The 57671-nt window shown below is 42.0% G+C and carries 61 protein-coding genes, 3 tRNA genes and 1 other annotated feature (1 of these 65 running past the window's edge); of the genes, 63 read left to right on the forward strand and 1 reads right to left on the reverse strand.

Annotated features, from left to right (window positions below; all coding sequences use genetic code 11):
- Nucleotides 1–69: 69 nt before the first annotated feature.
- From RTX25_RS02905 to RTX25_RS02950, 10 genes are all read left to right on the forward strand, one after another.
- A tRNA-Phe gene (locus tag RTX25_RS02905) sits at nt 70–145 on the forward strand.
- A 1-nt stretch (nt 146) separates the two neighbouring features.
- Nucleotides 147–220: transfer RNA gene (locus RTX25_RS02910), tRNA-Cys, on the forward strand.
- Between the two features lie 142 nt (nt 221–362).
- Complete coding sequence (locus tag RTX25_RS02915) at nt 363–575, forward strand: helix-turn-helix transcriptional regulator (RefSeq protein WP_312650274.1); 213 nt, start codon at nt 363–365, stop codon at nt 573–575.
- The gene (locus tag RTX25_RS02920) at nt 565–978 is read left to right on the forward strand and encodes a hypothetical protein (protein WP_312650277.1); all 414 of its coding nucleotides are present in this window, start codon (nt 565–567) and stop codon (nt 976–978) included. The genes RTX25_RS02915 and RTX25_RS02920 overlap by 11 nt, the downstream gene beginning before the upstream one ends.
- A 137-nt stretch (nt 979–1115) precedes the next feature.
- Nucleotides 1116–2306, forward strand: coding sequence for a MalY/PatB family protein (locus RTX25_RS02925; protein ID WP_312650279.1), 1191 nt, complete (start codon nt 1116–1118; stop codon nt 2304–2306).
- Nucleotides 2307–2581: 275 nt separating this feature from the next.
- Nucleotides 2582–3067 (forward strand): hypothetical protein, encoded by a 486-nt coding sequence (locus RTX25_RS02930; protein ID WP_312650282.1) that lies wholly within the window; start codon nt 2582–2584, stop codon nt 3065–3067.
- Between the two features lie 123 nt (nt 3068–3190).
- Nucleotides 3191–3865, forward strand: a complete 675-nt coding sequence (locus RTX25_RS02935) for a thymidylate kinase (protein WP_312650285.1) — start codon at nt 3191–3193, stop codon at nt 3863–3865.
- A 60-nt stretch (nt 3866–3925) separates the two neighbouring features.
- Complete coding sequence (locus RTX25_RS02940) at nt 3926–4255, forward strand: cyclic-di-AMP receptor (protein ID WP_312650288.1); 330 nt, start codon at nt 3926–3928, stop codon at nt 4253–4255.
- A 20-nt stretch (nt 4256–4275) separates the two neighbouring features.
- The gene (locus tag RTX25_RS02945; RefSeq protein ID WP_312650290.1) at nt 4276–5307 is read left to right on the forward strand and encodes an AAA family ATPase; all 1032 of its coding nucleotides are present in this window, start codon (nt 4276–4278) and stop codon (nt 5305–5307) included.
- Between the two features lie 5 nt (nt 5308–5312).
- On the forward strand, nt 5313–6227 hold the full coding sequence (locus RTX25_RS02950) for a stage 0 sporulation family protein (RefSeq protein ID WP_312650293.1): 915 nt from the start codon (nt 5313–5315) through the stop codon (nt 6225–6227).
- A 126-nt stretch (nt 6228–6353) separates the two neighbouring features.
- Here RTX25_RS02950 and RTX25_RS02955 read toward each other — a convergent pair whose 3' ends face one another.
- Nucleotides 6354–7655: a sortase domain-bontaining protein gene (locus RTX25_RS02955; protein WP_312650296.1), complete on the reverse strand. Its 1302-nt coding sequence runs from the start codon at nt 7653–7655 to the stop codon at nt 6354–6356.
- A gap of 296 nt (nt 7656–7951) precedes the next feature.
- Between RTX25_RS02955 and RTX25_RS02960 the strand changes: the two genes are divergently transcribed.
- The 53 genes from RTX25_RS02960 to rplN all read left to right on the forward strand — a co-directional run.
- Complete coding sequence (locus RTX25_RS02960; RefSeq protein WP_312650299.1) at nt 7952–8329, forward strand: UvrB/UvrC motif-containing protein; 378 nt, start codon at nt 7952–7954, stop codon at nt 8327–8329.
- The gene (locus RTX25_RS02965; RefSeq protein WP_312650302.1) at nt 8319–9317 is read left to right on the forward strand and encodes a protein arginine kinase; all 999 of its coding nucleotides are present in this window, start codon (nt 8319–8321) and stop codon (nt 9315–9317) included. The genes RTX25_RS02960 and RTX25_RS02965 overlap by 11 nt, the downstream gene beginning before the upstream one ends.
- A gap of 16 nt (nt 9318–9333) precedes the next feature.
- Nucleotides 9334–11859, forward strand: a complete 2526-nt coding sequence (locus tag RTX25_RS02970) for an ATP-dependent Clp protease ATP-binding subunit (protein ID WP_312650304.1) — start codon at nt 9334–9336, stop codon at nt 11857–11859.
- 139 nt (nt 11860–11998) lie between these two features.
- A complete protein-coding gene (gene radA, locus RTX25_RS02975) occupies nt 11999–13354 on the forward strand; it encodes a DNA repair protein RadA (protein WP_312650306.1) in 1356 nt (451 codons plus the stop codon).
- A 106-nt stretch (nt 13355–13460) separates the two neighbouring features.
- Nucleotides 13461–14567 carry a PIN/TRAM domain-containing protein gene (locus tag RTX25_RS02980; protein ID WP_312650679.1) on the forward strand — a complete coding sequence of 369 codons (1107 nt, stop codon included), beginning with the start codon at nt 13461–13463 and terminating at the stop codon, nt 14565–14567.
- A 3-nt stretch (nt 14568–14570) separates the two neighbouring features.
- A complete protein-coding gene (gene ispD, locus RTX25_RS02985; protein WP_312650309.1) occupies nt 14571–15260 on the forward strand; it encodes a 2-C-methyl-D-erythritol 4-phosphate cytidylyltransferase in 690 nt (229 codons plus the stop codon).
- Nucleotides 15261–15514: 254 nt separating this feature from the next.
- Complete coding sequence (locus tag RTX25_RS02990; RefSeq protein WP_312650312.1) at nt 15515–16081, forward strand: glycerol-3-phosphate responsive antiterminator; 567 nt, start codon at nt 15515–15517, stop codon at nt 16079–16081.
- A 78-nt stretch (nt 16082–16159) separates the two neighbouring features.
- Nucleotides 16160–17653 (forward strand): glycerol kinase GlpK, encoded by a 1494-nt coding sequence (glpK, locus tag RTX25_RS02995; protein WP_312650315.1) that lies wholly within the window; start codon nt 16160–16162, stop codon nt 17651–17653.
- Nucleotides 17654–17797: 144 nt separating this feature from the next.
- On the forward strand, nt 17798–18190 hold the full coding sequence (dhaM, locus tag RTX25_RS03000) for a dihydroxyacetone kinase phosphoryl donor subunit DhaM (protein WP_312650317.1): 393 nt from the start codon (nt 17798–17800) through the stop codon (nt 18188–18190).
- Between the two features lie 40 nt (nt 18191–18230).
- Nucleotides 18231–18596, forward strand: coding sequence for a Lin0368 family putative glycerol transporter subunit (locus RTX25_RS03005; RefSeq protein WP_312650320.1), 366 nt, complete (start codon nt 18231–18233; stop codon nt 18594–18596).
- A 19-nt stretch (nt 18597–18615) separates the two neighbouring features.
- The gene (locus RTX25_RS03010; RefSeq protein ID WP_312650323.1) at nt 18616–18945 is read left to right on the forward strand and encodes a Lin0368 family putative glycerol transporter subunit; all 330 of its coding nucleotides are present in this window, start codon (nt 18616–18618) and stop codon (nt 18943–18945) included.
- A 148-nt stretch (nt 18946–19093) separates the two neighbouring features.
- Nucleotides 19094–20548: a YbaK/EbsC family protein gene (locus RTX25_RS03015; RefSeq protein WP_312650324.1), complete on the forward strand. Its 1455-nt coding sequence runs from the start codon at nt 19094–19096 to the stop codon at nt 20546–20548.
- Between the two features lie 37 nt (nt 20549–20585).
- Nucleotides 20586–21983 (forward strand): cysteine--tRNA ligase, encoded by a 1398-nt coding sequence (cysS, locus tag RTX25_RS03020; RefSeq protein WP_312650326.1) that lies wholly within the window; start codon nt 20586–20588, stop codon nt 21981–21983.
- A gap of 325 nt (nt 21984–22308) precedes the next feature.
- Nucleotides 22309–23388 carry a hypothetical protein gene (locus tag RTX25_RS03025; RefSeq protein WP_312650329.1) on the forward strand — a complete coding sequence of 360 codons (1080 nt, stop codon included), beginning with the start codon at nt 22309–22311 and terminating at the stop codon, nt 23386–23388.
- A 171-nt stretch (nt 23389–23559) separates the two neighbouring features.
- Nucleotides 23560–24651 (forward strand): FAD:protein FMN transferase, encoded by a 1092-nt coding sequence (locus RTX25_RS03030; RefSeq protein ID WP_312650332.1) that lies wholly within the window; start codon nt 23560–23562, stop codon nt 24649–24651.
- A 166-nt stretch (nt 24652–24817) separates the two neighbouring features.
- A complete protein-coding gene (gene rpsD / locus RTX25_RS03035) occupies nt 24818–25411 on the forward strand; it encodes a 30S ribosomal protein S4 (protein ID WP_312650335.1) in 594 nt (197 codons plus the stop codon).
- 131 nt (nt 25412–25542) lie between these two features.
- Nucleotides 25543–25977, forward strand: a complete 435-nt coding sequence (locus RTX25_RS03040) for a ribonuclease III domain-containing protein (protein WP_312650337.1) — start codon at nt 25543–25545, stop codon at nt 25975–25977.
- Entirely contained in the window at nt 25958–26821 is an 864-nt protein-coding gene (gene rlmB, locus RTX25_RS03045; protein WP_312650340.1) for a 23S rRNA (guanosine(2251)-2'-O)-methyltransferase RlmB, read from the forward strand. Before RTX25_RS03040 ends, rlmB begins: the two co-directional genes overlap by 20 nt.
- A 13-nt stretch (nt 26822–26834) precedes the next feature.
- On the forward strand, nt 26835–27362 hold the full coding sequence (locus tag RTX25_RS03050) for an NYN domain-containing protein (RefSeq protein ID WP_312650342.1): 528 nt from the start codon (nt 26835–26837) through the stop codon (nt 27360–27362).
- Between the two features lie 176 nt (nt 27363–27538).
- Nucleotides 27539–27946, forward strand: a complete 408-nt coding sequence (tnpA, locus tag RTX25_RS03055) for an IS200/IS605 family transposase (protein WP_312650345.1) — start codon at nt 27539–27541, stop codon at nt 27944–27946.
- A complete protein-coding gene (locus RTX25_RS03060) occupies nt 27921–29216 on the forward strand; it encodes a transposase (RefSeq protein ID WP_312650347.1) in 1296 nt (431 codons plus the stop codon). The genes tnpA and RTX25_RS03060 overlap by 26 nt, the downstream gene beginning before the upstream one ends.
- Before the next feature lie 168 nt (nt 29217–29384).
- A complete protein-coding gene (gene sigH, locus RTX25_RS03065) occupies nt 29385–30014 on the forward strand; it encodes an RNA polymerase sporulation sigma factor SigH (RefSeq protein WP_312650348.1) in 630 nt (209 codons plus the stop codon).
- A gap of 64 nt (nt 30015–30078) precedes the next feature.
- Nucleotides 30079–30154, forward strand: a tRNA-Thr gene (locus RTX25_RS03070).
- A 114-nt stretch (nt 30155–30268) separates the two neighbouring features.
- Nucleotides 30269–31462: an elongation factor Tu gene (tuf, locus tag RTX25_RS03075; RefSeq protein ID WP_312650351.1), complete on the forward strand. Its 1194-nt coding sequence runs from the start codon at nt 30269–30271 to the stop codon at nt 31460–31462.
- 225 nt (nt 31463–31687) lie between these two features.
- Nucleotides 31688–31837: a 50S ribosomal protein L33 gene (gene rpmG, locus RTX25_RS03080; protein ID WP_312650354.1), complete on the forward strand. Its 150-nt coding sequence runs from the start codon at nt 31688–31690 to the stop codon at nt 31835–31837.
- A 22-nt stretch (nt 31838–31859) separates the two neighbouring features.
- Nucleotides 31860–32060, forward strand: coding sequence for a preprotein translocase subunit SecE (gene secE, locus RTX25_RS03085; protein ID WP_312650357.1), 201 nt, complete (start codon nt 31860–31862; stop codon nt 32058–32060).
- Nucleotides 32061–32106: 46 nt separating this feature from the next.
- Nucleotides 32107–32631 (forward strand): transcription termination/antitermination protein NusG, encoded by a 525-nt coding sequence (gene nusG, locus RTX25_RS03090; protein WP_312650359.1) that lies wholly within the window; start codon nt 32107–32109, stop codon nt 32629–32631.
- A 79-nt stretch (nt 32632–32710) separates the two neighbouring features.
- Complete coding sequence (gene rplK / locus RTX25_RS03095; protein ID WP_031577575.1) at nt 32711–33136, forward strand: 50S ribosomal protein L11; 426 nt, start codon at nt 32711–32713, stop codon at nt 33134–33136.
- 58 nt (nt 33137–33194) lie between these two features.
- Nucleotides 33195–33884, forward strand: a complete 690-nt coding sequence (rplA, locus tag RTX25_RS03100) for a 50S ribosomal protein L1 (RefSeq protein WP_312650365.1) — start codon at nt 33195–33197, stop codon at nt 33882–33884.
- Nucleotides 33885–33929: 45 nt separating this feature from the next.
- Nucleotides 33930–34057 (forward strand) — a sequence feature (ribosomal protein L10 leader region).
- 40 nt (nt 34058–34097) lie between these two features.
- Nucleotides 34098–34589 carry a 50S ribosomal protein L10 gene (gene rplJ / locus RTX25_RS03105; RefSeq protein WP_312650368.1) on the forward strand — a complete coding sequence of 164 codons (492 nt, stop codon included), beginning with the start codon at nt 34098–34100 and terminating at the stop codon, nt 34587–34589.
- Between the two features lie 62 nt (nt 34590–34651).
- Nucleotides 34652–35020, forward strand: a complete 369-nt coding sequence (gene rplL, locus RTX25_RS03110; RefSeq protein ID WP_312650370.1) for a 50S ribosomal protein L7/L12 — start codon at nt 34652–34654, stop codon at nt 35018–35020.
- Between the two features lie 129 nt (nt 35021–35149).
- Nucleotides 35150–35518, forward strand: a complete 369-nt coding sequence (locus RTX25_RS03115; protein ID WP_312650373.1) for a YccF domain-containing protein — start codon at nt 35150–35152, stop codon at nt 35516–35518.
- A 128-nt stretch (nt 35519–35646) separates the two neighbouring features.
- A complete protein-coding gene (locus RTX25_RS03120) occupies nt 35647–36066 on the forward strand; it encodes a hypothetical protein (protein WP_312650376.1) in 420 nt (139 codons plus the stop codon).
- Between the two features lie 404 nt (nt 36067–36470).
- A complete protein-coding gene (rpoB, locus tag RTX25_RS03125) occupies nt 36471–40154 on the forward strand; it encodes a DNA-directed RNA polymerase subunit beta (RefSeq protein ID WP_312650379.1) in 3684 nt (1227 codons plus the stop codon).
- Between the two features lie 18 nt (nt 40155–40172).
- A complete protein-coding gene (gene rpoC / locus RTX25_RS03130) occupies nt 40173–43721 on the forward strand; it encodes a DNA-directed RNA polymerase subunit beta' (protein WP_312650382.1) in 3549 nt (1182 codons plus the stop codon).
- Between the two features lie 263 nt (nt 43722–43984).
- Nucleotides 43985–44365 (forward strand): 30S ribosomal protein S12, encoded by a 381-nt coding sequence (gene rpsL / locus RTX25_RS03135; protein ID WP_312650384.1) that lies wholly within the window; start codon nt 43985–43987, stop codon nt 44363–44365.
- Between the two features lie 137 nt (nt 44366–44502).
- Nucleotides 44503–44973 (forward strand): 30S ribosomal protein S7, encoded by a 471-nt coding sequence (gene rpsG / locus RTX25_RS03140; RefSeq protein ID WP_312650387.1) that lies wholly within the window; start codon nt 44503–44505, stop codon nt 44971–44973.
- A gap of 72 nt (nt 44974–45045) precedes the next feature.
- Entirely contained in the window at nt 45046–47115 is a 2070-nt protein-coding gene (fusA, locus tag RTX25_RS03145; RefSeq protein WP_312650390.1) for an elongation factor G, read from the forward strand.
- A gap of 27 nt (nt 47116–47142) precedes the next feature.
- Nucleotides 47143–48336 (forward strand): elongation factor Tu, encoded by a 1194-nt coding sequence (gene tuf / locus RTX25_RS03150; protein ID WP_312650351.1) that lies wholly within the window; start codon nt 47143–47145, stop codon nt 48334–48336.
- A 231-nt stretch (nt 48337–48567) separates the two neighbouring features.
- Nucleotides 48568–50226: an ABC transporter ATP-binding protein gene (locus RTX25_RS03155; RefSeq protein ID WP_312650393.1), complete on the forward strand. Its 1659-nt coding sequence runs from the start codon at nt 48568–48570 to the stop codon at nt 50224–50226.
- Nucleotides 50210–51847: an ABC transporter ATP-binding protein gene (locus tag RTX25_RS03160; RefSeq protein ID WP_312650395.1), complete on the forward strand. Its 1638-nt coding sequence runs from the start codon at nt 50210–50212 to the stop codon at nt 51845–51847. Before RTX25_RS03155 ends, RTX25_RS03160 begins: the two co-directional genes overlap by 17 nt.
- A gap of 453 nt (nt 51848–52300) precedes the next feature.
- On the forward strand, nt 52301–52609 hold the full coding sequence (rpsJ, locus tag RTX25_RS03165) for a 30S ribosomal protein S10 (protein ID WP_207599305.1): 309 nt from the start codon (nt 52301–52303) through the stop codon (nt 52607–52609).
- An 80-nt stretch (nt 52610–52689) separates the two neighbouring features.
- Nucleotides 52690–53316: a 50S ribosomal protein L3 gene (gene rplC / locus RTX25_RS03170; RefSeq protein ID WP_312650404.1), complete on the forward strand. Its 627-nt coding sequence runs from the start codon at nt 52690–52692 to the stop codon at nt 53314–53316.
- A gap of 25 nt (nt 53317–53341) precedes the next feature.
- Complete coding sequence (rplD, locus tag RTX25_RS03175; RefSeq protein ID WP_312650407.1) at nt 53342–53962, forward strand: 50S ribosomal protein L4; 621 nt, start codon at nt 53342–53344, stop codon at nt 53960–53962.
- Complete coding sequence (gene rplW, locus RTX25_RS03180) at nt 53962–54261, forward strand: 50S ribosomal protein L23 (protein ID WP_312650410.1); 300 nt, start codon at nt 53962–53964, stop codon at nt 54259–54261. Before rplD ends, rplW begins: the two co-directional genes overlap by 1 nt.
- Nucleotides 54262–54327: 66 nt before the next feature.
- Complete coding sequence (gene rplB / locus RTX25_RS03185) at nt 54328–55158, forward strand: 50S ribosomal protein L2 (RefSeq protein WP_312650413.1); 831 nt, start codon at nt 54328–54330, stop codon at nt 55156–55158.
- 70 nt (nt 55159–55228) lie between these two features.
- Nucleotides 55229–55507: a 30S ribosomal protein S19 gene (rpsS, locus tag RTX25_RS03190; protein ID WP_312650415.1), complete on the forward strand. Its 279-nt coding sequence runs from the start codon at nt 55229–55231 to the stop codon at nt 55505–55507.
- A gap of 29 nt (nt 55508–55536) precedes the next feature.
- Nucleotides 55537–55872, forward strand: coding sequence for a 50S ribosomal protein L22 (gene rplV / locus RTX25_RS03195; protein WP_312650418.1), 336 nt, complete (start codon nt 55537–55539; stop codon nt 55870–55872).
- A 20-nt stretch (nt 55873–55892) separates the two neighbouring features.
- On the forward strand, nt 55893–56558 hold the full coding sequence (gene rpsC, locus RTX25_RS03200) for a 30S ribosomal protein S3 (protein ID WP_312650421.1): 666 nt from the start codon (nt 55893–55895) through the stop codon (nt 56556–56558).
- 30 nt (nt 56559–56588) lie between these two features.
- Entirely contained in the window at nt 56589–57023 is a 435-nt protein-coding gene (rplP, locus tag RTX25_RS03205; protein ID WP_312650423.1) for a 50S ribosomal protein L16, read from the forward strand.
- Nucleotides 57023–57235 carry a 50S ribosomal protein L29 gene (rpmC, locus tag RTX25_RS03210; RefSeq protein WP_312650426.1) on the forward strand — a complete coding sequence of 71 codons (213 nt, stop codon included), beginning with the start codon at nt 57023–57025 and terminating at the stop codon, nt 57233–57235. The genes rplP and rpmC overlap by 1 nt, the downstream gene beginning before the upstream one ends.
- A gap of 22 nt (nt 57236–57257) precedes the next feature.
- Complete coding sequence (gene rpsQ / locus RTX25_RS03215; RefSeq protein WP_312650428.1) at nt 57258–57512, forward strand: 30S ribosomal protein S17; 255 nt, start codon at nt 57258–57260, stop codon at nt 57510–57512.
- Between the two features lie 26 nt (nt 57513–57538).
- On the forward strand, nt 57539–57671 hold the beginning of the coding sequence (gene rplN / locus RTX25_RS03220; protein WP_312650430.1) for a 50S ribosomal protein L14. The gene runs 239 nt beyond the window's last position; only the first 133 of its 372 coding nucleotides appear in the window; it begins with the start codon at nt 57539–57541; its stop codon lies beyond the right edge, outside the window.

The following is a 57671-nucleotide window of genomic DNA, read 5'->3' on the forward strand; positions in this document are numbered from 1 at the left end:
AAAGATGCTCCGGTATCATTCTTTACTCTCTCCACATGCAGTTTTGAAGGAACATTATGTAACTTCATTGGCTTCATAGCTCAGTCGGTAGAGCAGTAGACTGAAAATCTACGTGTCCTTGGTTCGATTCCGAGTGAAGCCACCATGGCGCCATAGCCAAGTGGTAAGGCAGAAGTCTGCAAAACTTTCACCCCCGGTTCAAATCCGGGTGGCGCCTCCATTAAGAACTCCTGAATGATTTGATCATTCAGGAGTTCTTTTATATTCCAATAAATAATATCGTAATATTTGTAAAGCTTGCTTGACATAGATGAAGACAAAGATTAATATACATGTAAAGCGAGCTTTACAAAGGAGAAATCATGAAGAATCGGTTAGAGATACTAAGAAAAGAAAAAGGTCTTAAGCAGGATGAGTTGGCAGATCTTCTTGAAGTTTCGAGGCAGACCATCAGTTCATTGGAGAATGGTAAGTATAATCCGTCCATTCTTCTGGCCTTTAAAATCGCAAAAGTTTTTCAGTGCAGCATAGAAGAAATCTTTATTTACGAGGAGGAGATGGAAAATGGAAATTAAGATGAAACAGAAAAACATCAATCGATTTATTTGGATGCTTGTGGGATATTTCGTCGGGGGTGCTGTCTATATCATTAGTGGAGGTGAAGAGCCTGTATTCAGCATTCTCTCAAAAGTAATTGGAGCTGCAATAGGTTTTGCGCTTTCAGACCTCTATGCCTATCGTAAAAATCCGAAACTGAAGGTTATGGAGAAAGTCCTTCAGGAGGACGAGAGAAACAAAGTGATAAGAGATAGAGCGGGTTACTATTCTTACTTTGCTTCTATTATTATCCTGTTTGGCCTGTCAATCATAGGTGAGATCAGAAATGATTTTAATATGACCTATGGTTCAGCAGTTTTTGCGCTCCTGCTTATGTTAATCCATATAATTTCGTCCTGGATACTATCGAAAAGAATTTAATATATAAAATAAAACTTACCTTAATATATCAAGAGAGAAGTTTCTTTAATGGGAAGCTTCTTTTCTGGAACCATAACTTCCTTCCCTTTGACCTATGATATAATTATGGAAATGAAATTGATAAGGAGTTGTCGCAGTTGAAATATGATTTTGAAACCCTTGTAGACCGATATGATACAGGATCATTCAAGTATGACCAGATGGTCAAGTGGAATCCTGAATCGGTGAGTGAGAAGATCGTTCCTTTATCTGTAGCGGATATGGAATTCAGAACACCACCGGAAATTGTGGAAGCATTAAAGAAATATCTGGACAGACATGTTCTAGGATATACAGGACCTACTGCAGAGTATCTTGAGTCGGTCAGAAACTGGATGAAGAAGAGGCATGGATGGGAAATTGAAGATACATGGATCGTCGGCACCCCGGGTGTAGTTGGTGCTTTCTTCATGGCTGTAACCGCTCTGACAAAGCCGGGTGATGGGGTCATTGTCATGTCTCCCGTATATTATCCGTTCTATAAAGCAGTAGAGAGCGGTGAACGCACATTGGTGAGAAATGAGCTGAAGGAAGTCAGCGGACGTTATGAGATAGATTTTGAAGATCTGGAGGAAAAAGCCAGAGACCCGAAAAACACGGCTCTTCTTTTCTGCAGTCCCCACAACCCTGTTGGTCGTGTCTGGACAAGAGAGGAGCTGGAGAAGGTTGCAGAAATCTGTGAGAGAAACGGAATCCTTGTCTTGTCGGATGAAATACATTTCGACCTCATCATGCCAGGATATCGGCATACTGTTTTTTCAAGCCTGAACGAGTGGACAGAAAGCAATACCGTTGTATTCACCGCGCCAAGCAAGACGTTCAATCTGGCTGGCATGCAGACTTCCAACATCATCATAGCGAATCCGAAACTGAGAAGGCTGTTCATCAGAGAAATGAACAAGACTGCTGTCATGAATCTGAATGCTCTAGGCTATGAAGCCTGTAAAACTGCTTATAATGAGTGTGAAGATTGGCTGGAAGAACTGATCGAGGTAATACACACTAATCATCTTCTTGTGAAAGACTATATGGAAGTTAATCATCCTAAAATCCGGGTATATGATCTGGAAGGAACCTATCTTCAATGGATGGATTTCCGGGCGTTAAGACTGGATAAAACAGAACTGGAAAGAATTCTGCATGAAGAAGCACTCGTATTTCTCGATGAAGGATACTTTTTCGGAGAAACAGGAACGGGATTTGAACGCATTAATCTTGCCTGTCCCCGTTTTGTGCTGGAGGATGCACTGAAGAGAATTTCTTCAGTCATCAGAAAATATGAGGACTGATCAGTACAGATGATCATGTAATCGGTTTATGGTTTGTTCGGTTTTTAGAGAAGTAGATGAAGGTCAGGATCTGGTAGATAATAAGAGATAACGCTAATAATATAAAGGATTCAGAACTTATTCGACTTAAACTATAGGACGCTCTCATATTAGGCATAATAAGGCGGAATTAAGTGGCTGGAGAGGTTCGCTTTAATCAGGGAATCTGCGTATAATAGCATATGTGGATTGAGCGTCTGTAAGAGAAAATAAGGCGCCTGGAGGAAACAGAAATTATGAGTTGTATATACAACGAAAAAGTTAAAAGAAATGCAGCCCCCTTGGTGTGTCTGCTTGTTATTTTCGGATTGTCGCTGATTATGGTATCCTACTTTGGTACAAAGATAGGGTTGACTCAGGAGATGAAAACAGCGCTGGACCTTGTACTGACAATGCTATTTCTTCTGGCTGGTTATGCTGTAATTGCAAAATCAAGAGAAGTATACCGATATTCAATCATTGCAGATGATCTGATCATTCACAGAATCAGTGGAGACAAGAATCATCTGGTGAGAAGAGTGAAACTTTCAGAAATCAGATCACTTCATTATTCCAGATCGGGAAGAAGAATTCTTGGTTCGGTAAACAGCAACTATTCAAGAAACCTTGTTAAGCTTGGGTGCTGCTGCGAGTATCAGGATGAGGGAAATGCCAAGTCTTTCTACTTCAGTCCAAGTCAGTCAATGCTCAATAAAATTAATCATTCACTCCGGACATCATAGTTTCTATGATGTCCTTTAAATTTCCGCTCTAGTGTAATGTATGGGTAAATCGGTTATAATATAGAATGGAATAAGGAAAGACATAATGGATAATATATATAATTATGATTGGTGAGGTAGGACATGAAAGGTAAGTTGATCGTTATAGAAGGTGTGGACGGGTCTGGAAAACAGACACAGTCGGATAAGCTTTACAGAACACTTCTGAGCAAGGGCCTCAGGGTGATCAAAGTGGAGTTTCCGGACTATCAGTCTGAAAGCTCGTCACTCGTCAAGATGTATCTCAGAGGAGACTTCGGGAAAAATCCGGAAGACGTTTCAGCCTATGTGGCATCGAGCTTCTTTGCTGCGGACCGTTATGCGTCCTACACCACAAAATGGAAAGACTTTTATGAGGCTGGAGGAATCGTTGTGGCAGACAGATATACTACCGCAAATATGGTTCACCAGGCATCCAAGATTCTTGATCAGGCGGAAAGGGACACTTTTCTTGAGTGGCTTTATCAGCTCGAATTTGGAATGTATGGCATTCCGAAGCCTGACCTGGTATTTTTCCTCGATGTGCCTCCGGAAATATCCATGGAAATGACAAGGGAAAGAAAGAACAAGATAACCGGAGAAAAAGAGAAGGACATCCATGAGGGGGATCAGCATCACCTTGACACCTCCTATATGAATGCTCACTATGTAGCAGATAAATATGGATGGACAAAGATCAGCTGTGTAGAGAATGGAAGGATGCGCTCAAAGGAAGATATCTTCAGTGACATCTACCTCTCAGCCATTGACATGCTTTAGACTGCGTTTCAATTTTAACGAAAATACTGTATAATAAAAGTAATAACGGGAGGTGCAGATATGAAACTGATTATAGCTATTGTCAATGATGAAGATGCGATCGACGTCATTGATTTACTGAATGAAAAAGGATATAGAGTAACAAAGCTTGCAACAACCGGTGGCTTCCTCAAATCCGGGAATACTACACTTATGATCGGTATTGAAGCGGACAAGGTGGATACTGTACTCAGTATCATCGAGGAGACATGTAAGACAAGACACCAGGTTGTGACGAATCCGTCACCTCTATCTACCACAACGGGCGTTTATGTTCCCTACCCGGTAGATATAGAAGTAGGTGGAGCAACAATATTTGTGCTCGATGTGGATAATTTCATTAAGATTTAGTCATTTGGGAGGGTATTGTTTTGATCGGATTTTTCAAACTTAGAGAAAGGTTTCTAAAAGCCATAAGAAACGATACCCTTTCTCATGCGCATATTATCGTCGGACCCGATGGGATCGGTAAATCACTTCTGGCGGAAACAGTAGCCAGAGAGATCCTGGGGTTTGGTGATCGTGACTCGGTGGATATTGTAAGGATAAGACCGGAAAAGACCATCATCACGGTAAATCAGGTCAGAGAGGTTGTTATAGAAGCTGCGCTGAGACCTTATGAAGGGTATAAAAAAGTGATCATTTTCTATGAGGCCAGCAGACTCGGACAGGAAGCTCAGAATGCGCTCCTTAAAACCATAGAGGAGCCAATGGAAGGTATTTTCTTTTTCCTTCTTGCTGAGAATGAAATGTCCATGGCCGATACCATCAGATCCAGATGTCATATGCATAAGCTGCTTCCTCTTGATGATATGGAAATGGAAGCATATCTCAATCAGTTTGTGCCCTCATTTAACAAGGAAGAGGAAAAACGCTATGCAGAAGAACAGATAAAGAATGAGATTACAGGAAAGAAGGCGAAGATTGCACCTAAAGTACAACTGAATGTGTCTCAGGATGAAAAGAAAAAGATCATTTCAGCATCGAGAGGGATTCCGGGAAAAGCGGAAGAGCTGATCCTTGGAGGGATGGAAGATAAGAGTCTGAAACTGTCTTTCAGACTGCTGAGGGAACTGGCTGAGATGAAGAAGAAAAGAAAGCGGGTCTACTATCCTGTGCTTGAGCTCCTTGACGAATTAAACAAGATGGACCTTGACCGGATATTTGATGACTTCACCTATGCGGTGAACACCGTGCTGAAGAAGAAGTCTCTGGATGAAGATTTCATACTACTAGATGATGTAAGAGAACATACAGATTTCCTGGCCAGGGAGCTGACATTCAATACACTGGAAAAGTATCTGGATATCTTTTATGACATGAGAAAGTACATTACTCTAGGCATCAATATCAACAAGGATACGATAACCAGCAGCTTACTGCTACGATTGACGGAGGTTTAATATAAATGGTAAAAGTCATAGGTGTTAGATTCAAGAAAGCGGGGAAGATTTATTACTTCGATCCGCTGGAATACACCATAGAAAAGGATTCTGCAGTAATTGTGGAAACCGCAAGAGGGATTGAGTTCGGTCAGTGTGTGGTGGGAATAAGGGAGATCAGTGAAAAGGAGATTTTTGCTCCACTGAAGCCTGTTATTCGCGTCGCAAGTGCTCAGGACCTCAGTAAACACGCGGAAAACAGATTCAAAGAAAAGGAAGCTTTTTCCGTATGCGAAAAGAAAATTACAGAACATAAACTGGATATGAAACTTGTGGATGTGGAGTACACCTTTGACAACAGCAAGGTGATCTTCTATTTTACGGCTGACGGTCGAATCGACTTCAGAGAACTGGTGAAAGATCTTGCGCTCATCTTCAGGACTCGTATCGAATTAAGACAGATCGGAGTCAGAGATGAAGCGAAGATGCTGGGCGGTATTGGGATCTGCGGAAGAAATCTCTGCTGTTCCACATGGCTTGGAGACTTCAACTCAGTTTCCATAAAAATGGCTAAGGAACAGAACCTTTCCTTAAACCCAACCAAGATATCAGGAATCTGCGGAAGACTTATGTGCTGCCTCAATTACGAGCAGGAAGCCTATGAGGAGATCAGGCAGAGAATGCCAAGAGTGGGATCCCAGGTTAAAACTGCCATGGGCAAAGGTGATGTTGTCTCCAACAACACAATCAAGGAAACGGTCAATGTGAAAATCTTCCTGCCTGATGAAGAAGTCATCGAGACTTTCAGTATCAGTGATGTCACGCTCTTAAGAGGCGGGTATGAAAATACACCAGATGTTCCTGATGATGTCACGGAGATGGTGGAAATGACCGCAAACGACAGAGTGCCCAAGGAAAAGATCAGAAAAAAGCAGCAGTAATTTAGCTCTGCAAAACACTTTATCTGAATCAGATCAATTATGTAAATATAAGAAGAGCCATTACGTATAAATCGTAACAGCTCTTCTTTTTCAATTTCTTATAAAATTATGATATCATTCTGGATGCTATTTTTCAGCTCTGATGATGAGGTTTGTATTTGAATCCAGACAGGTCTGGAGTGTGATGACTTCGCCGCCTCTTCTTGAAACCATATAGTTGTAATAGTTCACACCGTCTTTTGCATTATAGGCATTATCATCCACTGTAAAGATTCGAGTCACCTTATAAGTTGTTGGCTGACCGTTGCTGTCAGTTACGATAATTGTGCTGCCATTTCCGATTTTCGTCATCACCGAGAAGATTCCTGGGTTGTGACCGATGAAATGTGTATTGTAGCCATCATTTCCGGAAAAGGTTTCTGCGCCTCCCCATGTGGAAATCAGATTGCTGTTGCTGTCGATGATGCTCTGTCCACTGGCAATACCGCCATTCTTGTAGGTTATTGCTTTTCCGCCGATATACATCTTGTATGCTTCATAGGTAGGTGCCTGTGGTTTAGGTGCTGGTGCTGGTGCTGGAGCGGGTGCCGGAACAGGAGCTGGAGCAGGCGCTGGAGCTGGAGCTGGAGCTGGAGCTGGAGCGGGTGCTGGTGTTGGAGCAGATGTTGGAGCTGGCTGTGCAGGCTTTGGTGCGGGTGGTGCGGCTGCAGGTTTTCTCACTTCTGTCTCTGAGAGGTATTTGCCTGAAACAAAACCTTCCTTACCGCCAAAAGTTATCTTAGCCCAACCGTTACTTGAAATGCTGGTCACGAGCACTGACTGTGCTATGGGGATGGATGAGATCAGTTCATAGTCTTTTCCTGGACCTGTTCTCATATTAAGGGGAGTAGTTACCCATCTTGTATAGGAGACTGCCTTGTAAGTTATCTCTTCAACCTGAGGTTTTGGAGCAGCTGGGGCCGCAGCAGGTGTCTGAGGCTTTGATACCGCCACTTCTGAGGTTTTCTTAGTCTCACTAGAGTTCACGGCATCTTTCGTGTTCTGGGGTGCCTGCTCTTTTTTCAGGTTGTCGACAACTGGTTCTAATTTGTCGACGCCTGGTGCTTGTTCAGTCTCATTTTTATCTGTTTTGTCTGAAAATGATGTATCTGACTCTGCAGTTTTTATCGGAAAATTTTCTTCAGAATTATCGTTATTTTCTTCTCCTGCAGTGGTATTTTCGATATTTTTATCATATTCTGTTTTTGCGTCAGTTAATTCGGATTTTACGGGTGTAGGCACTATAGCTGCCTCAGGTCCATCCTTGATCGGATTCACCTGCTGTGAGTGTGCTCCCGCAACAGCTCTAGAGGGGACCATTTTTGGGACGATAAGTCCGATTCCAAATATGAGTAATAGTATAGTCAATGTACTTATTAAATTCTTCATTTTATATCCTCCTTTATTCCAGAAGTAACAATATATCATCTCTTCTACAACGTCAATGGATAAGGACTGCGGTAAAATGAACGGGGAAAAAAATAATTCAAGCTCACACTAAAAAAATTCACACAATAGCGCGTGAATTTTGAAAAATGATTTTCATTTTATAAAAAGTTAATAATTGAATGATAGAATTAAAAAGACAAAGAGAATAGACTGAAAAGTATGTGCTTTCATTATACAATTAAATTTGATATAATTTAATTGAGTCATAACGAATTAATGGATTAGAGGTGAGGATCATGTCAATGGACAGTTTTTTCGGATCTTTGTTCGACATGGTGGAGAGCAATAATAAGGAAATAGACAGGTGTCCCAAATGTCATATCTCCTTTGGTGATTTCCAGAGGACAGGTCTTTTAGGATGCAGCTATTGCTATGAACATTTTTCGAAGTCGCTGATCCCTACGATCAAGAGGGTTCAGGGCGGTCTTACCCATATCGGGAAGATCCCGAAGAATGCATCTAAAGAAGTGGTCAGCAAAAGAAAGATAGATGAGCTCAAACTGAAGCTCAAGGAACTTATCGCCGAGGAGAATTTTGAAGAAGCGGCACTTGTACGTGACGAAATACAGGAACTCAAAAAGAGTCTGGAAGAAGGTGAGACAGATGCTGAATAAGGAATCTCTTGTATTAAGAAGCAGAATCAGACTTGCAAGAAATCTGAAGACCATCCCGTTCCCTCATATGCTGGACAGTGAGAAGGCAAGAAACCTGGTGAGTCAGGTGGAGGATGCATTCTATGTGAGCAGTGTCATGGAAAAAGACTATCAGACAAAGCGTATGTGGGAACTTGGCAGAACCGATCTTCTGGCTGCCTTTGAAAAGCATCTGGTGAGCGCAAAGCTCATCAATAATTCCGATATGGCAGCTTATATCATCGATGATAAAGAAGATGTAAGTCTCATGATCAACGAAGAAGACCACATCAGGCTACAGGTTATGGGCAAGGACCTTAACCTTGAGGAACTGTATACTAAAGCAACCAAAATCGATGATCTTCTCAGTGAAAAGCTGAACTTTGCCTTCGACTACAATCTGGGGTTTATTACAGCTTGTCCGACGAATCTTGGAACAGCCATGAGAGCATCAGTTATGCTTCATCTGCCAGGATTCACCTTTACCGACAAAATCGGATATGTCAGTCAGGCTCTGGCTCAGATGGGCATGACCATAAGAGGAATCTATGGGGAAGGTTCTCAGGCTGAGGGTAACATCTATCAGATTTCCAACGAAGTGACTTTAGGGATGAGAGAAGAGGATATTCTCTATAATCTCAAGGACACCATAGAGAAGCTTCTGGACGAAGAGCAGGATCATCAGAGGAAACTGCTTAATGAGTATTCTCAGGAAATGGAGGATAAGATCTTCCGCAGCATGGGCATTCTTATGAATGCCAGACTAATGAACTCAAAGGAAGCCCTTTACCATCTGTCCTTAGTCAGGATGGGTATTGAGACTGAGCTTCTTAAGGACATCGATATCGGTCTCATTGACGGACTGATCATCAACACTCAGCCCGGTATGATGAAAATAGCATATGGTGCTGAACTGACAGAGAAAGAAAGAGATATCAACAGAGCGAAAATTATTCGCAGTATTTTTTAGAGGAGGAAACCTGTTTATGTTTGAAAGATTTACTGAAAGAGCCAAAGCGACATTGATGCATGCACAAAAAGAGTCCCAGCGGCTGCAGCACGGTTATATTGGAACGGAACACATTCTTTATGGTGTTGCAAGCGTTGAAGGAGCAGGGAGCAATCTTCTGCACGAAGCCGGAATCACAACTGAGAGTATTCAGGGAATGATCGAGGAAACCCTTGGACGAGGAAACAGCATGTTTACAGGAACAAGCCAGCTTGCACTGACACCAAGGACCAAGAGACTCCTTGACAACAGTTTCAAGGAAGCAAGAAATCTAGGACAGAACTACATCAGTCCTGAACATATGCTTCTGGCAATCCTATCTGAGGAAGAAGGCGTTGCATTTGCCATCATACAAAGCCATGGTGTGGATGTGAGCAAGCTGAAAAATGACATCATTCAGAGCTTTGCAAATCAGGGTACACCTACAGACGGTGAAACGAGAAGCCATGAAAATACGGAAACACCGGCACTTGACCAGTACGGCAAGGATCTGACTGAGATGGCAAGAGACGGAAAGCTAGATCCTGTCATCGGCAGAGGAGAGGAAACGGAAAGGATTCTTGAAATTCTAAGCAGAAGAACAAAAAACAATCCGGTACTCATCGGTGATCCTGGAGTCGGTAAAACTGCCATTGCAGAAGGTCTTGCACAGAGAATCGTCAAGGGAAACATCCCTGAACTGCTTAAAGGTAAAAGAGTGGTATCTCTCGATATACCTCAGATGCTTGCAGGCGCGAAGTATCGTGGTGAATTTGAGGAGAGACTGAAAAACGTCCTTACTGAAATCAAGAATACAAAAAATGTCATTCTATTTATCGATGAAATCCACACCATAGTCGGTGCAGGCGGTGCTGAAGGAGCCATCGATGCGGCCAATATTCTGAAACCTGCACTGGCAAGAGGTGAAATCCAGACCATCGGTGCAACTACCATTGATGAATATAGAAAGCATTTTGAAAAAGACAGTGCTCTTGAGAGAAGATTTCAGCCAGTACATGTGGGAGAACCGACCCCTGAGGAAGCAAAGCTTATCCTCATCGGACTGAGAGACAAGTATGAGGCTCATCATAGAATCAAGATCACAGATGAAGCTCTGGAAGCTGCAGTTGAGCTTTCCGACCGCTACATCACCGACAGATTCCTGCCGGATAAAGCCATCGATCTTATGGATGAAGCCGCTGCCAAGGTTAGAATTCAGAACCTTACAGCTCCACCTGATGTTAAGAATATTGAAGAAGAGCTGAAGAATATCCAGAAGGAAAAGGAAGAGGCGGTATCTCTTCAGGATTATGAGAAAGCGGCAAAACTGCGCGATCGTGAAAATGAACTGAAGAAGACACTGAATAATTCCAAGAACAAGTGGAAAAGCGGATCCATGGGATCATCAGGGCTTGTGGTGACGGAAGAAGATATCGCACAGGTTGTTTCAAGATGGACCAAAGTCCCTGTAAAGAAACTCACGGAAAGCGAATCCGAAAAACTGCTCAACCTCGAAGATCTCCTTCATGAAAGGGTCATCGGACAGGATGAAGCGGTGAATTCCATATCAAGAGCGGTAAGACGTGCAAGAGTAGGACTTAAAGATCCCGACAGACCCATCGGATCCTTCATATTCCTGGGACCAACAGGAGTAGGTAAGACAGAGCTTTCAAAAGCGCTTGCCATAGCTATGTTCGGCTCCGAAAAAGCCATGATCAGGATCGACATGTCAGAATACATGGAAAAACATACTGTATCAAGACTCATTGGATCCCCACCGGGATATGTGGGTTACGATGAAGGCGGACAGCTGACTGAAGCAGTCAGAAGAAATCCATATTCGGTTGTTCTGTTTGATGAAATCGAGAAAGCACATCCGGATGTCTTCAATATCCTTCTACAGATACTTGAAGACGGCCGCCTGACTGATGGTAAGGGAAAGACCGTGAACTTCAAGAATACGATACTCATCATGACCTCCAATGTCGGTGCATCCACACTGAAGAAGCAGAAAACTGTGGGATTCAGCATTGCTGAGGATCAGAACACCGCAGAGTATGACCGAATGAAAGGCAACATCATGGATGAACTGAAACAGGCATTCAGACCGGAATTCCTGAACAGAATAGATGATATCATCGTGTTCCATTCACTGGCAAACGAAGATCTTGAAAAGATCACAAAGCTTATGCTGGATGAAGTCGGAGAAAGAATTGCGGAAAGAGAAATCTATCTGAAATTCACCGATGAAATGATGAAGTTCATGACAAAGAGCGGCTTTGATACAGCGTATGGAGCAAGACCGCTAAGACGTGCAATCACCAAGGAACTGGAGGATACACTTTCAGAGGAGATGTTAAGAGGCAATATCCGTAAAGGTGATGAAGTTCTTGTAGATATGAAGGATGATAAACTCTTCTTTACAAAGACCGGAGAAAGAGATGTCAGAGTGGAGAAAAGAACGGGCGTCAATGCTGAAATGGATGAAACGGAAAATGAGGAATCTCAACCTGCAGAAGAATAGATATAGAATGATGAATAATAATGGATAAGGGGTTAATGCTATGTTAATCCCTTAAGAGTAAGATAAACCCATAATCGGTGCATAAGATTAACATGAAACTGATTATGGGTTTAATTTTTTTCAATATCAGGGGGAAATTATGGCTAAAACGAAAACACAATATGTCTGTCAGAGCTGCGGAACGACTTCGGTGAAATGGGTAGGCAAATGTCCGGACTGCGGGGAATGGAATTCATTCGTGGAAGAAGCGGTTCAGAGTGAGCCGCAGAGAAAACAGGGTCTGTCCAACCACAGTGATCCCAAGCTTATCGGAGACATCATATCCGGGGACAAGGAACGTTATGATACAGGAATAAATGAGCTGAACAGAGTACTGGGTGGTGGACTTGTAAAAGGTTCACTTACGCTTATCTCTGGAGACCCCGGTATCGGTAAGTCAACGCTTCTACTTCAGTGCGCAAATCAGATCGGCATCCGGTACGGAAGTGTACTTTATGTATCCGGAGAAGAATCCGAAGAGCAGATCAAGATTCGTGGAGACAGGTTAGGGGTAAAGGCGGAGAAGCTCTATATCGTTTCTGAGACCTCACTTGAAGTCATTGAAGAACATATCCGGAACCTGAAGCCCACATTTGTCATCATAGATTCCATACAGACAATCTATTCGGATAAAGTCACTTCAGCCCCTGGATCAGTCTCCCAGGTAAGAGAATGCGCAAACGGACTCATGAGGATCGGAAAGATACTTGGTATACCGCTGTTCATAGTAGCCCATGTCACAAAGCAGGGCGAGCTTGCAGGACCTAGGGTTCTTGAACATATGGTGGATTCGGTGCTCTACTTTGAAGGAGAACGTACGGAAGAGATCAGAATCCTCAGGACAATGAAGAACAGATTCGGAACAACTTCTGAAATCGGAGTATTTGAAATGGCTCAGGAAGGTCTCATCGAAGTTTATGACCCGTCCAGAATATTTCTTGAAGACCATATGGGTGCTAAGGAAGGTTCTGTGGTCATCGGGATCATGGAAGGTACAAGGCCGATACTTGTTCAGGTGCAGTCACTAGTCGCTGAAACAAAAGCGGTCATGCCAAGAAGGACGTCTCTCGGGATAGAACTTCCAAGACTGAATCTGATCCTTGCTGTACTCGAGAAAAAACTTCGCATCCCCTTTTATGCCAGCGATGTCTATGTCAATGTTGTCGGCGGATTAAGTGTGGAGGGGACTTCACAGGATCTTGGTCTGGCTTTAAGTCTGATCTCCAGTGCCAAGGGTAAGGAAATGAAGTATGACAGACTGCTTGCCATCGGGGAAGTTGGACTGACGGGAGAGATTCGTCCGGTCAATCATGTGGACAGGCTGATCGGTGAAGGAATCAAAATGGGCTTTCAGAATTTCATCCTGCCGAAGAGAAGTCTTGAAAAAGTTAAATATAAAGGCATCAATCTGATTGCTGTGGACAATCTTAAAGAAGCTGTCAGCAAAATGTTTTAATACGGTTTTTATGTTAAAGTCAAGGAAAAGTAGTTATAATATGATTACCAGCCATGTCAACTCTATCTGAAGAAATAGATTTATATTAAAAAAGGAGGTGTAGATGTTGATTAGAAATATCATAAGAGGAATCGTAACTTTAGCTGGAGCCATTACAGGTTACTTCATCGCACAGGGAATACTGCGTATTCCATCTGTGGAAGACTGGGGGTTCACTAAGGGTATACCGTTTACCGTAGGAATGGTTGCGGTATCAGTAATTATCTTCGCACTTATATTTTTTCTATTATCATCTAAAATTTACAAAGTCCTGAATACTGCAAACAGGATCATCGAGAAAAACCTGTCTGGAATGTCTGTAACTGAGATACTTTTCGGAGCTGTGGGTGCAATCATTTTCCTGGTGATCACATTTTTCCTGACCATGCCTCTGGCAGATATCTGGCCTGGGCTAGGTGGACTGCTGACCGTACTGCTAAATATTCTCGCTGCAATTATGGGTGCGAATATTGCGATAAAAAAGAAGGAAGAAATTCTTGGCTTTTTCCATGGTATAAGACATAGAGGTCAGGTCAAGGAAAAACCTGAGAAGGAAAAAGAGAAACCGGTATATAACGGAACACCGAAAGTGCTGGATACCTCTGTCATCATCGATGGAAGAATCTATGACATCTGCAAAACAGGATTCATCGAAGGTAAACTGGTCATTCCTTTCTTTGTTCTTGAAGAACTGCGTCACATTGCAGATTCATCTGACTCACTGAAGAGAAACCGTGGAAGAAGAGGACTGGATATCCTCAATAAGATCCAGAATGAACTGGATATCGAAGTGGAAATCTGGGAAAAGGATTTTCCGGAAATTGCCGAAGTTGATTCAAAACTGTTAAAACTTGCGACTGTACTTCAGGGTAAAGTAGTGACCAATGATTATAATCTGAATAAAGTTGCGGAATTTCAGAGAGTTCCGGTACTGAATATCAATGAGATGGCCAATGCCGTTAAACCGATGCTTTTACCGGGTGAAGAACTCAACTTGCTGATATCAAAAATCGGTAAGGAGCAGAATCAGGGTATCGGATATCTTGATGACGGTACAATGATTGTTGTTGAAGATGGAAAGAGATACGTAGGGTCAACAATATTCGTTATTGTGACATCTGTCCTTCAGACTGCTGCCGGCAGAATGATTTTTGCTAAACCTAAGGTGGACTAGACTATGGTTATTGCTTTAATTGTTTCCGGAGGAAAAGGGGTAAGAATGGGCAGCTCAGTCCCTAAACAGTTTCTGGAACTGGATGGATTACCCATCCTTATGAGAACGCTCGGTAAGTTCGATGAGGTTTCCGAAATCGATGAGATCGTGCTTGTAGTGCCGGAAACATACTTTTCCTATTATGAGTCCCTGGAAAATAAACCGAAGAAACCTGTGACACTGGTGGCTGCAGGACTTGAACGTCAGCATTCAGTCAGAAACGGACTTCGGAAGGTCAGTGAAATCGATCCGGATTCAATGGTTCTTATCCATGACGGGGTCAGACCTCTTGTTACCGAAAAAACCATAACAGATGGGATCTCCTATACAAGGCAGTATAAGGCTGCAGCGTGTGGTGTGCATCCGAAAGATACAATCAAACTGATGAGTGCTGAGGGGTTTTCAGAAAACACACTTGATCGAGACAGCTGCCTTCTCATTCATACGCCACAGTGTTTTTTCACAGGAAATATTCTGGATGCTCATGAAAAGATACATGAGATGGGTAAATTCGTAACAGATGATACCATGGTCTATGAAGAATTCTTTGGTCCGGTTTATCTTTATGAAGATGATTATTCGAATCTTAAAATCACGACATCTGAAGATCTCCTCCTTGCAGAGCAGATACTGAAGAGCCGAAAACATAGCTAATGTTAAATATTACATAGAAAAAGGAGTACAAATTATACGGATGTATAGTGTGTACTCCTTTGACGTTCAATTGTTTTCGTGATATCAGTACGATAATGAAATGGTCCATATGTTAATTTATTCATAAAATGTTAACGTTATTAGTGAAATACTATTCGACTTAACCCTAAAATCATGTTAAAATAACCGTAAAGGGTTACAAAAACAAATTGTGAATTGAAGTAAAATCAATAAAGCTCAGGATAGGAGAACGTATGCGTAGTGATTTGGTTCAGATACTTAAAGAGTATCCTGTAATAGCTGCCGCAAAGGATGGACCTGGCCTGGAAAGTGCTTGTGAATCTCAAGTCAAAGTTGTTTTCATCCTTTATGGAGATATTGTTAACTTGCCGAATATTGTTCTGAAAGCAAAAAAATGTGGGAAAATTGCCTTTGTTCATATGGATCTCATCGAAGGTCTGGACAATCGAGAGATTTCCGCAAAATATGTGAAAGAGTTTACTGAGGCTGATGGCATAATTTCTACAAAGTCTAATGTGATCAAAGCTGCTAAAGAAGCGGGTCTGATGACAGTTCAGAGGTTCTTCATGCTGGACTCCATGGCAATGGAGAAAGCCAGAAGGCATATGGATTATACCTATGCAGATGCCTTTGAAATTCTACCGGGGGTCATCCCCAAAATCCTAAAAAAGATTTCTTTGTTGACCAATATCCCAATCGTTGCAGGTGGGCTTATCATTGACAAGAATGATGCATATTCAGCTCTTGAATCAGGAGCGACAGCAATTTCAACGACTAATAAAAGTTTGTGGAATTTGTAGTAGAGTTATAGAGAAAGCTACAAGCTTATTAAGTTTGTGGCTTTTTATATATACAATAAAATACCAGGGGGGTACAAAATGAAAAAGTACGTTATTGCACTTGACCAAGGAACAACCAGTTCAAGAACAATCATTTTCGACAAGGAGCAGAACATCGTTGGTGTTGCTCAGAAGGAGTTTACCCAGATTTATCCTAAACAGGGATGGGTAGAACACGATCCTAGAGAAATTTGGTCATCACAGTATGGTGTGCTTAATGAAGCAATGGCTCGTTCAGGCGTAAGAGCTGATGAAGTTGCTGCTATTGGTATCACAAACCAGAGAGAAACAACAGTGGTTTGGGATAAGAATACAGGCGAACCAGTTTACAATGCTATCGTATGGCAGTGTAGAAGAACATCAAACATCTGTGACGATCTTAAGGCAAAGGGACTTGGCGACTATGTAAGAGAAACCACAGGTCTGCAGATTGATGCTTACTTCTCAGGAACAAAGATCAAGTGGATTCTTGACAACGTTGAAGGTGCTAGAGCTAAGGCTGAAGCCGGAGACTTACTGTTCGGAACAGTTGATACTTGGGTGCTTTGGAAACTGACAGAAGGTAGAGTTCATGCAACTGACTATACCAACGCTTCCAGAACAATGATATACAACATCAAGGACCTTGAATGGGACGAAAAACTTCTGCAGGAGCTGAACATTCCTAGATCCATGCTTCCAGAAGTCAAGAAATCATCAGAAGTTTATGGAGAAACAAACATCAATGGTGTTATGGTTCCAATAGCTGGTATTGCTGGTGACCAGCAGGCTGCTCTTTATGGACAGACCTGTTTCACACCTGGTGAAGCCAAGAATACATATGGAACAGGATGTTTCTTACTTGTAAATATCGGCGAAGAAATGAAGCTTTCCAAGAATGGACTGGTAACAACAATCGCTGCTACATCACATGATAAGGTACAGTATGCTCTTGAAGGTTCAATCTTCGTAGCTGGAGCAGTAATTCAGTGGCTGAGAGATGAACTTAAGCTGATCTACGATTCAAAGGATTCCGAATACTTCGCTAAGAAGGTTAAGGACAATGCAGGCGTTTATGTAGTTCCAGCATTCGTTGGACTTGGCGCACCACACTGGGATCAGTATGCTAGAGGAGCTATCCTTGGATTGACAAGAGGAGCAAACAGATACCATATCATCAGAGCAGCTCTTGAAGCAATCGCTTATCAGACTAAGGACGTTCTGGTAGCTATGGAAAAGGATGCAGGAGTTGAACTTCAGAACCTTAAGGTTGATGGTGGAGCATCCGCTAACAACTTCCTGATGCAGTTCCAGGCTGATATTCTTGACAGAACAGTTCTAAGACCGGTTATCGCTGAAACAACAGCTCTTGGTGCAGCTTATCTTGCTGGACTTGCAGTTGGATTCTGGGCTAATGAAGATGAAGTCAAGACTAAGTGGGCAATCGACGGAGAATACAATCCAAATATGAAGTCTGAAGACAGAGACGCTTTATATGCTGGATGGCAGAAGGCTGTTGAAAGATCACTGGACTGGGAAAATAAAGACAAATAATTTCTAAGTGAATCTATACATCTCTATACTGAGCAATCAGTATAGAGGTGTTATATGATACATCCAGAGAGCAAATCGAACTGATCTGACGATAGGCATACACAAACGAACAAAAGAACTCGAAAATGAGAAGGAGTGAATTTCATGATAGGTTTAATTTTAGTATCCCACAGTGAAAAAATTACAGATGGAATCAAAGATCTTGTAGTTGAAATGACAAAGGACGAAGTCCCTATAATTTCAGCTGGAGGTACCTCAGACGGAAGACTGGGCACCAGTGCGGATAAAATTGTTGAAGCTATAAATCAGCTTTCTGAATGCAATAGTATATTGATATTTACAGATATAGGAAGCTCAATCATGAGTTCAGAAATCGCTCTCGATCTAGTTGATGAAGATCTGAAGGCGAAATGTATACTTGTGGATGCTCCGATTGTTGAGGGTGCATTTGTAGCGGGTGTGCAGTCTATGGTTAGTGATAATGTCGATTCAGTCCTGGATGAAGTCAAACTGACTAAACTAGACAAATTCAGCTGATAAAAGTCAGCTAACATCACAAAATGAGAGGAGATATACTATGAAATTTGTAAGAAGTACAGTAGGTTTTGCCATAGCTGGTATGTTCGTTATGAGCATATGGGGCGACTGGGCAGGAGCTTACGGAAATCTGGGCGGCTGGCTTGCAGCTGTAGCTATTATCGGGCCAATGTGGTTCTTAAACCACTATATTGGATTAGTTGACAATCCTGCTGATCACGCGTTTGTTGATATGGCTTGGGGAATTGCCTGGACCGGTATTTTCAGAGACGTATTCGGAACTGGAGAAAACGGTTTTGACTTTGGAAGACTTGTTAGCTCATTACCTACAATCGGTCTGCTAACAGTTGGTGCTCTTCTAGCAGCACTTGCAATCAATGCTTTCAACAAAGACACAGCGAAGTAAGGGATAGGAGGTATAAATAATGGAACTAACTAATATTATCACAACAATTGTTGGCGGATTTATGTTTCCATTCCTGATCTCCATGATGTGGGGTAAACTGGTTGAAGCATTTGGTCCAATAGGCGGCTGGATGGCTGCAGCATTTATCGTTGGTACAATGTGGGCACTGAACCATGGACTTGGAATGGTTTATCAGTCAGGAACAGCATGGATCGATATGGCATGGGCAGCAGGTACAGGATTATTCTTTGCTGACGTCTTCGCCGGAAAGAAAATCAATGCAAGCACAATCCTTGCTGGTATCGTTGGCGGTATCATCGGTGGATTCGTACTTTCAAATTTCCTATAAAATTAATACGATCTTATATTTAAGGATGCGCAATGCGCATCCTTTTTTCTATGCTGCAGATTTGATTTTAGTACAAAGATGGCAATCGATTGGGTATAATAGAAGAATGAAGTCTAAAATATGAAACAGAAGAATTGAGAGGTTTACAATGAAGATTAAAGAACTGCTGCTGCGTACGATGAAACCTGACCAGACCAGGGATCACAATAACATAGAATCAGTTGTTGAACGTGCGGGATTTCTGAAGAGAATAGATGGAAGAGCCTGTTATACCACACTGGGGCTGATTCTGAGGAAAAGGATAGAGATGGCGGTTGAAGAGTGTCTTAACGAGTTCAGCGAGGTCGCTATATCCGGTAAAAAGGATCTTCTGAGCTACAATCAGTCGCTGCATGAATACAATCGTACATTCTCAGCTTCGTATAAAGATATCCCGCTGAAAATCTACACCAAGGAAGAGATAGAATTCAGAAATAATCAGTATGAATCCTTCTGGAAAACAAAATCTCAGAATGTCATAGGGTTATCCGTTCTTGGTATGGAACAAAGCTCGGTGCAGGAGCTGATGATGTCTGTCATGAAGAAGCTGGGTATTGTCTGTGAGATGGATCGAGGTGGTTGCTATTACAGAACACTTGGCGGACAAGATCATTTCTACGGCGAATCTGAAGAAAACAAAGGAGAACTGAGTGAAACGGGTACGCTCAACGCGAATGATCTGATTAAAGTACATACACCGGCTATACGTACCATTGATGACCTATGCAGGTTTTTAAAAGTATCACCTGAACAGGTGATTAAAACTATGCTTTATACTGATGGAAGCTCAAAATATGCTGTGCTGGTTGAAGGTCACAGAGATGTGGATATGGAAGCGGTGACAAGAGTTCTTGGTATTAAAGAGGACTCACTTCGCGTTCTTTCACCTGAACTTGTTAAGGAACTCACAGGAGCAGAAGTGGGATTTGCGGGACCTAAGGATCTTAAAGTCGATCGGATCATCATTGATTCAGGAATAAGAAAAGACAGGCAGTATATAGCGGGTGCAAATTCCACAGACCATCACTTAAAGGGGCTTACCTATGGCAGACATTTTACAGGTGATTTTCATTCTGTTGCCCTGAGAGAGCAAGCTTTTGACGGCTGGCTGGTTGGAGAGGTCCGTATCCACCCGGAAAAAATACGGGTGCAGTCCTTAAAAGGAGATTTTGAATACCACAGCTTAAGCCTTGGTTATATCAACATAGACAGAATTCTGCTTGCCATGGCCGAACATTACCGAGATGATATCGGATCTGATTTTCCCCAAGACATTTCAAGTTTTCAGGCTGTTGTGGCTGTAGTAGATCCAAGAAGCGAGAAGGGAACTGAAATGGGAGAGAAACTCTATGCGCTCCTGAAGTCGGAAGGAATTCGAGTCCTTTATGATGACCGGAAAGATCGTATAGGCAGCAAATTTTATGATTATGACCTCATTGGGATTCCGCAAAGAATCATCGTCGGAAAAGATGCCGCATTTGACATAAAAGATCGGAATGGGGCCATCACTGAAGCTTCATTAAATAATATAGTGGAAATTATCCGCTCGAAAGTGATAGAATAAACTAGACAGAATGATCTAGATTTTTAGGAGGAAGGTTATGAAGGTTTATAATACATTAACCAGGAAAAAGGAAGAGTTTATCCCAATAGAAGAAGGTAAGGTAAAAATGTATGTCTGTGGACCTACAGTGTACAATCTTTTTCATATCGGGAATGCCAGGACCTTCATTATCTTCGATACGATTAGAAAGTATTTGGAGTATAGAGGATATGAAGTGAATTTCGTTCAGAATTTCACCGATATAGATGATAAAATGATCAAGAAAGCTCAGGATACAGAAACTACAGTGAAAGAACTGGGTGATCACTATATCATGGAATACTACAAGGATGCAGACAAGCTCAAAATCAAAAGAGCAACGGTCAATCCAAGGGCTACAGAGTACATCAGTGAAATAATCAGCTTCATCGAAGAGCTGATCGAAAAGGGTTATGCTTATGAAGTGGACGGAGACGTCTATTATTCCACAAAATCCTTCGTCGGATATGGAAAACTGTCAGGTCAGAAACTGGAAGATCTGCAGACAGGCTCTCGAGTGGATGTAGACGAAAGAAAACAGGATCCTATGGACTTTGCACTATGGAAGAATGCCAAGCCTTTTGAACCTTCATGGAAAAGTCCATGGGGAAACGGCAGACCTGGATGGCATATTGAGTGCTCATGCATGGCGCTGAATCTTCTGGGTGAGACAATAGACATTCATGCTGGAGGTACAGATCTCATCTTCCCTCATCATGAAAATGAAATTGCTCAGAGTGAAGGGCGTTCAGGCAAAACCTTTGCCAAGTACTGGCTCCATGGTGCGTTCATCAATGTGGACAACAAGAAAATGAGTAAATCTCTCAACAACTTCTTTACAGCAAGAGAGATTCTGGAAAAATACGATCAGGAAGTTATCCGTCTGTTTATGATTTCAGGTCATTACAGGACGCAGATTAATTTCACGGTAGAAGTACTTGATGCAGCTAAGGCGAGTCTTGAAAGAATGTATAATGCCCTTAATATCCTGAATGGATACCTCAATAATGAAAAAGAGGAAATCAGTGAGAAAGAAAAGTCGGTTGTTGTAGAACTGAACCGTTATAAGGAACGTTTTATCGAGAAGATGGATGATGACTTCAATACAGCAGATGGAATCTCAGTGATTTTTGAACTGATTCGTGAAGTTAATATAAGAATTAACAAAGATTCTTCTCAAAAGCTGGTAAAGCATGCGATTGATCTTCTTATTGAACTTGGTTCGCCACTGGGAATCATGCAGAATCCGTTTGGTGGATCCCTTGAGGAAGAAATTGAAAAACTGATAGAAGAAAGAAATGAAGCAAGAAAGAACAGAGATTTTGCAATGGCGGACAAGATCAGAAATGATTTGATGAATCAGGGTATTATTCTCGAGGATACACCCAGTGGGGTAAGATGGTCCAAGAGAAGTTAACAGTTTAGCTATAAAAGCCGGGTAGTGATAGATTTATCAATACCCGGCTTTATTGATAAACAAGCAGAAATTTATGACTAAAGCAGAAATTTATACTATTTTGTTCAAAAATAGTGCAAGAAATTGATTTCATGTAAGTCGACATTGTTTTCTGTTAACGATTTTAGAGATTAAAGCTATCCAGAATGTCTATTTATACTGTTAAATGTGAAATAATTGTTAATGTAATAAGTTTATTAAAAGGTATTGTTTGATGATTAACAATGTATTAGAATAAAGAAGTAGTAAATACAAATAATAAAACACACGGAGGGACAGGGGAAACATGAAAAAAGTAATTTCATTAGTATTATCATCAGTATTAGCACTTTCAGTATTAGCAGGTTGTGCTAAGACAGAAACACCAGCTGAAACACCAGCTGAAACACCAGTAGAGACACCAGCTGAAACACCAGCTGAAACACCAGCTGAAACACCAGCTGAAGCAGGTTCAATCGCAAAGGTTGGTCTTGGACTAGTTACATCAATCGGCAAATCAAAGGATCTTGCTGAAGGTGCTGCTACAGGACAGGTTGACACAGTTATGGTTGCTGCAGGATTTGATGCTGACGGTAAGATCGTAAGCGTATCAATCGATACAGCTCAGGACAAAGTAGGATTTGACGACAAAATGCAGTTAACATCTGACACAGCTGTTGCTGGTAAGACAAAGATCGAACTTGGTGACGAGTACGGTATGAAGGCTGCTTCAAAGATCGGTAAAGAATGGTTCGAGCAGATTGCTGCATTCGAAGCTTGGATGATTGGTAAGACAGTCGACGAAGTTAAGGGAATGAAGCTTGTAGAAACAGTTCCAGACGAAGAAGATCTTAAGACAACAGTTACAATCAAGGTTGAAGGATACATCGCTGCTTTAGAGAAGGCTTATGCTAACGCTATCGAAGTTGAAGGCGCAGAAAAGGTTGGTCTTGGTGCTGAAGTATCAATAGCTAAGTCAAAGTCAGCTGAAGGTGAAAACGGAGCTCTTGCTCAGGTTGACACAACTGTAGTTGCTACAGCTCTTAAGGCTGATGGAACAGTTGCAGGAACAGTAATCGACGTTGCTCAGACTAAGGTTGCTTTTGACAAAGACGGTAAGGTTACAAACGATAAGGCTGCTGCTATCAAGTCCAAGGTTGAACTTGGTGACGAATATGGCATGAAGCCTGCTTCAAAGATTGGCAAGGAATGGTTCGAACAGGCTCTAGAACTTGCTAACTGGATGAAGGGTAAGACTGCTGACGAAGTTGCAGGAATGAAGATCACTGAAGGCGTTCCAGCTGAAGAAGATCTTACTTCAACAGTATCCATCAAGGTTGCAGGATACATGGCTGCATTCGCAGAAGCTGCTGAAAACGCAAAATAGTTTTTAACTAATGAAGCTCCTCCAGTAATGGAGGAGCTTTTTAAATGAAATGAATCCCCCAGTCTCTATGATTATCAAGAAATCTTAAGGAATATAATGAAGTAATTCATTGAACGTATGATATAATTTTCTGTGTAATATAAGAATAAATAACCTATTATGGGAGGAAATATGAGGAGAGTTTCAAAAATTGTTGCTCCTTTACTGCTGATACTGATGGTGCTTTCCGGATGTCAGGCAGAATCAAAGGGAGAGGTCAAGACCAATTACAAGAATACCTTTTTCGACTATTTTGATACGGTTACAACAGTTATAGCCTATAAGGACACTGAAGAAGAGTTTGAGGCGCTGTTTAAGGAGATTCAAGCGGAATTCAAAGAGTATCATGAGCTATATGATATCTACAACGACTATGAGGGTATAAACAACATCAAAACCATCAACGACAACGCAGGTAAAGCACCGGTTAAAGTGGACGATAGAATCATCGATCTGATTCTCTTTTCCAAAGAGTGGTATGGTAAAACAACAGGCAAGGCCAATATCGCCATGGGACCAGTCCTTAGAGTGTGGAGCCAGTATAGAGAAGAAGCTGAATTTGATCCTGATAACGCCAAGATTCCCCCTATGTCCTTGCTGGAAGAGAAGAACGCACATACCGATATTGATAAGGTCATTGTCGATGAGGAAGCGGGAACGGTATATCTTGAAGATCCTGAGATGAGTCTGGATGTCGGTGCGGTGGCCAAAGGCTTTGCGACGGAGCAGATTGCAGAGAAGATGCGCGATAAGGGACATACATCCCTCATCATCAGCGCAGGCGGTAATGTCAAAGCGCTGGATAAACCTCTAGATGGAGTTAAAGACCGCTGGGGAATCGGAATACAGAATCCTGATAAGTCTGTATTTACGGATGATAAAGGCCTGGATACTGTATTCGGAAACAATATTTCTGTGGTTACTTCAGGAGACTACCAGAGATACTATGTGGCAGATGGGAAAAAGTATCATCATCTGATTGATGCTGCAACCCTTATGCCGGGAACTCAGTTCAAGGCTGTTACAGTTGTTATGGAGAACTCCGGACTTGCGGATTTCATGTCCACTACATTATTCCTCTCAACTTTGGAAGAGGGAAAAGAAATGCTTAAGATGATAGAAGGTGCTCATGCGATATGGGTGACTCATGATAATGAAATCATCATATCCGAGGGGTTCGAAACTATGCTGAAAAGCGGCGGTGCTTCAGGCGCAGATAAATAGGATGGCCGTGGTTCTTTTTAACTCAATATTTCCTTTGAGGTTCAGCGGGAATATTGAAATAAAATCTTTGACTTTTGGGTCTAAAGAAGTTACAATGATTTATGGCATATCCAAAAGATAAAAAAATACCGCGGCAAAGTATTTAATTTTTGGAGGTAAACACAAAATGGCAAAAATGATGGGACCACGTTTTAAAACAGCAAGAAGATTAGGTCTGAATGTTGTAGGTCATCCTAAGGCAATGAACAGATCTAAGAGAGGAACATCCAGAGCAGATAAGAAGCTCTCTGAGTATGGTGTTCAGCTGCTTGAAAAGCAGAGACTTAGAAACTACTACGGAGTACTTGAAAAGCAGTTCGTAAGATACGTTGATAAGGCTATGAAGAGTAAGGAACAGACTGGTGCAATGCTTCTTAACTTACTTGAAATGAGATTCGACAACATGGTATACAGAATGGGCTTCGCCTCATCAATCAGACAGGCAAGACAGATGGTAAACCACGGTCATTTCACAGTGAACGGTAAGAAGATCGACATTCCTTCTTATGGACTAAGCGTCGGTGACGTTATAGAACTTAGAGAGAAGTCAAGAAAGACAGAAATGTTTGCTGATAACTTCAGCAATCTCTCAGCTTCACCACTGGGATACATTTCAAAGGAAGTTGAAAACTTCAAGGCGACTATCACTAGAGCGCCACAGAGAGAAGAGCTGCCAATCGAAATCAATGAACAGTTGATCGTTGAGTACTACTCAAAATAATCGGCATCACAAAGGGTCTGATTCACATCAGATCCTTTTTTCTATCATATATTAGTGAAGCGTTATGGCGGACTATGTCATTTGCATTCAAAGAAAGATATAATGAAAATAAACAGTTTACGGGAGTAATGATGGAACAGGTAAGACCGATCAGCGAATCAGATGCAAGAAATTATAATCCTCTTTCCCTTGCCTTTATCGGAGACAGTGTATATGAGAATCATGTCAGAGAAAGACTGCTTCTTGGCTATCCGAATATGCTGCCAAAAGATCTTCATGTTAAAGCTGTGGGTTATGTGAAGGCGTCCAGCCAGAGCAGAATCATAAGCGGCATAGAGGACAGCTTAAGTGAGGATGAAATTTACATCTACAAACGAGGACGAAACACAAAATCACATACCATCCCTAAAAATGCAGACCTTCTGGATTATAAAAGAGCCAGTGGTTTTGAAGCTTTAATTGGTTATCTGTATCTCATAGGGAGAGATGCGCGATTAGAAGAGATCATTGACCTTTCATTTAAAATCATTGAAGAAGGAGAAAATCATGACGAAGAAAGACAATAAAAGAAGAATCGAGTATGAATTCAATAAAGAAGAAGAAAAGAGAAAGAGAAGAGACAGGGCACCAAGAGCGCCTAGAGAAGCGGTGGTTGAGCAGGAGATCAATGAGAATGTCATAGAAGGGAGAAATCCTGTACTTGAGGCATTTGACAGCAAGATTACTGTAGAGAAGATTCTGGTATCCAAAGGTGACTCAACAGGTTCTGTCATCAAGATCATTTCCATTGCAAAAGAGAAAGGGATTCCTGTCATTGAAGTGGACAGAAGAAAGCTTGATGCTATAGCCAATTCACCTCATCATCAGGGGGTAGTGGCATATATCACACCTTACCGTTATGTGGAGCTTGCCGATATCCTGAAGATTGCATCGGATCGCAATGAAAAGCCGTTTATCATGATCCTGGATGAAATCGAAGATCCGCATAACCTGGGTTCGATCATAAGAACAGCAGAGCTTTCAGGCGTTCATGGTGTGATCATTCCAAAGAGAAGAAGCGTCGGTGTAAACTCGACAGTGTTTAAAACATCAGCTGGTGCAGTCAACCATATGGCCATCGCAAAAGTGACCAATATTCCGAGAATCATCGATGAAATGAAGGAAGAAGGTGTATTCGTCTATGGAGCGGATATGAAGGGCGATTCCTTCAGCTACAATACGAATTTTGACGGCGGTGTAGCCCTTGTGATCGGTAACGAAGGAAAAGGACTATCAAGACTTGTCAGAGAAAAATGTGACGGTATCGTAAGCATTCCTATGGTGGGTAAGGTCAATTCCCTTAACGCGTCGGTTGCTGCCGGAATCCTGATGTATGAAGTGATGAAATCCAGAATTACCAAAGTAAAGTAATGAAGATGGAGGAGTGGGGACAATTGTCCCCATTTTTGATATGAAGAGGGTATTTATTGACGGTTATAATGTAATCAACTCCTGGAGTGAGCTCAAAGAACTTGAGCTTGGTGCTGCCAGAGACAAGCTGATCGAATATATGATCAACTATGCCAGTTTTTACGGTGCAAAGGTATGCGTGGTCTTTGACGCGCACAGAGTGTCCGGTAACAAGAGGCATAAAGAAATGAGGACTTCGGTCGAGGTTGTCTATACAAAGGACAAGGAGACGGCTGACGCTTATATAGAGCGTGCTGTTGATCTGGTGGGGAGAAAAGTCGAGGTTCTTGTTGTGACTTCGGACAATCTCGAGCAGCAGATCATCTTCGGCAGAGGTGCACAGAGGATGAGCTCACTTGAGTTCCGTGTATCTTTTAAAGAGGCGGAAAAAAGCATCAGTGAGAAGACGGAAAACCTCTCCCATAGAAAATCCATGAAGCTTCTTGATCATATGGATGAGGAGTCCAAGGAAAAACTGGAAAAAATGCGTAGAAATGGCTGAAAGCTTGACTTTTAGCCATTTTTGTCTGATAATTTTAAATAAGTTTAGGTAATTGAGAAAGAACCCTCCTTATTTCAATGAGGAGATGAATTTCTCCGCTTCATAGCAGACTATGTGTATTTGCTTTAATTGCTGAATTTATTGAGTTATCTCTCAATCCATGGTATATTATATGTATGAGAAGTAATTTAACAAAAGCCAGAACCTGTGTCTACAACATCAATTATCATATCGTATGGACTGTGAAGTACAGGCGCAAAATCTTAAATGGTAAAGTGGAGGAATACTTAAAGGAAGAGCTGCTTACTATAGCAAAAGAAAAAGACTTTATCATTCATGCTATGGAATGCAATGAGGACCACATCCATCTGTTCGTTTCAGCACATCCTAAGATTTCACCGTCTTACATTGTAAAGATGTGTAAAGGAATAACGGGAAGAAAGTTATTCCTTCAATTTCCAGAAATAAGCAAACAGTTATGGAAAAACACTTTATGGAACTCATCCTTCTATATCGAAACTGTTGGTTCTACCAGTGAAGAAAACATTAAGAGGTATATTGAAAACCAAAAAGGAAAGGAGTAAAAACGCTTTGCATTTGACGAAGAAAATCATCTATAAGCCTACAGCACAAGAATTAAATGTCTTAAACGCATTTGCTTTTTCATCTGCAAAGCTGTGGAACATTGCCAATTATGAGAAGAAAAACTATATAGAATTAGGTTTTTCTTCTTTTCCAAACTGGTATGACCAAAAGAAAAGACTAAAAGAGGAATTCTGGTATAAGAACCTGCCCTCACAGACAGCACAAGATGTGCTGGATAGGCTTCAGAAATCCTGGAAGAGTTTTTTTGAGCTTCAGAAATCTAAAGGCATAAAGAATCCAAAGCCTCCAAGATTCAAGGAGAAGAATTCCTTGTTCAACTTCACCTTTCTAAATAACGGCTTCAATAAAATATCCAAAGACACCATAAATTTTTCTATTCCAAAGCAACAAAAAGAATACCTTAAAGATAATTTCTCTTTTGACTCCAAATATTTAAGTCTGAAAATAAAAGAATTTTCAGCGGTCACAGAGAAAATTAAGACCATTGAGTTTAAACCTTTAAAGGATAAAACTTATCAGATTAATGTTGTTTACGAAATAGAAGAGGCGCAGCTCAATAAAGATAACAAACATTATCTTTCCATTGATATTGGCATCAAAAACCTGTTTACCTGTTATGACAATGAAGGTAAAAGTTTTATCGTAAGTGGCACAAAATACCTGGAAATCAGCCACTATTTCAATAAAAAAATAGCTCATTTTCAATCCATCACCAGTAAGCAGCAAATCGCCAGTGGAAAGAAGTATGCTTCTACAACAAAGAAAATCATAAATCTTCAAAAGAAAAAGCAGTTACAGCTTCATCATTTCTTCCATTGTGCGACAAAAGAAATAGTAGCTTACTGTGAGAAGAATGGCATCTCTAAGGTTGTCATCGGAGATATCAAGAACATAAGAGAAAACAGCAACTTAGGAAAAGTAACGAACCAAAAGCTGCATGGATTACCTTATGAGAAGCTGTATTTCTATCTCCAGTACAAATTGAGGACAAAAGGAATAGAACTTATCAAGACTAAGGAAAATTACAGCAGTCAGGTGAGTCCCTTTGCTCCAAAAGTCAATAAGACCTATGCTACGAAAGCCAAAAGAAAGCATAGAGGGCTCTTCATAGACAATCATGTGAAGTTCAATGCAGACAGTGTTGGTGCATACAACATCCTGAGGCTCTATGAGGAAAAACAAAATAAAGGACTGCTCATGCCCATAAAAGGATTAAGCAGCCCAATCAGAATAAAAGTAGCTGTGTAACTCAAATTCATGAGTAGCAGTATAGGGTATGGACTTCCCACATAGGTAGCAGCAAACATTGCATTCATGCACTGATTGTTCGTGACTATGAAAAGAAGCTCCTCATTTCAATGAGGAGTAGTTCACAAGTTTCGTAATCTTTTGTATCATTCAGAAGGAGGAACAGTTTTGACGAAGGAAGAGAGAAAATACAACACTTTAACCGATGAAGAAATTGTCAGCCTTGCTCAGAATGGAGACAAATATGCTTCAGAATTTATCACGGCCAAATATCTTCCTTATGTCCGCAATAAATCCCGCGCCTATTTCATCGTAGGCGGAGAAGTGGAAGATATCATGCAGGAAGGTCTGATCGGTCTTTACGAAGCCATCAAGGACTTCAGTGGGGACAGGCAGGCAAGTTTCAGGACCTTCATGGATATCTGCGTCACAAGGCAGATCATGACGGCGCTGAAGGCGGCATCCCGTCAGAAACATATTCCGCTCAATACATACGTTTCTCTGAACAAGCCTTTGTACCATGAAGAGACCGACAAGAATTACATGGATACCTTCATCACCAGCAGGAAGGAAGATCCGGAGTCGCTTTATATCGATGTAGAGAAAACTCAGGAGATCAACATGGAAATCAGAAATTCTCTTTCTGATTTTGAATATCGTGTTCTTCGACTCTATCTTCAGGGTGTCAGCTATGTTAAAATCGCTGCTGTTCTAGATAAAGAGGAGAAAGCCATCGATAATGCCATCCAGAGAATCAGGAAAAAACTGTCCCGAAACCTTGCAGATGCTTCATCATAAGAATTCCAGATAAGCTATTGACATATATTTGGGTTTTTAGTAAACTTGATGAGGTGAGATTAATGCCCATATAGCTCAGTCGGTAGAGCGTCACCTTGGTAAGGTGGAGGTCAGCGGTTCAATCCCGCTTATGGGCTCCATTTATTCCCTTTATGCTTCGGAACACCAGGCTCCGTTGTAGGGACTAGTCATCTAGAGAAAAAAATATTATAATAGAATATGTAATGTTCAGTTATTAAGGAGGAGAAAGAATAATGGCAAAAGCAAAATTCGAAAGAAGCAAGCCACATGTCAATATCGGAACCATCGGACACGTTGACCACGGCAAGACAACACTTACAGCAGCGATCACAACTGTATTATCACAGACTGGTGGAGCTACTGCAACAAAGTACGATCAGATCGACAAGGCACCTGAAGAGAAGGAAAGAGGTATTACAATCAATACTTCACACGTAGAGTATGAGACAGAAAACAGACATTATGCTCACGTGGACTGTCCAGGACATGCCGACTATGTCAAGAACATGATCACCGGAGCAGCACAGATGGACGGAGCAATCCTTGTTGTATCTGCAGCAGACGGTCCAATGCCACAGACAAGAGAGCATATCCTTCTTGCATCAAGAGTTGGAGTCAACTACATCGTTGTTTTCCTGAACAAGGCAGACATGGTGGACGATCCTGAACTTCTTGAGCTGGTAGAGATGGAAGTAAGAGAGCTTCTTTCAGAGTACGAGTTCCCAGGCGACGATACACCGATCATCGCAGGATCCGCACTTGAAGCGCTTGAAAACCCAACAGATCCTGAAAAGGCTAAGTGCATCCATGAGCTTATGGCTGCAATCGACAGCTACATCCCAACACCAGAAAGACAGACAGACAAGCCATTCCTTATGCCAGTAGAGGACGTCTTCACCATCACAGGTAGAGGAACAGTTGCTACAGGAAGAGTGGAAACTGGAGTACTTAAGGTAGGAGAAGAAGTTGAAATCGTAGGACTGTCCGAAGATTCCAGAAAGGTAGTATGTACAGGAGTAGAGATGTTCAGAAAGCTTCTTGATTCTGCACAGGCTGGAGACAACATCGGAGCACTTCTAAGAGGAATCCAGAGATCTGAAATCGAAAGAGGACAGGTTCTTGCTAAGCCAGGATCCGTTAAGCCACATACCAAGTTCGTAGGACAGGTATATGTACTTAAGAAGGAAGAAGGCGGAAGACATACACCATTCTTTGACGGTTACAGACCACAGTTCTACTTCAGAACTACAGACGTAACAGGAAACATCAAGCTTCCAGATGGAATGGAAATGGTAATGCCTGGGGATCATATCGACATGAACGTTGAGCTGATCACACCGATCGCTATGGACGAAGGACTGAGATTCGCTATCCGTGAGGGTGGTAGAACAGTCGGTTCAGGCGTAGTTACTACAATCAACGCATAAGATTTAAGTTAAAATTGAAGGACTGGTTATCCAGTCCTTTTTTAACGGAACGGTGTAGAGATATACCGGTGGAATTCAGACCGGTTTTTATCATTGTGCTCCAAAAATAATCCTGATTTTTATTTGACATGGGTGGGAGCATATGATAAAGTAATTTAGTAATACCCTGCGAAAAAGGGGCTATTTATGATGTCAGCAAAACTATAAAGTACGGAGGTGCTCAAAGTGAGAACAAGAATGACTTTAGCATGCACAGAGTGTAAGCAGAGAAACTACGACACAATGAAAAACAAGAAGAACAATCCAGAAAGACTGGAAATGAGCAAGTATTGCAAATTCTGCAAGAAGCATACTGCACATAAAGAAACAAAGTAACACAGACTAAGGATGTGATTTCATGGCTTCAAATAGCAAAGGACTCGTCAGTTTTGTAAAAGAGACAAGAAACGAAATAAAGAAGATAACCTGGCCCTCCAAAGAGGAAGTCAAGAAAGCTATTGGCGTAGTATCTGCTATCGTTGCGATCTATATCGTACTGATTGCGATTGCAGATTTTATTTACAATGGTCTTTTGACCGAGATTCTATTTAAACTTTAATGTAAGGAGGAAAGGGGTAGCATTTAGTCTGCTCCTCTAATTTCGTATGGAAGAAAAAGCACGTTGGTACGTTGTTCATACATATTCAGGTTATGAAAACAAAGTCAAGGTTAACCTTGAAAAGGCGATTGAAAACCGAAACCTTGAACATCTTTTACAGGGTGTTGAAGTTCCTATGGAAGAAGTCATCGAAAGAAAGGATGACAAGGAAAAGGTCGTCCTGAAGAAAAAGTTTCCCGGATATGTTCTCGTTAAAATGATAATGACCGAAGAATCCTGGTATATCGTAAGAAATACTAGAGGTGTCACCGGTTTTGTCGGCGCGAAGTCAAACAATCCCGTTCCATTGACCGATGAAGAGGTCAGATCCATGGGTATTGCAGAAGCCCATGCCAAGATCGATCTTGCGATTGGCGAAAGCGTCAAGATCATCGCAACACCGTTCAAGGGATTCCCTGCTACTGTTGTTGAAATCAACAACGATAAGCATAAGGTCAAGGTTGAAGTAGAGATGTTTGGTAGAGCAACTCCAGCAGAACTCGACTTTAACCAGATTGAAAAAATTTACTAGGTTTATTGACCCTTTGGGTCTTAAATAAGTGGGAGGGTAAAATACCCGCAATCTACCACAGTATAGGAGGAATAAACTCATGGCAAAGAAAGTTACAGGAATGATCAAGTTACAACTTCCTGCAGGAAAGGCAACACCAGCACCACCAGTTGGACCAGCACTTGGACAGCACGGTGTGAACATTATGGGATTCTGTAAGGAATTCAATGCAAGAACTGCAGATAAGGCTGGATATATAATTCCAGTAGTGATCACAGTGTATCAGGACAGATCTTTCAGCTTTATCCTGAAGACACCACCAGCAGCTGTACTCATCAAGAAGGCAGCAGGAATTGAAAGTGGATCAGGCGTTCCAAACAGAACCAAGGTAGCACAGCTTACCAAGGATCAGGTTAGAACAATTGCAGAAACAAAAATGCCAGACCTTAATGCAGCATCAGTTGAGGCAGCAATGTCTATGATTGAAGGTACTGCAAGAAGTATGGGCGTTACTATCGTTGAATAAGACAACCTAATAAAGTGGGAGGCAATAAACCGTTAAAACCACGAAGGAGGCAAAATTAATGGGTAAGAATTATGTAGAAAGTGCAAAGCTTGTTGATAAGAGTGTGTTATACACTCCACAGGAGGCACTTGAATTAGCAGTCAAGACTGCAAAGGCTAAGTTTGATGAAACAATCGAACTACATGTTAAGCTTGGAGTAGATCCAAGACATGCTGACCAGCAGGTCAGAGGTGCGGTAGTATTACCACACGGAACAGGTAAGACTGTCAGAGTTCTTGTATTTGCAAAGGGAGCTAAGGCTACTGAAGCTACTGAAGCTGGAGCAGATTACGTTGGAGCTGAAGACTATCTTGATAAGATCCAGAAGGAAAACTGGTTTGACTTTGATGTTGTTGTAGCAACTCCTGATATGATGGGTGTTGTTGGTAGACTTGGTAGAGTGCTCGGACCTAAGGGTCTTATGCCAAATCCAAAGTCCGGTACAGTTACATTTGATGTAGCTAAGGCTATTGCAGACATCAAGGCTGGTAAGGTTGAATATAGAGTCGACAAGACATCTATCGTTCACGTTCCAATCGGTAAGAAGTCATTCGGAGAAGAAAAGCTGAAGGATAACTTCAAGGCACTTATGGAAGCGCTGATCAAGGCTAAGCCAGCAGCTGCTAAGGGACAGTACCTTAAATCTGTATCAGTCTCTGCAACAATGGGACCTGGAGTGAAGATTAACCCAACAAAAGTTGTTGACTAATCATTGTTGACTTAATCAGCACTACATGTTATACTTTTGAAGTTAAATAATTGAATCGTGCATGCTAAGACAGTAGGTGAGTAACATCATAAATCCTACCGAGGTGCGAGTACTTTATAGTTTTTAAACTAAAGGTCTCTCCTCGTCTTGGAGAGACCTTTTTGATTATGTTTGAATAAGCAGTTTAATAAACTGTGAGGAGGTGGACACACAGTGAACAACAACAAAGAGATCAAGGCCCAGAAGGTTAGTGAGATCAAGGAAAAAATGCAGAACGCAAAGTCCCTTGTACTTGTTAACTATCAAGGCATCAATGTTGAGCAGGACACAGAACTAAGAAGCACTCTTAGAAAGAACAACGTTGAATACAGAGTGTACAAGAACACTATGGTAACAAGAGCTGCACAGGAGCTTGGAATCGAGGGACTTGAACAGTACCTTGAAGGACCAGTATCCATGGCTTTCGGTTATGATGATGAAACTACCGCTGCAAAGCTTATCGCTGATTTCTCCAAGGCTTCAAAGAAGCTTGAAATCAAGGGTGGTTATGTAGATGGTAAGGTTTATGATGCAGAACTGATGAATCAGCTTGCTAAGATTCCTGCAAAGGAAGTGCTTATCGGGAAGTTCCTTGGAAGCATCAAATCCCCACTATCAAATCTTGTCTATATGCTTAATGCAGTTGCAGAAAGCAAAGAGGCATAATACAATACTCGGGCGAATCGCCTAAAAAAATAATGTTTAAAAATATATGGAGGTGTCTATAAATGGCAGTATCAAGAGAAGATATAATATCAGCAATCAAGGAAATGTCCGTTTTAGAATTAAATGAACTGGTTAAGGCTTGCGAAGAGGAGTTCGGTGTATCCGCAGCAGCTCCAGTAGCAGCAGCAGGTGCTGGTGAAGCAGTAGCAGTAGAAGAGAAGACAGAATTCGACGTTATTCTTAAGGCAGCAGGAGCTGAAAAGATTAAGGTTATCAAGGCTGTTAGAGAAGCTACAGGACTTGGACTGAAGGAAGCTAAGGAAATCGTTGACGGAGCTCCTAAGGCAATCAAGGAAGGCGTTCCAAAGGATGAAGCAGATGCACTTGTTGCTAAGCTTACAGAAGTTGGCGCTGAAGTAGAAGTTAAGTAATTCGAATTAAAGAATGAACTTAAAAAATCCGGTAAGAAATTACCGGATTTTTCTTTTCATCAGAATTTCGCGAGTTAATCATTCGTTAATCTGCGCTCATTATACTTAAGTACAAAGGAGATGATCGATATGAGTCTGATCGGAAATGTTTTATGGATTTTATCTGGCGGGTTTATCCCTGCCATATTGTGGTTTCTTTTTGGTGCACTGTGGTCAGTGACCATCATTGGACTACCTGTAGGTATTCAGTGTTTCAAAATGGCCAGTCTTCAGCTGTCCCCCTTTGGAAGAGATGTAAGCTTCACTTCCATGGGTGCAGGTTCCTTTCTCGTCAACATCATCTGGATCGTGATCGGTGGCATTGAGCTTGCAGTGGTTAATGCTGTTATCGGAATTTTACTCTGCATGACGGTTATCGGTATACCGTTTGGGCTACAGAACTTCAAGATGGCGAAGCTGAGTCTGATGCCTTTTGGTGCAAAGATAATAAGAAATTAGTGTTAACATAATCTTGGATTTGCAGCCAGTGATATAATATAAGTAGAGAAGGCGTAATGAGAAACCGACATAATGTCATCCACGTTATTATGACAGCGGATAAAATAGTTTTCGAGGAGAAGATCGTGATGGTAAACACATCTGAGATGATCAGAAAAGGACTCCTTGTCGCAGTCGGTGGAATGATTCTTCTGGTCGTATCGTTCTTTCTATATCTGTTTCTTTTCAGAATGCTCGGGTCACCTAGCGGATCCTACAATTTTGTGGCTCCGCTCAGAGTGGGATATGGAGTCATGTGGCTTCTTGAGGTTATTCTGATTTACAGAAGCGATGCGGCGGATTGGCTAAAAGCGGTGTTTCTTGCAGGTGGTCTTGGAACGTTTATGATTACAGAAGGGGTGCAGCTATACAGGTGGCCTGTACTTCAGATCGGTGCAGCTTCAGCAGTCATTCTGGGAAGCGTTTATCTTCTCTATCGCAGTAAAAAGAGATGGTATCATTACTTTGCAGTAATACTTGCGGTATCAGTACTTCTGTTTTATATTTAAGAGCAAAGATTAATCAGTATTTTGACGATAGCTAGTGTTTAAAGCACTAGCTATATTTTCGGACTGAACAGGTGAACCGCTCATTTTGTGGTCGGATCTTCCGAATTGATGAGACAGGGGTGACTTGAATAGACAAATGATATGTAAAGAGATCACATCAGGTGAAATCATGGTGAAATTTAGATGAATCCATTGACCAGATGTTAAGATTATGATAATATATATAATCGTACTCTTGTAAAAGAGACAATAATAGGTTAGAATAGTAAACGGGGTTTTTCGCAGTTATCAACGGATAAAAGCGATTAAACCGCAATGTATGGTCACAATCCAGAAGTGCAAAGTCCCTAGGGATACTATGCGCATTTTCTGGTTATTTTAGTTTATATAAGGGGTGAATGCTAATGGTACATCCTGTTCCAATTTCAACAGGAAAGAGGACGAGAATGAGTTTCGGAAGGGTTAAGGACGTCTATGACATGCCTAATCTTATTGAGATTCAATTAGATTCCTACAATTGGTTTCTAAGTGAAGGATTAGATGAGGTCTTCGACGATATCAACCCTATTTCCAACTATGGTGGAAATCTGGTTCTGAAATTCGTGGGTTTCCATCTGGACCGAGAAAACATCAAGTATTCCATTGAGGAATGCAAGGAAAGAGATGCTACTTATTCTGCACCGATGAAAGTAAAAATCAGACTTGAAAACATCGAAACCGGTGAAATCAAGGAGCAAGAAGTCTTTATGGGAGAATTCCCTGTAATGACCGAGCAAGGTACTTTTATCATCAATGGAGCAGAAAGAGTTATCGTTTCACAGCTCGTAAGGTCTCCAGGTGTATACTACAATGAAAGCATAGACAAGACAGGTAAGAAACTCTATGCAGCTACTGTTATTCCAAACCGTGGAGCATGGCTGGAATATGAAACAGATTCCAATGAAGTCATTAATGTGAGGATCGATAAGACAAGAAAGCTGCCGATAACAGTGCTTGCCAGAGCCATGGGATTCAACTCCGATCAGGAAATTATTGACTATTTTGGAGAGGATGAGCGTTTAAAAGCAACCCTTGAAAAAGATAATACGAATACTCATGAAGAAGGTCTTCTGGAAGTCTACAAGAGACTTAGACCAGGTGAACCTCCAACAGTTGACAGTGCAACATCCCTGATTGATTCACTGTTCTTTGATGCAAAGAGATATGACCTGTCAAAAGTGGGTCGTTATAAGTTCAATAAGAAGCTGTCTATTGCAGGCAGACTTTACAACCACATCGCTGCAGAAGATGTCATCAATGCAGAGACTGGTGAAATTCTGATTTCAAAGGGAGACAAGATCTCAAGAGAAGCTGCTCATGAAGTCATGGCAGCGGGGATTAATGTCGTGGACATTCTTGTTGAAGAACAGGTTGTCCGTATCATCGGAAACTACTTCGTGAATCTTTCCGAATTTGTATCCTTTGATCCTAAAGAAGTTCACATTAAGGAAATGGTTCACTATCCAACGCTTAAGGCGATTCTGGATCTGAACCTTGAAGAAGATGAATTAAAGGAAGAGCTGAAGAAAAACATTCATAATCTTATCCCTAAGCATGTGCTGAAGGATGATATTTTTGCAAGCATCAGCTATGAAATCGGTCTTGGACATGGCGTCGGTCATGTAGACGACATCGATCATCTGGGTAACAGAAGACTGAGATCTGTGGGAGAACTCCTTCAGAACCAGTTCAGAATCGGTCTTTCCAGAATGGAAAGAGTCGTCAAGGAAAGAATGACCATCCAGGATCAGGATAATATCACTCCACAGGCGCTGATCAATATCAGACCTGTAACCGCAGCGGTGAAGGAATTCTTCGGATCCTCCCAGCTGTCACAGTTCATGGATCAGACAAATCCTCTTTCAGAGCTTACACATAAGAGAAGACTTTCTGCACTGGGACCTGGTGGTCTTTCAAGAGAAAGAGCCGGGTTTGAAGTCAGAGACGTTCACCATTCACATTATGGAAGAATGTGTCCGATCGAGACGCCTGAAGGACCGAATATCGGTCTGATCAACTCCCTGTCTACCTATGCACGTGTAAACGAATATGGTTTCATCGAGACACCATACAGACTGGTAGAAAAAGGCACCGGAAGAGTTACAACTGAAGTCAAGTACTTTACAGCTGACGAAGAAGATGAACTGCTGGTTGCCCAGGCAAATGAACTGCTGGATGAAAACTCAACATTCATTGATGAAAGAGTAACAGTTAGATACAGAGAAGATGTACTGGTTATTCCTAAAGAGGAAGTTGACCTTATGGACATCTCCCCAAGACAGATCGTATCCGTTGCGACTGCGATGATTCCGTTCCTTGAGAACGATGATGCATCCAGAGCACTGATGGGTTCGAACATGCAGCGTCAGGCAGTTCCACTACTTAAGCCAGCTGCACCTTATGTAGGAACAGGAATCGAGTACAAGGCAGCTCTGGACTCAGGAGTACTTCCTAAAGCCAGAAACGCGGGTACCGTAATCTATGTAAGCGGTAATGAAATCAAGATCAAGAGAGACGACAACGGATCAGTTGATCACTACAAGCTCCTGAAATTCAAGAGAAGCAACCAGGGTACATGTATCAACCAGAAGCCGCTTGTATTCAAGGGTGAACATGTAGACGCAGGATCGCTTCTTGCAGATGGTCCTTCCACAGACCTTGGTGAAATCGCTCTGGGTAAGAACATCAGAATGGGCTTCATCACATGGGAAGGTTACAACTATGAGGATGCTATGCTGATTTCCGAAGAACTTGTACGCGATGATGTCTTCACTTCCATACATATCGAAGAATATGAAGCGGAAGCAAGAGATACAAAGCTCGGGCCAGAAGAAATCACAAGAGATATTCCGAATGTGGGTGAAGATTCACTGAAGGATATCGATGAAAGAGGAATCATCCGAATTGGAGCTGAAGTCAGATCAGGAGATATTCTGATCGGTAAAGTAACCCCTAAGGGTGAAACCGACCTTACATCTGAAGAAAGACTGCTGAGAGCAATCTTCGGTGAAAAAGCAAGAGAAGTCAGAGACACCTCACTTAGAGTACCTCACGGAGAAGCGGGTATCATCGTTGATATCAAGATCTTCACAAGGGAAAATCAGGACGAACTTCCACCTGGCGTAAATATGCTCGTAAGATGCTATATTGCCCAGAGAAGAAAGATCTCCGTCGGAGATAAGATGGCTGGACGTCATGGTAACAAGGGTGTTATCTCAAGAGTGCTACCAGAAGAAGATATGCCGTTCCTTCCTGATGGAAGACCACTGCAGATCTGTCTGAACCCGCTTGGTGTTCCATCTCGTATGAACATCGGACAGGTTCTTGAAGTCCATCTTGGATGGGCGGCAGCGAAACTTGGCTGGCATGTAGCTACACCGGTATTCGACGGTGCATCCGAAAAGGATATCGAAGATTCACTGGAAAGAGCCGGATTCAACAGAAATGGTAAGACTGTGCTCTATGATGGAAGAACAGGAGAGCCATTTGATAATGAAGTTACTGTCGGATACATGTATATCCTGAAACTTGCGCATCTGGTCGACGACAAGATCCACGCAAGAAGTACAGGACCTTACTCACTGGTCACTCAGCAGCCACTTGGTGGTAAAGCTCAGTTCGGTGGACAGAGATTCGGTGAAATGGAAGTTTGGGCACTTGAGGCTTATGGCTCAGCTCATACTCTGCAGGAAATCCTGACCGTTAAATCCGATGACGTGGTGGGTAGAGTCAAGACCTATGAAGCCATTGTCAAGGGTGAAAACATTCCGCAGCCAGGAGTCCCAGAATCATTCAAGGTACTGATCAAGGAACTTCAGGCCCTTTGCCTAAATGTGAAGGTACTGAACGATGAGCGAGAAGAAATCGAGCTCAAGGAAGATTCCGAGTATGAAGAGGCTTCGCTGGAACTCAAGGCAATCAAGATTGATTCCCCTGAAGATGTCATCATCGATATTCCTGAGGAGATAAGTGAAAGCACCCACGTCATCACAGACGAGGATGATTTCGAAGAAGTAAGTTCAAATAATTTCGCTGAAGATTTAGAGTAATTGAAGGGAGGATTACCCTTGATAGAATTAAATAATTTTGACGCCTTGAAGATCGGGCTGGCATCTCCAATGGAGATCAGAAGCTGGTCAAGAGGTGAGGTAAAAAAGCCTGAAACCATCAACTACAGGACACTGAAACCGGAAAGAGACGGACTCTTTTGTGAGCGTATCTTCGGGCCGATGAAAGACTGGGAATGTCATTGTGGTAAATACAAGAGAGTAAGATATAAGGGAATCGTCTGCGACCGCTGCGGAGTTGAGGTAACGAAGTCCAAAGTGAGAAGAGAAAGAATGGGGCACATAGAACTTGCTGCCCCAGTATCCCATATCTGGTATTTCAAGGGAATTCCATCCAGAATGGGTCTTATCCTTGATATGAGCCCAAGATCTCTGGAAAGAATCCTTTATTTCGCATCATATGTTGTTCTTGATCCCAAGAACTCCACACTGATGAAGAAGCAGATTCTTTCAGAAAGAGAATACAGAGAATATGTTGAGCAGGAAGGCTATGAATCCTTTACTGCAAAGATGGGTGCGGAAGCCGTCAAAGAGCTTCTTGCAGAAATCGACCTTGATGTCATGGGCAAAGAGCTGAAGAATGATCTGAAGACGGCAACAGGCCAGAAGAAGATCAGAATCGTAAGAAGGCTTGAAGTTGTTGAATCGTTCAGAATGTCCGGAAACAGACCAGACTGGATGATCATCGATGTTATCCCTGTCATCCCACCGGATATCAGACCAATGGTACAGCTTGATGGTGGAAGATTCGCGACATCGGATCTTAATGACCTTTATCGTAGAGTCATCAACAGAAACAACAGACTGAAGAAGCTTCTGGATCTTGGTGCACCTGACATCATCGTAAGAAATGAAAAAAGAATGCTCCAGGAAGCAGTAGATGCCCTGATCGACAACGGAAGACGTGGAAGACCTGTAACAGGTCCTGGAAACAGACCACTTAAGTCATTGTCCGATATGCTTAAGGGTAAGCAGGGTCGTTTCAGACAGAATCTTCTTGGTAAGAGAGTAGATTACTCCGGACGTTCAGTTATCGTTGTCGGACCGGAGCTTAAGATGTACCAGTGCGGACTGCCTAAGGAAATGGCTCTTGAGCTGTTCAAGCCTTTCGTCATGAAGAAACTGGTCAAGAACGGTACAGCACATAACATCAAGTCAGCGAAGAGAATGGTTGAAAAGATACAGCCACAGGTCTGGGATATCCTTGAAGAGGTCATCACCGACCATCCTGTTCTTCTGAACCGTGCCCCTACACTGCACAGACTGGGTATCCAGGCATTCCAGCCGGTCCTTATAGAAGGTAGAGCGATCAAGCTGCATCCGCTTGTGTGTACAGCTTACAATGCCGACTTCGACGGTGACCAGATGGCGGTCCACGTACCACTGTCCATGGAAGCTCAGGCCGAATCAAGATTCCTTATGCTCGCTTCAGGAAATATCCTTAAGCCTTCAGACGGAAAGCCGGTTGCGGTACCTTCACAGGATATGGTCCTTGGTGCCTACTACCTGACAATGGCTAAAGAAGTACCTGAGAACGAGATGAAGATTTTCTCTTCCAAGGAAGAGGCGCTCATGTCCTATCAGCTTCAGAATGTCACACTTCAGGAAACTGTAAAAGTAAGACTCTCCAAGAAAGTGGATGGACAGAAGAAATCAGCAATCATCAAGACAACTCTTGGTATGATGCTTTTCAACGAATCTATTCCACAGAACCTTGGATTTGTAGATAGAGAAAATCCGGATAACGAGTTCAACCTTGAAATAGACTTCCTTGTCGGTAAGAAACAGCTTGAAAAGATCATCAACAGATGCTACATCAAGTACGGACCAACAAGAACTTCTGTCATGCTGGATGAAATCAAGTCACTTGGTTTCCACTATTCCACAATCGGAGCGGTAACCGTTGCGATTTCGGATATGATCGTTCCGGAAAAGAAGAAGGAACTTCTGGCTGATGCGGATGCAACAGTCAAAAAGATTGAGAACATGTTCAAGAGAGGACTTATTTCAGAAGACGAAAGATATGAAAGAGTCATCGAAAAATGGACAGATACAACAGACGACGTGGCTAATGCCCTGATGGACTCCCTGGATCAGTACAATCCTATATTCATGATGGCTGACTCCGGTGCGAGAGGTTCCAAGTCCCAGATCAAGCAGCTTGCTGGTATGAGAGGACTTATGGCTAACCCTTCAGGTAAGATCGTCGAACTCCCGATCAGAGCTTCATTCGTTGAAGGTCTGAATATATCGGAATACTTCATCTCCACTCACGGAGCCAGAAAGGGTAATGCCGATACAGCGCTTAAGACCGCTGACTCAGGTTACCTGACAAGAAGACTTGTTGACGTTTCACAGGATGTTATCGTAAGAGAAGCTGACTGCGGAACCGAAGAGGGTATATACATTGAAGCGATCCGTGAGGGTGCTGAAATAGTAGAGACCTTAAGTGAGAGACTGACAGGAAGATATGCTCTTGAAGACATCAAAAACCCTGAAACAGGAGAAGTGATGGTTGAAAAGAACGAGTATATCGAACCGCTGATGGCTGAAAAAATTGAAGAAGTAGGCGTCAAGCGCGTATACATCCGTTCTGTATTCACCTGTAAGACAAAAGTCGGTGTGTGTGGTAAGTGCTACGGCATGAACATGGCTACCGGACAGAGAATTAATATCGGTGAAGCAGTCGGAATCATCGCTGCACAGAGTATCGGTGAACCAGGAACACAGCTGACCATGAGAACATTCCATACAGGTGGTGTTGCCGGTTCAGATATCACCCAGGGTCTTCCTAGAGTTGAAGAGCTTTTCGAAGCAAGAAAGCCTAAGGGACTTGCAGTGGTATCCGATATCAACGGTACAGTAAGAATAGATGAAACGAAGAAGAAGAGAGTCGTTTACGTGCTTTCAGAAGACGGTGAGGAATTCACCTATGATATCTCCTTCGGATCAAGACTTAAAGTTCATGACGGAGATGTGATTGAAGCTGGTGACAGCATCACAGAAGGATCCATCAATCCTCACGATATCAGCAGAATCAAGGGGATCAAGGGTGTAAGAGAATACCTGCTTGCAGAAGTGCAGAAGGTTTATCGTCTTCAGGGTGTTGATACCAATGACAAGCATATCGAAGTGGTCGTCAGACAGATGACAAGAAAGGTCAGAGTTTCCGAGGCTAACGATACAACGCTTATGCCTGGAGTACTTGTGGACATATTCGACTTCATCGATGAAAATGCGAGAGTCAAGGCAATGGGCCTTCAGGAAGCTGAAGGAGAGCAGGTTCTTCTTGGTATCACCAAGGCGTCACTTGCAACAGATTCGTTCCTTTCCGCAGCATCCTTCCAGGAAACCACAAGGGTTCTTACAGATGCGGCCATCAAGGGCAAAATCGATCCGCTGCTCGGACTTAAGGAAAATGTCATCATCGGTAAACTGATTCCTGCCGGTACAGGCATGAGAAGATACAACCATATCAAGCTGTCGACTGAACATGAAATGGTCGAAATGCCTGAAATTGATGATATAGACCTTTTTGAAGAAGAATAATTTTTCTTTACATCAACTTATTATGGTGCTAAAATAAACTTTGTGTGATTTTACATGGACCAGAACCGGTTTTTCCGGTTCTGGACATGATTTTGTCTAGGCGATGCAAAGTCTTTACAATAACTTAAAAGTAAATTAAAGATTAGTATCTTAGTTTAGCGTAAAATTATCCATGGAATCCACAGGACGGAACATCCTGTGTTCCAATATGATTTGCTATATTAACAATAATATAGATAGCCAAAAAAAATGGAGGTGAAATGATGCCAACTATTAACCAATTAGTGAGAAAAGGTAGAGAAACAGTAATTTACAAGACTGGTTCACCAGCCCTTAAGGAAGCTCCTCAGAAGAGAGGCGTATGTACTGTAGTTAAGACAACTACTCCTAAGAAGCCTAACTCAGCGCTTAGAAAAGTTGCGAGAGTAAGACTTGTTAACGGATTTGAAGTAACTGCATACATCGGCGGTGTAGGACATAACCTGCAGGAACATAGTGTTGTTCTGATCAGAGGTGGAAGAGTTAAGGATTTACCTGGTGTAAGATACCATATTGTAAGAGGTGCCTTAGACAGCGCTGGCGTTGCAGGAAGAATGCAGAGCCGTTCAAAGTATGGTGCTAAGAGACCAAAGGTCAAGAAGTAATTCAAGATTAACATAGTGCTATGTTTAGGATATATATTGGAAAATAGTAGGTTTTCATTCATATAGAATATACAGAGCGCTTTGCGGCAGGAATTGCCGAGTACCGATGAATTAATTTAATTAAGGAGGGAAGAAAAGTGCCAAGAAAAGGATATATTGCAAAAAGAGAAGTTCTCGCTGATCCTATCTACAACTCCAAAGTTGTTACTAAGCTTATTAACAGCGTTATGGAGGACGGTAAGAAGGGTGTAGCCCAGAAGATTGTTTATGAAGCATTCGGAATCATACAGGAGAAGACAGGAAAAGATCCTGTTACTGTATTTGAAGAAGCTATGACAAACATCATGCCACTGCTCGAAGTCAAGTCAAGAAGAATAGGTGGATCAAACTACCAGGTTCCAATTGAAGTAAGACCAGAGAGAAGACAGACATTGGGTATCAGATGGATGCTTCTGGCAGTAGATAAGAGATCTGAGAAGTATGCTAGAGAGAGATTAGCTGGAGAGCTGATGGATGCTGCAAACAACACAGGAACAGCTGTCAAGAAGAGAGAAGATACACATAGAATGGCAGAAGCTAATAAGGCGTTTGCTCATTACAGATATTAATTTTGAGCATAAAACTGTTTTAGCATAGCTGAAACAGTTTTATGCAATATAATCAAGAGAGGAGGAGTCCATGTGGCAAGAGAATTCCCTTTAGAAAAGTTTCGTAATATAGGGATTATGGCACATATCGACGCAGGTAAAACGACAACAACTGAGCGTATACTTTTCTATACAGGAAAGACTCATAAAATCGGTGAAACACATACAGGTGAATCACAGATGGACTGGATGGCTCAGGAAAAAGAAAGAGGTATAACAATCACTTCCGCTGCGACAACAGCAAACTGGAAGGGACACGTTATCAATATCATCGACACTCCAGGACACGTAGACTTCACTGTTGAAGTTGAACGTTCACTGAGAGTTCTTGACGGAGCAGTAACTGTTCTTGATGCCAAGAGCGGTGTTGAACCACAGACTGAAACCGTATGGAGACAGGCTGACAAATATGGAGTTCCTAGAATCGTATACATCAACAAGATGGATGCAACAGGAGCTGACTTCTTCAAGTCCGTTGAAACAATGATCGACAGACTGAAGTGCAACGCAGTTCCCATTCAGATTCCAATCGGATCCGAATCAGAATTCAAAGGTGTTGTTGACCTTGTAACTATGGAAGGAATCGTTCACCTTGATGATCTTGGAAAAGAAATCGAAGTCGGACCAATTCCAGAAGAAGTCAGGGCAAGAGCTGATGAATTCAGAGCTAAGCTAGTTGAAGCTGTTGCTGACCTTGATGAAGAGCTTACCATGAAGTATCTTGACGGTGAAGAAATCACTGTTGAAGAAATGAAGAGAGCACTCAGAAAAGGAACAATCAACAACGAAATCGTACCAGTAATCTGCGGATCTTCCTATAAGAACAAGGGTGTTCAGGAAATGATCGACGCTGCAGTAGACTATCTTCCATCCCCAGTAGACATCCCAGCAGTTGGTGGTGTTACTCCTGACGGTGAAGAAGCTTCAAGAGAAGCATCTGATGATGCTCCAATGTCTGCACTTGCATTCAAGATCGCAACTGACCCTTTCATCGGAAGACTTGCTTTCACAAGAATCTACTCCGGTGTCATGACTTCAGGCTCCTATGTAGTTAACTCTACAAAGGGCGGAAAGAAGGAAAGAGTCGGAAGACTTGTTAAGATGCATGCCAACCACAGACAGGAAATCGAAGAGCTTAGAGCCGGAGATATCGGTGCTGTTGTTGGTCTTAAGGATACTACAACAGGAGATACTCTATGTGTTGATACAGATCAGATTATCCTTGAACAGATGGTATTCCCAGAGCCAGTTATTTCTGTAGCCATCGAACCAAAGACCAAAGCCGGTCAGGAAAAGATGGGTATTGCGCTGGCGAAGCTTGCTGAAGAAGATCCAACCTTCAAGACATTTACCGACCAGGATACTGGACAGGTAATCATTGCTGGTATGGGAGAGCTTCATCTTGAAATCATCGTAGACAGACTTCAGAGAGAATTTAAAGTTGAGTGTAATGTCGGTGCACCTCAGGTTGCTTACAAGGAAACCATCAAGAGAGCTGTTAAGGCTGAAGGTAAATTTGTAAGACAGTCCGGTGGACGTGGACAGTACGGTCATGCTGTAATTGAACTGAGCCCACATGATGGAGATTATATCTTCGAAAACGGCATCGTCGGTGGTGTTGTTCCAAGAGAATATATTCCAGCAGTAGATCAGGGTATCAGAGAAGCATCACAGGCTGGTGTTATCGGTGGTTACCCAACCATCAACTTCAAGGCGAAGATTGTAGACGGATCATACCATGATGTCGACTCCAATGAAATGGCCTTCAAAATCGCTGGTTCTATGGCGTTCAAGAACGCTATGGCTAAGGCGGATCCAGTAATTCTTGAGCCTATGATGAAAGTTGAAGTCATCGTCCCAGAAGAATATATGGGAGATGTTATTGGTGACATCAACTCCAGAAGAGGTAGAATTGAAGGTATGAGCGATAGAGCAGGAGCTAAGGTTGTTGCATCATTCGTACCACTTTCAGAAATGTTCGGTTATGCTACTACACTGAGATCAAAAACTCAGGGTAGAGGAGTTTACTCAATGGAATTCGATCATTATGAGCCAGTTCCAAAGGGCATTCAGGAAGAAATAGCAGGCAAGAAGAACGCATAATAGAGATATTAAGGAGGAGAAAGAATAATGGCAAAAGCAAAATTCGAAAGAAGCAAGCCACATGTCAATATCGGAACCATCGGACACGTTGACCACGGCAAGACAACACTTACAGCAGCGATCACAACTGTATTATCACAGACTGGTGGAGCTACTGCAACAAAGTACGATCAGATCGACAAGGCACCTGAAGAGAAGGAAAGAGGTATTACAATCAATACTTCACACGTAGAGTATGAGACAGAAAACAGACATTATGCTCACGTGGACTGTCCAGGACATGCCGACTATGTCAAGAACATGATCACCGGAGCAGCACAGATGGACGGAGCAATCCTTGTTGTATCTGCAGCAGACGGTCCAATGCCACAGACAAGAGAGCATATCCTTCTTGCATCAAGAGTTGGAGTCAACTACATCGTTGTTTTCCTGAACAAGGCAGACATGGTGGACGATCCTGAACTTCTTGAGCTGGTAGAGATGGAAGTAAGAGAGCTTCTTTCAGAGTACGAGTTCCCAGGCGACGATACACCGATCATCGCAGGATCCGCACTTGAAGCGCTTGAAAACCCAACAGATCCTGAAAAGGCTAAGTGCATCCATGAGCTTATGGCTGCAATCGACAGCTACATCCCAACACCAGAAAGACAGACAGACAAGCCATTCCTTATGCCAGTAGAGGACGTCTTCACCATCACAGGTAGAGGAACAGTTGCTACAGGAAGAGTGGAAACTGGAGTACTTAAGGTAGGAGAAGAAGTTGAAATCGTAGGACTGTCCGAAGATTCCAGAAAGGTAGTATGTACAGGAGTAGAGATGTTCAGAAAGCTTCTTGATTCTGCACAGGCTGGAGACAACATCGGAGCACTTCTAAGAGGAATCCAGAGATCTGAAATCGAAAGAGGACAGGTTCTTGCTAAGCCAGGATCCGTTAAGCCACATACCAAGTTCGTAGGACAGGTATATGTACTTAAGAAGGAAGAAGGCGGAAGACATACACCATTCTTTGACGGTTACAGACCACAGTTCTACTTCAGAACTACAGACGTAACAGGAAACATCAAGCTTCCAGATGGAATGGAAATGGTAATGCCTGGGGATCATATCGACATGAACGTTGAGCTGATCACACCGATCGCTATGGACGAAGGACTGAGATTCGCTATCCGTGAGGGTGGTAGAACAGTCGGTTCAGGCGTAGTTACTACAATCAACGCATAATTGAATTTTAGGCCAGAGAGAGCAATCTCTCTGGCTTATTTTTTTGCTGTTTTTGGGGTTGTTACGCAATAGTGTGATCGGTTGTGGAACAGAGACGAGTCTGAAACAGCGTGCAAGCATTGATAAATAAAGAAGTTTCAATTTGGTGACAAAATGGAAAACCCTCTTTACAGCGTAACAATGTTATGCTAAACTTTGAGAAGAGTACAAAGTGAGATGGAGGGACGACTGATGACTGCACTACTTATTGAAGATAAAAAAGGGTTTATCCGGTATCTGATCGGATGTTTCATACTGCTATCGGAATTTCTGCTCACCAATTTCGCCATCGCAAATATTGCGGGGGTGGTCCAGACAGGGAATCTCTCAGATCTTATGCGATTCGGAATCTACGGTCTTCTTGCTTTCATTTATGCTGCTGCTGTATTCATCATCTCGAGGCTACTGCGAATCGGATTTATGAGAGATACGACTTTAAGAATCAGAAGACGCGCTTTTGAGAACATCATGACGAAATCAACAAGAGCGTTCAACGGGAAACTTAAAAATGAATATATTTCCAATCTTGTCAACGACATCAACACCTTCGAAGGTAAATACTTTCACGCACTCCTTAATCTGATTTTTGGTGCAGAGATCTACCTTGCGAGCCTCCTTATTCTTTTCTATCTCGAATGGGAACTTGCGGTAATCATGGTAGGGGTATCCCTTGTCATTTTTCTCATCAACCGTTCTTTTCAGAAGAAGACCATCAGAATGCAGGAGGACGTCCAGAAGAGTGGAGAAAGATTCACTGTGAATATCGCCAATACATTTTCAGGACTTGAAATCCTTAAGCTGAACCGGATTGAAGAGAGGTTTCTGACTGGCTCCATGCGGGAAACTGAGCTTCTTGAAAAAAGAAAGGCAGGGGTCAATATTTTCACTTTCTGGCAAGGAAGATTTTCAAACTTCCTAGGGTTCATTACTACAATCCTTATCCTTTATTTCATCATCAGTCGGCTGGAACCTGGATATGACCTTGCGAGAGTGATGTTTGTGATCTCGATGGCAAGTTCCACGATATGGCCGATTACGGAAATTATGCCCCTGTTCAATGTACTGAAATCCAACAGCACCATCATTGAGAATATTCTTCGAAACGATGAATCTTCAGAGCGAAATGAAGATCTGAAACCCTATGACTTCAAAGAATCCATTGAAGTGCGAGACCTTACCTTCTCCTATGGAGACCGCAGGATACTGACGAAAGGAAATCTGATCCTGGAAAAAGGAAAGAAATACCTTCTGAAAGGTTCCAGCGGCGCAGGTAAATCCACATTTATACAGCTGCTCTCGAAAGTCTACGAAGACTATGAAGGAGAAATCCTCATCGACGGAAGAGATCTCAGAGAAATATCCGAAGAAAGTTTCAATCGGCATGTGAGCTTCATCTATCAGGATGTGTTTCTTTTTGAAGACACCATTCGAAGCAATATCTGTCTTTACAAGAAATACGAGGAATCTGAAATCGAAAAGGCGGTGAAAGGGTCCGGGCTTGATCCTCTTCTTTCGAAGAAAGAGAAAGGAATGGAAGAGTTCATTGAAGAAAATGGGAAGAATCTTTCAGGAGGGGAGAGACAGAGAATCTCCATTGCCCGAGCGATCATCAGAAATCCGCAGATTCTGTTTGCGGATGAGGTCACATCTGCTTTGGATGAATCTCTGGGCAGACTTGTCGAAGAGACGATCCTCTCACTGGACACTACGGTAATTGCCATCTCCCATAGGTTCTATCCAGGAGTTACCGAAAAATACGATGCGGTCATCGAAATCAGAAATGGTGGTCTTTACCTGAAGAGCATGAAGGAATATTTGAAGGAGGTGCAGGTTCTTGAAGAAAATATATAATAGAACACTGATTCTCCTTGCAGGTACGCTTCTTATCGGGGCATTCGCAAAAGGTGTCGGCGGTTATATGTCGCTTCTTATGAGAGATCTTGTTGACTCCTCTTTCCTTCCGGGAATGCCGGGATTTAAAGATATTGCACTCAGGATGGTTGTATTTGCCCTCGTGCTCTTTCTTCTTGAGACGCTGCTGTCATTCGCCAAAGGATTTTACCGTAAGAAAACCAATGTGAACATGAAAATGTACTATCTGGAAAAGATATTCAAGAAGAATATCAATGAGTTCAACAAAGACAGCAATTCGAAGTATGTTTCCCATATGATGAGTGATCTGAATACAGTGGACCTTGATTTTATCGATGGAATCTTTGAACTGGCACTTGCGGTGATTTCTTTTGTCATCACCATCGTCATCATCGGAGGAGTGAGCATCGAACTCCTGATCATCGTACTTGCGGTGGGAATTCTTGTCGGCTTTCTTTCCAGCGTACTCTCAAAGCCTATTCAGAAGCTGTACGAAGAGAGAAGCGGATTGTATGATCAATACACTCATTATCTTCAGGAAGTGCTATCCGCTTTCCGGATCATCCGTGTAAACAGTCTTTATCCAAGGGTTGAAAAGCAGTTTACCGGAAGAAGCGAGAAACTTCAGGAGAAAAGTTATGAAATCGAAAAGAAATCCACCTATATCTATGCGGTGCAGAATTTCATGATCAATTTTGTGGTTCTTTTTGTTATGGCACTTTCTGTATACTATGCGGTACTGGGAAAGATCACCTTTGGCGGTGTGATTCTCATTCTGAACAACTTCTCCTCTCTCATCGGTCCTTTCCAGAGAGCCAGTGAGCTGCTGCCCAAGATTTTCAGTACGAAAGCCCTCTTTAGGGTTCTGGACGCTTCTCTGCTCAACCAGGAACTTTTTGAAGAGGATGAAGAACTTGAGGAATTCAAGGATGGTATTTCTTTCAAAGATGTTTCCTTCTCGTACGGGGAGAATCGGGTTCTGGAAACTCTCAACCTGTCTCTCAGGAAAAACGGAAAGTATCTTATTATCGGCCCAAGCGGTGGCGGAAAGTCGACTTTCCTGAAACTTCTGAGAAAATATTTCCATCCACAGTCAGGTGGAATATATGTTGATGGGCTTCCGCTGTCCAAGATAACAAAGGAAAGTTATTTCAGGCATCTTTCCAATGTCGAGCAGAACGTGTTTATGTTCGATGATACGGTCAGAAACAACCTGACTCTGCTGAAGGATATACCAGAAGAGAATATAGAAGAAGCAATCAGGCGTTCTGGACTTCAGAAATTTGTTGAAGGTCTGCCTAAAGGACTTGAAACGGTCATTGAAGACAATGGTAGAAACATATCCGGCGGTGAGCGTTCAAGAATTGCCATTGCAAGAGCGCTGCTCAATGAATCAGAAATACTGATTCTGGATGAAGCGTTTCAGAGTCTTGATTATGAAACGGCCAGAGCCATTGAGCGAACGATTCTTGATCTTCCTGAACTTACGGTGGTCAATGTCAGTCACATTATGATTCCTGAGAACAAAGGCGCATATGATGCGCTGCTCTATGTGGATCAGAAAAAGATTGAACGAATTCCTCTGGCAGAGACTTCATGATAGAGGAAATGGCAGTCTCTTTCGCCAGATGTTGAAAATCATGCCCATACTATAAGCAGTTAGCCGGATTTATCCGGCTTTTCTTGTTGATATCGTATATATGAAAAAAAGTTACAAAAAGCGATAATTTTGTTTGCTATGGTGAAACAAAATCAGTATAATAATAAGGATGTTCATTTTAAGGATGTGCTATTTAACAAAATAGTTCAGAATTTAATTGAACGGGGAACTATAATATAGTATAATGTTATAGTTACAGCGAACAGCGATGATTCAAGAGGTTGCTGGACTAAACAGGTAATTCTTGAGGAGCATGTCAGGTCACGAACCCGGCGAGGGTACTCTGACTGTGTATTGGTGCGGACTCTATGCATGAAACACCCGGAGCAGTTTACGGATACCCGCTGTTGTGCGAAAGAAGTATAACGTACAAAGAAAGAAGGAGGTAACAAAATGGCAAAACAGAAGATCAGAATCAGACTAAAGGCTTTTGATCACAGCGTGCTTGATGCATCAGCTGAAAGAATTGTTGAGACTGCAAAGTCTTCAGGGGCAAAGGTTGTAGGACCAGTTCCACTACCAACTGAGAAGGAAATCATCACAATTCTTAGAGCAGTACATAAGTACAAGGATTCAAGAGAACAGTTTGAGATCAGAACACACAAGAGACTAATCGACATCGTTAACCCATCACCAAAGACTGTTGATGCGCTAATGAGATTAGATCTGCCAGCTGGTGTTGATATCGAAATTAAGCTGTAAGAATAGTTTATAGATAACTCTATGAACTGTTATGACCGCACGATTGTGTGCGATCCGCTAATAAGTTTGGAGGTAAAAAAATGAAAAAAGCAATTATGGGTACCAAAATTGGTATGACCCAGATATTCGATGAAAATGGAAAAATTGTTCCAGTAACAGTCGTTGAAGCTATGCCTAACGTAGTCGTTCAGATCAAGTCAGCTGACAAAGATGGATACGATGCAATTCAGGTTGGTTATGGCGAAATCAGAGAGAAGCTTGTAAACAAGCCAAGACAGGGTCAGTTCAAGAAGGCCGGTGTTGGAGTGAAGAGACTTCTTAAGGAATTCAGACTTGAAGAGATCACTCAGGAAGTTGGATCAGAAATCAAGGTTGACATTTTCGAAGCTGGTGAAAAGATCGACGTTTCAGGACTTTCAAAAGGTAAAGGATTTGCTGGTGTAATCAAGAAGTGGAACTTCAGCAGAGGACCAATGTCTCACGGATCAAAATTCCATAGATCAGTTGGTTCCATGGGAGCTTCATCCTCACCATCCAGAACATTCAAGAACAAGAAGATGCCTGGAAGAATGGGACATGTTAATACAACAGTTTTAAACCTGGAAATAGTTAAAGTAATGCCGGAGAAGAATGTAATTCTGATTAAGGGTGGAATACCTGGACCAAACAAGAGTGTGGTTGTCATCAGAAATTCAGTCAAGGCATAAATCTTAAGGGAAAGGAGGATACAAAATGCCTACAGTAGGATTATTCAATATTGAAGGAACCAAGGTTGGAGATCTTTCTCTAAATGAGAATGTATTCAACGTTGAAGTTAATAAAGCAGTACTGCACCAAGTAGTTGTAGCACAGCTTGCTAATAAGAGACAGGGAACACAGTCTGCAAAGACCAGAGCTGAGGTCAGAGGTGGTGGAATCAAGCCATGGAGACAGAAGGGAACAGGTCGTGCTAGACAGGGATCCATCAGATCACCACAATGGGCTGGCGGTGGTATCGTATTTGCGCCAAAGCCAAGAGACTACAGAATGTCACTTCCTAAGAGTATGAGAAGAGTGGCTATGAAGTCTGCACTTACTGCTAAAGTTTTAGAGAATGAAATGATCGTTCTTGAAAGCCTGGAGTTTGATGCACCAAAGACTAAGGATATGGTAACTATGCTTAAAGCATTCGATGTGACAAAAGCACTTATCATCACCGCAGAGTCAAACAACAACGTATACAAGTCAGGAAGAAATGTTGAAGGAATTCAGGTTATGCCTGTAAACAACATCAACGTATATGATCTTCTGAAGTATACAAATCTTATCATCACTAAGGATGCAGTATCTAAGCTTGAGGAGGTGTACGCATAATGAAAAAGTTAACAGTATTTGATATCATAAGAAAGCCTGTTATCACTGAGAAGTCCATGGCTGCCATGGCTGAAAAGAAGTACACATTTTTAGTACATCCGGAAGCGAACAAAGTTGAGATCAAGAAAGCTGTCGAAGAAGTATTCGGAGTACAGGTTGAAGATGTCAAGACAATGAATTCCCTAGGAAAAGTCAAGAGAATGGGTGTTCATATCGGTAAGAGATCCGACACAAAGAAAGCTATCGTTACATTAAAAGCAGATAGCAAGACCATCGAGTTCTTTGACAACATGAACTAAGAACTGAAGATGAGTCCATTATTGGTTTCTTAAACCAGATAATATAATTAAGGAGGAAAGTTTAATATGGCTATTAAGGGTTACAAACCAACCACCCCTTCAAGAAGAAATATGACTGTCAACGCGTTCGTTGAATTAACAACAGACAAGCCAGAAAAGTCACTTCTTGTAAGCAAGAACAGAACCGGTGGTAGAAATGCCCAGGGTAAGATCACTGTTAGACATCGTGGTGGCGGTGCTAAGAGAAAATATAGAATCATTGACTTCAAGAGAAATAAGGATGGTATTCCAGCAAGAGTTGCTACAATCGAATATGATCCAAACAGATCAGCGTTCATCGCGCTTGTTGTTTATGCAGATGGTGAAAAGAGATACATCCTTGCTCCTCTGGGAATCAAGGTAGGCGATGTTCTGGTATCCGGTAAGGATGCAGATATCAAGCCTGGTAACACACTTCCTATGCAGAACATTCCAGTTGGTACATTCATTCACAATATCGAACTTGCAGCAGGCAAGGGCGGCCAGATGGTAAGATCCGCTGGTACATCCGCTCAGCTTATGGCTAAGGAAGGTAACTACGCAACACTCAGACTGCCTTCAGGCGAAATGAGATACGTAAGAATCGAATGTAGAGCGACTATCGGTACTGTTTCAAATCAGACTCACGAAATCATCAAGATTGGTAAGGCTGGTAGAAAGAGACATATGGGTATTAGACCTACAGTCAGAGGTTCCGTAATGAACCCTGTTGACCATCCACACGGTGGTGGTGAAGGTAAGTCTCCAATAGGAAGACCTGCACCAGTTACTCCATGGGGTAAGCCAGCACTTGGATACAAGACAAGAAAGAACAAGAAGTATTCAGATAGACTTATCATCAAGGGAAGAACAAAGTAGGAAGATAACTCTTCCTTTTCTGGAAGAGCTCTTCTACTAACTTATAATTTCCGAAGGGAGGAAAATAAACGTGAGTAGATCAGTAAAAAAGGGACCTTTCGTACAAGAAGGTCTTATGAAGAAGATAAATGAAATGAACAAGGCTAAGGAAAAGAAAGTAATTAAGACTTGGTCAAGAAGCTCAACAATTTTTCCAGAAATGATTGGGCATACCATCGCAGTTCATGACGGAAGAAAGCATGTTCCAGTATATATCTCAGAAGATATGGTTGGACATAAGCTTGGTGAGTTCGCACTAACAAGAACTTACAGAGGACATGTAAGCGAGAAAAAGTCAAAGATGAGATAATTTTATCGTAATCGAAAGGAGGATCATTAATGGAAGCTAGAGCTATTAACAAGTATGTAAGAATGTCACCATTAAAGGTAAGAATCGTTCTTGACCTAATAAGAGATAAGAACGTGATCGACGCTATGGCAATTCTTGAGCATACACAGAAGGACGCCGCTGTCGTAATCAACAAAGTGTTGAAGTCAGCAGTAGCCAATGCAGAAAACAATCTTGAATTAGATAGAGATTCCCTTTATGTATCTGAAGCTTACTGTGGCCCAGGACCAACTCTTAAGAGATTCCAGCCGCATGCACAAGGAAGAGCATTCAGCATCATGAAGAGAACTACACATATCACTGTTGTGGTAAAAGAAAGAGCTTAAGAAAAGGAGGTAATTAAATAGTGGGACAGAAAGTAAATCCACACGGACTCAGAGTTGGTGTAATTAAAGACTGGAACGCAAGATGGTATGCAGATAAGAAAACTTTTGCAGCAAACATCGTTGAAGACCAGAAGATCAGAGAATTCTTAAAGAAGAGACTTTTCAATGCTGGTATTTCACAGGTTGAAATCGAAAGAGCAGCGAAGAGAGTTAAGATAAATATCCATACCGCAAAGCCAGGAGTGGTAATCGGTAGAGGTGGATCAGGTATTGATGCACTGAAGAAAGAAATGTTGCCTCTAGTTGACGGCAAGACTCTTTTACTTAACATCGTAGAAGTTAGGTATGTTGACGGAGATGCTCAGCTTATGGCTGAAAGTATTGCAGCTCAGCTTGAAAAGAGAATTTCATTCAGAAGAGCAATGAAGCAGACAATCCAGAGAGCCATGAGAACAACTGGCGTTAAGGGTGTCAAGACCATGTGTGCTGGTAGACTTGGCGGTGCAGAAATCGCTAGAAGCGAAACATACCGTGAAGGAACAATTCCGCTGCAGACACTAAGAGCGGACATTCAGTACGGTTTCGCAGAAGCCAATACCACTTATGGTAAGATCGGAGTAAAGGTTTGGGTCTATAAGGGTGAAGTACTTCCAGTTAAGAAGACTAAGGAAGTTGCAAACGCTTAAAAGTATAGACTAAGAAAGGAGGAATTCGTCATGTTAATGCCTAAGAGAGTTAAGCGTCGTAAGGTTCAAAAGGGCAGAATGAAAGGAAAAGCTACCCGAGGTAATTTCCTTGCCTATGGAGATTTTGGAATACAGGCTACTGAATGCGGATGGATCACATCCAACCAGATAGAAGCTGCCAGAATTGCGATTAACAGATATATTAAAAGAGGAGGAAAACTCTGGATTAAGATTTTCCCCGATAAGCCAATAACAGAAAAGCCAGCTGAAGTTAGAATGGGATCCGGTAAGGGTTCAGTTGAATACTGGGTGGCAGTTGTTAAACCTGGAAGAGTACTGTTTGAACTTTCAGGAGTTGACGAAGAGAAGGCAAGAGAAGCTATGAGACTTGCTCAGCATAAGCTTCCAATTTCCACTAAATTCGTCACAAGAAGAGATTTTGAAGAAATGGGTGGTGAAGAATAATGAAGGCTAAAGAGTTAAAGAACTTAAGATCCGGTAGCTCCGAAGATCTTTCAGCAAAGCTTCATGATCTCAAGGAAGAACTTTTCAACCTAAGATTCCAGCTCGCTACTGGTCAGTTGGAAAACCCTATGAGAATTAAAGAAGTAAGAAAGTCCATCGCTCAGATAAAAACCATCATTAGAGAAGAAGAGATTAAGGCTGTTAGCAATTAATCTGTGAAAGGAGGTCAACTATATGGAGAGAAATAACAGAAAAACCAGAGTAGGCGTAGTCACATCCGACAAGATGGAAAAAACCATCGTTGTTGCGGTTAAGACTAAGGTAAGACATCCGCTCTATGGTAAAACAATGAACAGAACGATGAAGTATAAGGTTCATGATGAAAATAATGAAGCTAAGTTCAATGATACAGTAATGATTATGGAAACAAGACCTTTATCTAAGGATAAGAGATGGAGACTTGTGGAGATAATTGAAAAGGCTAAGTAGCATATATAGCTGAAAGGAGGTAAATCATGATTCAACAGCAGACATTGCTAAAAGTTGCAGATAATTCTGGAGCTAAGGTGATCATGTGTATAAAGGTGCTCGGCGGAACAAGAAGAAGATATGCCAGAGTAGGAGATATAATCGTTGCTAGCGTTAAGA

Source organism: Proteiniclasticum sp., assembly GCF_032054185.1.
In the GTDB taxonomy this organism is placed as follows: Bacteria; Bacillota; Clostridia; order Clostridiales; family Clostridiaceae; genus Proteiniclasticum.

Coding starts and splice junctions, on each gene's coding strand:
- RTX25_RS02915 (WP_312650274.1), top strand. CDS start 363: ATGAAGAATCGGTTAGAGATACTAAGAAAAGAAAAAGGTCTTAAGCAG.
- RTX25_RS02920 (WP_312650277.1), top strand. CDS start 565: ATGGAAATTAAGATGAAACAGAAAAACATCAATCGATTTATTTGGATG.
- RTX25_RS02930 (WP_312650282.1), top strand. CDS start 2,582: ATGAGTTGTATATACAACGAAAAAGTTAAAAGAAATGCAGCCCCCTTG.
- RTX25_RS02935 (WP_312650285.1), top strand. CDS start 3,191: ATGAAAGGTAAGTTGATCGTTATAGAAGGTGTGGACGGGTCTGGAAAA.
- RTX25_RS02940 (WP_312650288.1), top strand. CDS start 3,926: ATGAAACTGATTATAGCTATTGTCAATGATGAAGATGCGATCGACGTC.
- RTX25_RS02950 (WP_312650293.1), top strand. CDS start 5,313: ATGGTAAAAGTCATAGGTGTTAGATTCAAGAAAGCGGGGAAGATTTAT.
- RTX25_RS02955 (WP_312650296.1), bottom strand. CDS start 7,655: ATGAAGAATTTAATAAGTACATTGACTATACTATTACTCATATTTGGA.
- RTX25_RS02960 (WP_312650299.1), top strand. CDS start 7,952: ATGTCAATGGACAGTTTTTTCGGATCTTTGTTCGACATGGTGGAGAGC.
- RTX25_RS02965 (WP_312650302.1), top strand. CDS start 8,319: ATGCTGAATAAGGAATCTCTTGTATTAAGAAGCAGAATCAGACTTGCA.
- RTX25_RS02970 (WP_312650304.1), top strand. CDS start 9,334: ATGTTTGAAAGATTTACTGAAAGAGCCAAAGCGACATTGATGCATGCA.
- radA (WP_312650306.1), top strand. CDS start 11,999: ATGGCTAAAACGAAAACACAATATGTCTGTCAGAGCTGCGGAACGACT.
- ispD (WP_312650309.1), top strand. CDS start 14,571: ATGGTTATTGCTTTAATTGTTTCCGGAGGAAAAGGGGTAAGAATGGGC.
- RTX25_RS02990 (WP_312650312.1), top strand. CDS start 15,515: ATGCGTAGTGATTTGGTTCAGATACTTAAAGAGTATCCTGTAATAGCT.
- glpK (WP_312650315.1), top strand. CDS start 16,160: ATGAAAAAGTACGTTATTGCACTTGACCAAGGAACAACCAGTTCAAGA.
- dhaM (WP_312650317.1), top strand. CDS start 17,798: ATGATAGGTTTAATTTTAGTATCCCACAGTGAAAAAATTACAGATGGA.
- RTX25_RS03005 (WP_312650320.1), top strand. CDS start 18,231: ATGAAATTTGTAAGAAGTACAGTAGGTTTTGCCATAGCTGGTATGTTC.
- RTX25_RS03010 (WP_312650323.1), top strand. CDS start 18,616: ATGGAACTAACTAATATTATCACAACAATTGTTGGCGGATTTATGTTT.
- RTX25_RS03015 (WP_312650324.1), top strand. CDS start 19,094: ATGAAGATTAAAGAACTGCTGCTGCGTACGATGAAACCTGACCAGACC.
- cysS (WP_312650326.1), top strand. CDS start 20,586: ATGAAGGTTTATAATACATTAACCAGGAAAAAGGAAGAGTTTATCCCA.
- RTX25_RS03025 (WP_312650329.1), top strand. CDS start 22,309: ATGAAAAAAGTAATTTCATTAGTATTATCATCAGTATTAGCACTTTCA.
- RTX25_RS03030 (WP_312650332.1), top strand. CDS start 23,560: ATGAGGAGAGTTTCAAAAATTGTTGCTCCTTTACTGCTGATACTGATG.
- rpsD (WP_312650335.1), top strand. CDS start 24,818: ATGGCAAAAATGATGGGACCACGTTTTAAAACAGCAAGAAGATTAGGT.
- RTX25_RS03040 (WP_312650337.1), top strand. CDS start 25,543: ATGGAACAGGTAAGACCGATCAGCGAATCAGATGCAAGAAATTATAAT.
- rlmB (WP_312650340.1), top strand. CDS start 25,958: ATGACGAAGAAAGACAATAAAAGAAGAATCGAGTATGAATTCAATAAA.
- tnpA (WP_312650345.1), top strand. CDS start 27,539: ATGAGAAGTAATTTAACAAAAGCCAGAACCTGTGTCTACAACATCAAT.
- tuf (WP_312650351.1), top strand. CDS start 30,269: ATGGCAAAAGCAAAATTCGAAAGAAGCAAGCCACATGTCAATATCGGA.
- secE (WP_312650357.1), top strand. CDS start 31,860: ATGGCTTCAAATAGCAAAGGACTCGTCAGTTTTGTAAAAGAGACAAGA.
- nusG (WP_312650359.1), top strand. CDS start 32,107: ATGGAAGAAAAAGCACGTTGGTACGTTGTTCATACATATTCAGGTTAT.
- rplK (WP_031577575.1), top strand. CDS start 32,711: ATGGCAAAGAAAGTTACAGGAATGATCAAGTTACAACTTCCTGCAGGA.
- rplA (WP_312650365.1), top strand. CDS start 33,195: ATGGGTAAGAATTATGTAGAAAGTGCAAAGCTTGTTGATAAGAGTGTG.
- rplL (WP_312650370.1), top strand. CDS start 34,652: ATGGCAGTATCAAGAGAAGATATAATATCAGCAATCAAGGAAATGTCC.
- RTX25_RS03115 (WP_312650373.1), top strand. CDS start 35,150: ATGAGTCTGATCGGAAATGTTTTATGGATTTTATCTGGCGGGTTTATC.
- RTX25_RS03120 (WP_312650376.1), top strand. CDS start 35,647: ATGGTAAACACATCTGAGATGATCAGAAAAGGACTCCTTGTCGCAGTC.
- rpoB (WP_312650379.1), top strand. CDS start 36,471: ATGGTACATCCTGTTCCAATTTCAACAGGAAAGAGGACGAGAATGAGT.
- rpsL (WP_312650384.1), top strand. CDS start 43,985: ATGCCAACTATTAACCAATTAGTGAGAAAAGGTAGAGAAACAGTAATT.
- tuf (WP_312650351.1), top strand. CDS start 47,143: ATGGCAAAAGCAAAATTCGAAAGAAGCAAGCCACATGTCAATATCGGA.
- RTX25_RS03155 (WP_312650393.1), top strand. CDS start 48,568: ATGACTGCACTACTTATTGAAGATAAAAAAGGGTTTATCCGGTATCTG.
- rpsJ (WP_207599305.1), top strand. CDS start 52,301: ATGGCAAAACAGAAGATCAGAATCAGACTAAAGGCTTTTGATCACAGC.
- rplC (WP_312650404.1), top strand. CDS start 52,690: ATGAAAAAAGCAATTATGGGTACCAAAATTGGTATGACCCAGATATTC.
- rplD (WP_312650407.1), top strand. CDS start 53,342: ATGCCTACAGTAGGATTATTCAATATTGAAGGAACCAAGGTTGGAGAT.
- rplW (WP_312650410.1), top strand. CDS start 53,962: ATGAAAAAGTTAACAGTATTTGATATCATAAGAAAGCCTGTTATCACT.
- rplB (WP_312650413.1), top strand. CDS start 54,328: ATGGCTATTAAGGGTTACAAACCAACCACCCCTTCAAGAAGAAATATG.
- rplV (WP_312650418.1), top strand. CDS start 55,537: ATGGAAGCTAGAGCTATTAACAAGTATGTAAGAATGTCACCATTAAAG.
- rplP (WP_312650423.1), top strand. CDS start 56,589: ATGTTAATGCCTAAGAGAGTTAAGCGTCGTAAGGTTCAAAAGGGCAGA.
- rpmC (WP_312650426.1), top strand. CDS start 57,023: ATGAAGGCTAAAGAGTTAAAGAACTTAAGATCCGGTAGCTCCGAAGAT.
- rpsQ (WP_312650428.1), top strand. CDS start 57,258: ATGGAGAGAAATAACAGAAAAACCAGAGTAGGCGTAGTCACATCCGAC.